The 50,402-nt window shown below is 70.3% G+C and carries 44 protein-coding genes and 1 pseudogene; 22 read left to right on the forward strand and 23 right to left on the reverse strand.

Annotated elements, in window-relative coordinates:
• Positions 1–198: 198 nt before the first annotated feature.
• Complete coding sequence (locus tag AB0H84_RS50605) at positions 199–1,218, reverse strand: hypothetical protein (RefSeq protein ID WP_357621128.1); 1,020 nt, start codon at positions 1,216–1,218, stop codon at positions 199–201.
• Between the two features lie 100 nt (positions 1,219–1,318).
• Between AB0H84_RS50605 and AB0H84_RS50610 the strand changes: the two genes are divergently transcribed.
• Positions 1,319–1,969, forward strand: coding sequence for a TetR family transcriptional regulator (locus AB0H84_RS50610; protein WP_357621130.1), 651 nt, complete (start codon positions 1,319–1,321; stop codon positions 1,967–1,969).
• Between the two features lie 160 nt (positions 1,970–2,129).
• Here the strand turns inward: AB0H84_RS50610 and AB0H84_RS50615 are convergent, their stop codons facing one another.
• Complete coding sequence (locus AB0H84_RS50615; RefSeq protein WP_357621132.1) at positions 2,130–2,876, reverse strand: aminoglycoside phosphotransferase family protein; 747 nt, start codon at positions 2,874–2,876, stop codon at positions 2,130–2,132.
• A gap of 367 nt (positions 2,877–3,243) precedes the next feature.
• On the opposite strand from AB0H84_RS50615, the gene AB0H84_RS50620 reads away from it, so the two are divergent.
• The 3 genes from AB0H84_RS50620 to AB0H84_RS50630 all read left to right on the forward strand — a co-directional run bounded on the left by AB0H84_RS50620 (position 3,244) and on the right by AB0H84_RS50630 (position 7,791).
• Positions 3,244–4,950, forward strand: a complete 1,707-nt coding sequence (locus tag AB0H84_RS50620) for a hypothetical protein (RefSeq protein WP_357621133.1) — start codon at positions 3,244–3,246, stop codon at positions 4,948–4,950.
• 160 nt (positions 4,951–5,110) lie between these two features.
• Positions 5,111–6,757: a PP2C family protein-serine/threonine phosphatase gene (locus AB0H84_RS50625; RefSeq protein ID WP_357621135.1), complete on the forward strand. Its 1,647-nt coding sequence runs from the start codon at positions 5,111–5,113 to the stop codon at positions 6,755–6,757.
• The gene (locus AB0H84_RS50630) at positions 6,754–7,791 is read left to right on the forward strand and encodes a cobalamin-dependent protein (RefSeq protein ID WP_357621137.1); all 1,038 of its coding nucleotides are present in this window, start codon (positions 6,754–6,756) and stop codon (positions 7,789–7,791) included. The genes AB0H84_RS50625 and AB0H84_RS50630 overlap by 4 nt, the downstream gene beginning before the upstream one ends.
• A 35-nt stretch (positions 7,792–7,826) precedes the next feature.
• On the opposite strand, the gene AB0H84_RS50635 is transcribed toward AB0H84_RS50630, so the two are convergent.
• Positions 7,827–8,495, reverse strand: coding sequence for a GntR family transcriptional regulator (locus AB0H84_RS50635; RefSeq protein WP_357621139.1), 669 nt, complete (start codon positions 8,493–8,495; stop codon positions 7,827–7,829).
• A gap of 105 nt (positions 8,496–8,600) precedes the next feature.
• Between AB0H84_RS50635 and AB0H84_RS50640 the strand changes: the two genes are divergently transcribed.
• The 5 genes from AB0H84_RS50640 to AB0H84_RS50660 are packed head-to-tail and all read left to right on the forward strand — an operon-like array spanning position 8,601 to position 14,354.
• The gene (locus tag AB0H84_RS50640; RefSeq protein WP_357621141.1) at positions 8,601–9,659 is read left to right on the forward strand and encodes a sugar ABC transporter substrate-binding protein; all 1,059 of its coding nucleotides are present in this window, start codon (positions 8,601–8,603) and stop codon (positions 9,657–9,659) included.
• 27 nt (positions 9,660–9,686) lie between these two features.
• Entirely contained in the window at positions 9,687–10,772 is a 1,086-nt protein-coding gene (locus AB0H84_RS50645) for a mandelate racemase/muconate lactonizing enzyme family protein (protein ID WP_357621143.1), read from the forward strand.
• The gene (locus AB0H84_RS50650; RefSeq protein WP_357621145.1) at positions 10,769–11,839 is read left to right on the forward strand and encodes an ABC transporter permease; all 1,071 of its coding nucleotides are present in this window, start codon (positions 10,769–10,771) and stop codon (positions 11,837–11,839) included. The genes AB0H84_RS50645 and AB0H84_RS50650 overlap by 4 nt, the downstream gene beginning before the upstream one ends.
• Positions 11,836–12,837 (forward strand): ABC transporter permease, encoded by a 1,002-nt coding sequence (locus AB0H84_RS50655; protein ID WP_357621147.1) that lies wholly within the window; start codon positions 11,836–11,838, stop codon positions 12,835–12,837. The genes AB0H84_RS50650 and AB0H84_RS50655 overlap by 4 nt, the downstream gene beginning before the upstream one ends.
• Positions 12,834–14,354 carry a sugar ABC transporter ATP-binding protein gene (locus tag AB0H84_RS50660; protein WP_357621149.1) on the forward strand — a complete coding sequence of 507 codons (1,521 nt, stop codon included), beginning with the start codon at positions 12,834–12,836 and terminating at the stop codon, positions 14,352–14,354. The genes AB0H84_RS50655 and AB0H84_RS50660 overlap by 4 nt, the downstream gene beginning before the upstream one ends.
• Here the strand turns inward: AB0H84_RS50660 and AB0H84_RS50665 are convergent.
• The 4 genes from AB0H84_RS50665 to AB0H84_RS50680 are packed head-to-tail and all read right to left on the reverse strand — an operon-like array spanning position 14,344 to position 19,357.
• Positions 14,344–15,246 carry a carbohydrate ABC transporter permease gene (locus tag AB0H84_RS50665; RefSeq protein WP_357621151.1) on the reverse strand — a complete coding sequence of 301 codons (903 nt, stop codon included), beginning with the start codon at positions 15,244–15,246 and terminating at the stop codon, positions 14,344–14,346. The genes AB0H84_RS50660 and AB0H84_RS50665 overlap by 11 nt on opposite strands.
• Positions 15,243–16,124, reverse strand: coding sequence for a sugar ABC transporter permease (locus AB0H84_RS50670; RefSeq protein ID WP_357621153.1), 882 nt, complete (start codon positions 16,122–16,124; stop codon positions 15,243–15,245). The genes AB0H84_RS50665 and AB0H84_RS50670 overlap by 4 nt, the downstream gene beginning before the upstream one ends.
• A complete protein-coding gene (locus AB0H84_RS50675) occupies positions 16,124–17,491 on the reverse strand; it encodes an extracellular solute-binding protein (RefSeq protein ID WP_357621155.1) in 1,368 nt (455 codons plus the stop codon). The genes AB0H84_RS50670 and AB0H84_RS50675 overlap by 1 nt, the downstream gene beginning before the upstream one ends.
• Before the next feature lie 12 nt (positions 17,492–17,503).
• A complete protein-coding gene (locus tag AB0H84_RS50680) occupies positions 17,504–19,357 on the reverse strand; it encodes a beta-L-arabinofuranosidase domain-containing protein (RefSeq protein WP_357621157.1) in 1,854 nt (617 codons plus the stop codon).
• A gap of 132 nt (positions 19,358–19,489) precedes the next feature.
• Here AB0H84_RS50680 and AB0H84_RS50685 point away from each other — a divergent pair, with 132 nt between their 5' ends.
• The 3 genes from AB0H84_RS50685 (at position 19,490) to AB0H84_RS50695 (ending at position 24,167) form a co-directional block, all read left to right on the forward strand.
• On the forward strand, positions 19,490–20,521 hold the full coding sequence (locus AB0H84_RS50685; protein WP_357621158.1) for a LacI family DNA-binding transcriptional regulator: 1,032 nt from the start codon (positions 19,490–19,492) through the stop codon (positions 20,519–20,521).
• 261 nt (positions 20,522–20,782) lie between these two features.
• On the forward strand, positions 20,783–22,648 hold the full coding sequence (locus AB0H84_RS50690) for an Ig domain-containing protein (RefSeq protein ID WP_357621160.1): 1,866 nt from the start codon (positions 20,783–20,785) through the stop codon (positions 22,646–22,648).
• Between the two features lie 19 nt (positions 22,649–22,667).
• Positions 22,668–24,167 carry an Ig domain-containing protein gene (locus AB0H84_RS50695; protein WP_357621162.1) on the forward strand — a complete coding sequence of 500 codons (1,500 nt, stop codon included), beginning with the start codon at positions 22,668–22,670 and terminating at the stop codon, positions 24,165–24,167.
• Between the two features lie 42 nt (positions 24,168–24,209).
• On the opposite strand, the gene AB0H84_RS50700 is transcribed toward AB0H84_RS50695, so the two are convergent.
• Positions 24,210–25,460: a hypothetical protein gene (locus tag AB0H84_RS50700; RefSeq protein WP_357621164.1), complete on the reverse strand. Its 1,251-nt coding sequence runs from the start codon at positions 25,458–25,460 to the stop codon at positions 24,210–24,212.
• Between the two features lie 238 nt (positions 25,461–25,698).
• A complete protein-coding gene (locus tag AB0H84_RS50705) occupies positions 25,699–26,271 on the reverse strand; it encodes a dienelactone hydrolase family protein (RefSeq protein ID WP_357621166.1) in 573 nt (190 codons plus the stop codon).
• A gap of 74 nt (positions 26,272–26,345) precedes the next feature.
• Between AB0H84_RS50705 and AB0H84_RS50710 the strand changes: the two genes are divergently transcribed.
• Positions 26,346–27,212 carry a methyltransferase domain-containing protein gene (locus AB0H84_RS50710; RefSeq protein ID WP_357621168.1) on the forward strand — a complete coding sequence of 289 codons (867 nt, stop codon included), beginning with the start codon at positions 26,346–26,348 and terminating at the stop codon, positions 27,210–27,212.
• A gap of 154 nt (positions 27,213–27,366) precedes the next feature.
• Here the strand turns inward: AB0H84_RS50710 and AB0H84_RS50715 are convergent, their stop codons facing one another.
• The 9 genes from AB0H84_RS50715 to AB0H84_RS50755 form a co-directional block, all read right to left on the reverse strand.
• Positions 27,367–27,825: a dihydrofolate reductase gene (locus tag AB0H84_RS50715; protein WP_357621170.1), complete on the reverse strand. Its 459-nt coding sequence runs from the start codon at positions 27,823–27,825 to the stop codon at positions 27,367–27,369.
• A complete protein-coding gene (locus AB0H84_RS50720) occupies positions 27,822–28,619 on the reverse strand; it encodes a thymidylate synthase (RefSeq protein WP_357621172.1) in 798 nt (265 codons plus the stop codon). Before AB0H84_RS50720 ends, AB0H84_RS50715 begins: the two co-directional genes overlap by 4 nt.
• A 99-nt stretch (positions 28,620–28,718) precedes the next feature.
• Positions 28,719–28,853 carry a hypothetical protein gene (locus tag AB0H84_RS50725; protein ID WP_357621174.1) on the reverse strand — a complete coding sequence of 45 codons (135 nt, stop codon included), beginning with the start codon at positions 28,851–28,853 and terminating at the stop codon, positions 28,719–28,721.
• A 265-nt stretch (positions 28,854–29,118) separates the two neighbouring features.
• Positions 29,119–29,892 (reverse strand): phosphotransferase, encoded by a 774-nt coding sequence (locus AB0H84_RS50730; protein WP_357621175.1) that lies wholly within the window; start codon positions 29,890–29,892, stop codon positions 29,119–29,121.
• Positions 29,893–29,958: 66 nt separating this feature from the next.
• Entirely contained in the window at positions 29,959–30,618 is a 660-nt protein-coding gene (locus AB0H84_RS50735; RefSeq protein ID WP_357621177.1) for a response regulator transcription factor, read from the reverse strand.
• A complete protein-coding gene (locus AB0H84_RS50740; RefSeq protein ID WP_357621179.1) occupies positions 30,615–31,772 on the reverse strand; it encodes a histidine kinase in 1,158 nt (385 codons plus the stop codon). Before AB0H84_RS50740 ends, AB0H84_RS50735 begins: the two co-directional genes overlap by 4 nt.
• Positions 31,769–32,590, reverse strand: coding sequence for a CPBP family intramembrane glutamic endopeptidase (locus tag AB0H84_RS50745; RefSeq protein ID WP_357621181.1), 822 nt, complete (start codon positions 32,588–32,590; stop codon positions 31,769–31,771). Before AB0H84_RS50745 ends, AB0H84_RS50740 begins: the two co-directional genes overlap by 4 nt.
• A gap of 166 nt (positions 32,591–32,756) precedes the next feature.
• On the reverse strand, positions 32,757–32,999 hold the full coding sequence (locus AB0H84_RS50750) for a hypothetical protein (RefSeq protein ID WP_357621183.1): 243 nt from the start codon (positions 32,997–32,999) through the stop codon (positions 32,757–32,759).
• A gap of 196 nt (positions 33,000–33,195) precedes the next feature.
• Entirely contained in the window at positions 33,196–34,050 is an 855-nt protein-coding gene (locus AB0H84_RS50755) for an NAD-dependent epimerase/dehydratase family protein (RefSeq protein ID WP_357621185.1), read from the reverse strand.
• Positions 34,051–34,141: 91 nt separating this feature from the next.
• Here AB0H84_RS50755 and AB0H84_RS50760 point away from each other — a divergent pair, with 91 nt between their 5' ends.
• On the forward strand, positions 34,142–34,639 hold the full coding sequence (locus AB0H84_RS50760; protein WP_357621187.1) for a MarR family transcriptional regulator: 498 nt from the start codon (positions 34,142–34,144) through the stop codon (positions 34,637–34,639).
• A gap of 204 nt (positions 34,640–34,843) precedes the next feature.
• On the opposite strand, the gene AB0H84_RS50765 is transcribed toward AB0H84_RS50760, so the two are convergent.
• Entirely contained in the window at positions 34,844–35,509 is a 666-nt protein-coding gene (locus tag AB0H84_RS50765) for a maleylpyruvate isomerase family mycothiol-dependent enzyme (protein WP_357621189.1), read from the reverse strand.
• A gap of 34 nt (positions 35,510–35,543) precedes the next feature.
• On the reverse strand, positions 35,544–35,801 hold the full coding sequence (locus tag AB0H84_RS50770; protein WP_357621191.1) for a VOC family protein: 258 nt from the start codon (positions 35,799–35,801) through the stop codon (positions 35,544–35,546).
• Positions 35,802–35,936: 135 nt separating this feature from the next.
• Between AB0H84_RS50770 and AB0H84_RS50775 the strand changes: the two genes are divergently transcribed.
• From AB0H84_RS50775 to AB0H84_RS50785, 3 genes are all read left to right on the forward strand, one after another.
• On the forward strand, positions 35,937–37,010 hold the full coding sequence (locus AB0H84_RS50775) for a sigma-70 family RNA polymerase sigma factor (RefSeq protein WP_357621193.1): 1,074 nt from the start codon (positions 35,937–35,939) through the stop codon (positions 37,008–37,010).
• Positions 37,011–37,244: 234 nt separating this feature from the next.
• Positions 37,245–38,801 carry an alpha/beta fold hydrolase gene (locus tag AB0H84_RS50780; RefSeq protein WP_357621195.1) on the forward strand — a complete coding sequence of 519 codons (1,557 nt, stop codon included), beginning with the start codon at positions 37,245–37,247 and terminating at the stop codon, positions 38,799–38,801.
• A 212-nt stretch (positions 38,802–39,013) separates the two neighbouring features.
• Entirely contained in the window at positions 39,014–41,386 is a 2,373-nt protein-coding gene (locus tag AB0H84_RS50785; protein WP_357621197.1) for an ExeM/NucH family extracellular endonuclease, read from the forward strand.
• A gap of 50 nt (positions 41,387–41,436) precedes the next feature.
• Here the strand turns inward: AB0H84_RS50785 and infA are convergent, their stop codons facing one another.
• Positions 41,437–41,661: a translation initiation factor IF-1 gene (gene infA / locus AB0H84_RS50790; RefSeq protein ID WP_344988371.1), complete on the reverse strand. Its 225-nt coding sequence runs from the start codon at positions 41,659–41,661 to the stop codon at positions 41,437–41,439.
• Between the two features lie 41 nt (positions 41,662–41,702).
• On the reverse strand, positions 41,703–42,482 hold the full coding sequence (locus AB0H84_RS50795) for a GNAT family N-acetyltransferase (protein WP_357621199.1): 780 nt from the start codon (positions 42,480–42,482) through the stop codon (positions 41,703–41,705).
• A 379-nt stretch (positions 42,483–42,861) separates the two neighbouring features.
• Here AB0H84_RS50795 and AB0H84_RS50800 point away from each other — a divergent pair, with 379 nt between their 5' ends.
• The 5 genes from AB0H84_RS50800 to AB0H84_RS50820 are packed head-to-tail and all read left to right on the forward strand — an operon-like array spanning position 42,862 to position 50,118.
• Positions 42,862–44,907: a CBM35 domain-containing protein gene (locus AB0H84_RS50800; protein WP_357621201.1), complete on the forward strand. Its 2,046-nt coding sequence runs from the start codon at positions 42,862–42,864 to the stop codon at positions 44,905–44,907.
• Between the two features lie 36 nt (positions 44,908–44,943).
• Positions 44,944–47,037, forward strand: coding sequence for a glycoside hydrolase family 36 protein (locus tag AB0H84_RS50805; RefSeq protein WP_357621203.1), 2,094 nt, complete (start codon positions 44,944–44,946; stop codon positions 47,035–47,037).
• A gap of 11 nt (positions 47,038–47,048) precedes the next feature.
• Positions 47,049–48,368 carry an extracellular solute-binding protein gene (locus AB0H84_RS50810; RefSeq protein WP_357621205.1) on the forward strand — a complete coding sequence of 440 codons (1,320 nt, stop codon included), beginning with the start codon at positions 47,049–47,051 and terminating at the stop codon, positions 48,366–48,368.
• A gap of 11 nt (positions 48,369–48,379) precedes the next feature.
• Entirely contained in the window at positions 48,380–49,294 is a 915-nt protein-coding gene (locus tag AB0H84_RS50815) for a sugar ABC transporter permease (RefSeq protein WP_357621207.1), read from the forward strand.
• A complete protein-coding gene (locus AB0H84_RS50820) occupies positions 49,291–50,118 on the forward strand; it encodes a carbohydrate ABC transporter permease (protein ID WP_357621209.1) in 828 nt (275 codons plus the stop codon). Before AB0H84_RS50815 ends, AB0H84_RS50820 begins: the two co-directional genes overlap by 4 nt.
• Positions 50,119–50,137: 19 nt before the next feature.
• On the opposite strand, the pseudogene AB0H84_RS50825 reads toward AB0H84_RS50820, so the two are convergent.
• Positions 50,138–50,402: pseudogene (locus tag AB0H84_RS50825) on the reverse strand (hypothetical protein); the annotation flags it as partial.

Consider the following 50,402-nt stretch of genomic DNA (forward strand, 5'->3'; position numbering starts at 1 on the left):
CGGATCCTGTTCGGCCTGGGCTTCTACCCGATGCTCCAGCAGGCGTACGCCGACCGGCTCAAGACCTGGGCCGACTGGCAGGACCTCTCGGCGGAGGCCCAGGGCAACGCCGCCCTGCAGGCCGCGGTCTGAGCCCTGCCCGGCCCTGAGCGGCGGTAGCAGGGCTGCGGTGGCGTCCAGAGGGGCGATCCGGTCTGGTCAGCCGCGGTAGTAGTCGGCCAGCGCGGCGAAGGCTGCCTTGGGTTCCCACGGCATGTCCGGGTACGTGTCGCCGTTGCGGTCTTCGAGAACCTTGACGATGCCGGGGCTGGCCAGGTCGAGGTCGTGGCGAGGGTCGTCGGGGCGGTGCGGGAAGCCGTCGAGGGCGAAAAGGTACACGAAGGCGCTGTCAACCCCTTCGGTCTCGAAGATCTCCAGCAACTCGCGCAGGTAGGCGGCCTGGCCGGCTTCGTCGCGGACGTAGTCCCCGTTCAGCCCGACCGGGCGACCGGTCTGGTCATACTCGACGATCTCCATGCTGCGCGGTGCGACGTCGCCAGCGCCCCGCCAGGTGGCCGTGCCGAAACCGGTGATCGCGACCGGCTTTCCCTGCGCGACAAGGGTGCGCACGCCCTCCCGGAACTGGTCGGCCACCTCGGCGGAGCGGATGAGTTCGACGGACATGATGTCGAAGAGGGTCCAGTCGACCCGCTCGAACGGTATGCAGGCGTAGGTGATCTTACCCCGGAAACGTTCGCGTACCGCCGTGACGGCCTCGCCGAGAAAGTCGTTGAGGCGGGCGCTCACCTCGGCGAGCCGCTCGGCCCGGCCGTCGGGCCGGCTCAACAGCTGACCGAGTCGCTCTTCTACGTCGTCACCGGGAAAGAACCCCCGGTTCATGATGCTGAGCTCGACACCGGCGACGAACACCACGTCGGCTCCCGCCTTACGGACCCGCTCCGCCCGCTGCGCGCAGTCGGTGAACAGCGACAGGATCTCCGTGGTCGTCATTTCCAGCGGATAGGGCGAGAACCAGACCTCCAGCCCGAGCTCGGCGGCGCAGCGGGCCGCCAGTTCCAGCCGCTCCGGATCGCCACCGACGATGTGAACGGCATTGCAGTGCAGGTCATCACGGATGATGGCCAGCTCCCGCCTGACCACGTCGAGCTCGAAGCGCTCACGAGAGATCGCCCCGTTGCGAACAAAGCCGGTGTCGTACGCGATGCCTTTGACACGCATGGTTCCGTCCTTCCTGTGGGGATCAGACGGCCTGACAGTAGAGCGAAACATGCGTGCACGCAAGTTTGCGTGTACGCACTTTAGCTGGGATGCTTGGACGGTGACGACACGACGGACGGGGCTGCGCGAGCAGAAGAAGCAGGCCACCAGGGAGGCGTTGCGCGAGGCGGCCCTGCGGCTGGCCCTGGAGCGCGGACCGGAGAGCGTGCGCGTCGACGACATCGCCGAGGCGGCCGGCGTCTCGCCGAGGACCTACAACAACTACTTCTCCAGCCGCGAGCAGGCGATCGTCGCCGCCGTCACCGCCGAACGAGAGGCACGGGTCGCGGCGGCGGTCGCTGCCCGGCCCGCCGTCGGCCTCGCCGACGCCGTGGTCGAGGCGGTCGTGGAGCAGTACACCGATCCAGGAGAGCCCCATCGCGATGCGCTGCTGCTGATCACCACCCGACCCGCGCTGCGCGAGGCATTCGTCGACACCGCCGGCGCGGTCGAACATCCCCTCACCGACGCGATCGCCGGACGCCTCGGCGACACCGACCCGCACACCGCCCGTGTGCTCGCGGCGAGCGTGGCCGCCGCGATCCGCGTCGCGCTCGAACAGTGGCTGCACACCACTGCCGCCTCCGTCACGTCCGGAGGGCTCGTCGTGCCGTCCGGCTCGCTACCGGATCTCCTGCGCACCACGCTCGCCCCCCTCACTCCCGCACTCGACGCCGCGGAGCAACAGGCACGCCGCCGCCGGCCTCAGTGAGCCGCCGTTCGCGGACACCGCCTTCCCCGATCGGCAATGGCTGCCGGACCTGGCCGAGTGGCACATCACCAAGGCGCTCACCGTCGCCTGACGGCTCAGCTCCACCGAAGAGGCGAGAACGGCAGTGCGGACGAGGACGCCGAGCACGAGGGGCAGGGCGCTAGCCGCGCTCCTCCAGCCAAGCGAGAACGGCACTGACGAAACCGTCGACGTGCGACAAGGGTCTGCCGGTGAACACCGCATGGAGGTGCTCGACCCCGACCGCGTCGTTCCAGGCCCAGGAGCGCCGGTAGGTCTCCTCGTCGGTGGCCGCGCGGAGGACGGCCCAGCCGTGCCAGGTCGCGACGAGTGCCCCGTCGATCGCCGGGTCGGACAGGATCGCCAGGTCCCAGTCGAGGACGCCGGTCAGCTTGCCGTCCTTGCCGAAGTGGACATTGCTGCCGCCGAGGTCGCCGTGGACGAGCCTGGCCGGGACCTCCTCGAGCGCCAGCAGCGTGTCCAGCCGCTGCCGAACTCCGTCACGCCACTTCGTCGGCAGGCGCGGAATGATCTCGTCGCTCAGGATGTCGGCCCATCCCAAGCCCTCGGCGTACCGGCGCGGCCTGTGGAGAACGGCCTCGAGCGACGGCGAGATCTCAACCTCGCGCAGTGCCTCCAGGAGCAGGCCGAACGCCGCCGGGTCCCCGATGCCTTCCGGCAGCCACTCGCCGTCGATCCACGAAACCGCGACGGCCGCGCGTTCCCCGAACGTGGCCACCTCAGTCAGCGGCTCCGGCACGGCGAAAGGCAGACCGGCCGCCGCAACGGCTCGGAGAATCTCGACCCGGCGCGGCAGCGCGGCGGCGGCACCGGGGCGCTTGCTGATCCGCACTGCGGCGACGCCGGGGAACAGCACGACGTGGTGCATATTCCCCTGCTCGGCAAGGCGCGCGGAGCCAAGAGGAGCGTCGGGGACAAGTGCTTCAGCGATTTCCAGCAGATCGGCGGGGACTGGTTGGGGCATCCCGTCATTCTGTCGGACGATCACATACGGCGAAGCCCTCTTTTACCTTTTGTAGTATTTTGCCGCAGGCCATCTATTCCTGACGCCGACAGCAGCAGAGCGGGGCGGAAATCATGACGGCTGATCGGCGGTGGAGAGCGCTCGTTTCCGCTGTGTCCGCCTGTACGGCGGTGCCGCGCTAAGATCGCGTCCCGTGCCTTCGGATGATTTATGGCGGATTATCAGGATTGGATTAGTAGGGCTGGTTCTTGCGGCGACAGCTGCGGGCCTGGTGCTCGGCGACGCCTGGCTCTGGGTGGCCGTCGAATGGTCGCCGCCGTCCTATGCGGGCTTCTACACGCGCGACGGAATCGACACCCCGACGACTGTGGCGCTGCTCGTGGCCGCCCCGGTGAAGGCCGCGCTCCTGTGGCTGATCCTGCGTGCCCCCAAGCCCGGACCGCTGGACCGCCGGGCGAAGGCGCTGCGCGGGCTGCTGTATCTGGCGGTGGCGTACGCCCTCGTGCTGTGGTACCCGATCTCGCTGCTCCCCGACGCGGTCGTCGCGGCATTCCAGCTCGCGCTGTGGACCACGATCGACGTCCTCTACCTGCTCGTCATCCGCTGGCGGTCCGGCATGCTGCGCGCGGCGGCCGGAGTGATGTTCGCGATCGAGCTGGCCAGGATGGCCAACGAACTGCTCGACGAGCTCGACCTCCCAGAGCTTGGATCGAGCGACATCGTCGAGATGGGCCTGATGCTGTGCGGAGTGGCGTCGACCGCCATCACGGTCATCGGGCAGCGGCGCGACGGCCGGTGGAGCCGCGGCACGCAGGCCGCCGGGTGGTTGTCGGTGGGCATCTACGCGCTGACGGTCCCGCTCAACCTGCTCCTCGGAACGATCTCCAGCGGCGGCTATCTGGTGGTGGCGCTGGTCATGGTGAACGCGGTGTGGCTCGTCAACACCGTATGGATCGCGGCGACCGCCCGTGAACTGCCCGATGGGGGCCGCCCGGCGGAGCTCCCGCCCGCGCGGCGGCGCGCGATCCGCGTCGCGGTGGCGGCCGTGGCCGTACTGCCGATCACCGCGATGATCCATCCGGAGGAGAGCGCGCACCTCACCTACACCGGCTGGTCGATGGAGTGCTATGACCGGCCGAACTTCGGCGACCTCAAACCTGCGGAACGCGAAGCCGCGTTCCTGTGCCGGGCGCGGAGCACAGAAGGTGGAGCCCCGCCCATGTTCCCGGACAGCCTGTCGGACCAGGCGATCCTCGCGTACGGGCGGGCGCTGTGCCGGACGAACGACCGCGACGAGCAGAAGGCGATTCTGACGCGGGCCGGGAGCGCGCGGCCCGCGTGGGGCGCGGACCCGTGGGACCTCGTCTACGTATGCCCGGAGATCATCGGCGCGACCAATCCCGAGCTGCTGCGGTCGACCACGGAGACGGAGGACGCCAACGCCGCTTACATCGCCGAGGAGAACGCGAAGTGCCGCGACCCGTGGCCCCGGACGAAGGGTGCCGCCCAGGCCACGGCCAAATACTTCCTGTTCGTCGACGGCGATCCCGGCTATCTGGTCCAGGACCCCGCGGACGCGGCGGCCGACAAGGCGGCGGAGCAGGCGACGGACAAGGCCTACGACGACAGCGCCCGGATCGGCGTGGCCGGCAGCGCGGCACTCATCGGGCACGTCGCAGACGTCACGAATCTCTGCCTCACGGTGAAGGCGTTCCGCACCGCGCCGCCACGGCGGACGGCCGGGTGGGATCAGGTCAACGAGGTGCCGATCGTCAGCCGCAGCGGCCGGCTCACCGTGCCGTACATGGGCGAGGGCGGAGAGGTGGGCGCGGGCGCTCCGATGCCGAACCTGGCGATCGCGGGGAAGGGCCGCTACCGGCTCCGTGTCTACGTGCGGGTCGACGACGGAGAGGAGGAGGAACACCTGGTCGTCGTGTACCCGGGTGCGTCGAGGAAGAGGCTGAAGCTGAAGCCGTGAGCGGTGGACGTGCCCGGGGGAACGCGCCGGTCAACGCGTGGCAGGGGCGGTCGGCCGGGGGTGAAGTTACTGCAAAGAACCCCATCACGTGCGGAAGGCCACGGACCGCACCACGTAGAGTGACGGATCTGGAGAGGGGTGGGGGCGAGGCACGGTCGGGATGGTGTGGGAAGACGCGCCGTACCCGATGCTGGCGATCAACGCCGCCGGCATCATCGAGCAGGCGAACGAGGCGGCCCGCCTGCTGCTCGCCGGCGCGGCCGCCGGCGTACCGCTGGCGCGGGTCACCCCGGCCTGGCTGGCGCGGGCCCACCGCGAGATCTGCGCAGGGCTCGGCACCGGCCAAAGCACCGGGCTCGGCACTGACCCAAGGTCCGGGCTCGGCGCCGGCCGAAGGGCCGGACGCGAGCAGGCCCGCGGTCCCATCGGCACGTCGGTGTTCGAGGCACATCCCGTACACGTCGACGGCGATCGTGTCACGTGGTGGCTCGTCGACGCCGACGATTATCAACGGGCCGTCGAGGCGCTGCACGCCGAGCGGGCCTGGACCGCGTTCATGGTCGAGGCCTCCGTCGAACTGCTCTCCTCCCTGAACCTCGAGCGCTGCCTGGAGGCGACCGCGCGCCTGGCCGCCCGGCGGTTCGCCGACGCCGCGCTGGTGGTGCTGCCGCTGGCCCCTCGCCAGCACGCGATCGTCTACTGCGATCCGCGGGGTGAGGTGGTCCGCGAGAGTGCGTCCATCGACTCCCGTACGGTTTCGGGGCTCACGGAGGCGCTGCAGGGTTTCCCCCCGACGCCCACCCGCTGGATCGATCCGGCCGAGGCTCCCGACTGGGTGCTCCGAGGCAGGCGCGGTGACGTGGGCTCCGTGGCGGTGACCGCGCTGCCCGGCCACGGCCTGCCCGCGGGCGCCCTGGTGCTGCTGCGCCGCACCCGTCAGGCCGGCTTCTCCGACGACGAGCAGGTCTTCGTGCCGCTGTTCACCGCGTGGGCCGGCGCGGCGATCTCCGTCGCGCGGCTCTACGCCGAGCAGGGGGCCATCGCCGAGACCCTGATGGCCGGGCTGCTGCCGCCCGCGGCGCCGCCGCTGGAGGGCGTGGAGCTGGCGGCCCGCTACCGGCCCGCCGGCGACAGCGAGCGGGTCGGCGGCGACTTCTACGACGTGCATCCCGTCGCCGGCTCAGGGCGGGAGTCGCTGGTGGTGCTCGGCGACGTGTCCGGGAAGGGCCTGGAGGCCGCCGTGTTCACGGGCAAGATCCGTAACATCCTGCGCGCCCTGGTGCCGCTGGCCGACGACCACCATCGCGTGCTGGAACTGCTGAACAGCGTGCTGCTGACCGACGCCGATCCGACCCACTACGTCACGCTCGTCCTGGCCTCGATCGGGCGCCGCGGACCGCAGGTCGCGCTGCGGCTGACCAGTGCCGGGCACCCGCTGCCGCTGATCGTGCGGAACGACGGCGGCGTGGAGCCGGTCCGCACCACCGGCACGCTGATCGGCCTGGTCGAGCCCATCACCAGCGCCACCGAGTCGGTGCTGCTGGAGCCCGGCGAGACGTGCCTGCTCTACAGCGACGGCATCGTCGAGGCCAGGGGCGGCCCGCTCGGCGATGAGTTCTTCGGTGAGGAGCGGCTGTGCGAGCAGCTCCGCAGGTGCGCCGGCATGTCTCCCGAAGCCCTGGCCGATCGCGTCCAGATGCTGGCGTGCCAGTGGGTGGGCGAGGGGGAGCACGACGACATGGCGGTCGTCGCCATCACCGCGCCCCGCGAAGGGTCGCCCGACGCGGCTGGACAAGGGGTGCCGTGAGATACGACGTCAAGGAACGTGTCGACACGTTGTGGGCGGCGGCGACGGCCGGCGACGAGCACGCCGCCGCCGACGCGGCGCTGGCCACGCTCGACGCCGGGGTCCCGATGGAGACCCTGCTGCTGGACGTCGTCGCCAAGGTGCAGTCGCGCGTCGGGCAGGAGTGGGCGACCAACCGCATCACGGTCGCCCAGGAGCACACCGCCACGGCCGTCAACGAGCGCGTGCTCGCCACACTGGCCCGTCACCCCTCCGTGCGGAGGGATCCGGAGCCCGGCAGGGGCCGCGTCACGGTGGCATGCGTGCACGGCGAGTGGCACGCGTTCCCGGCGCGGCTGCTGGCCGAGGTGCTGCGCCTGCGCGGCTGGCACGTCGACTACCTGGGCGCGCAGGTGCCCACGCCGTACCTGGTCGAACACCTGCACCGGACGAACCCGGACGCGGCGGCGCTGTCCGCTTCGCTCGCGACCCGGCTGCCCGCCGCGCACGCGGCGATCACGTCGTGCCAGGCGGCGGGTACGCCGGTGCTGGCCGGTGGCGCGGCCTTCGGCCCGGACGGCCGCTACGCCCGCCTGCTCGGAGCCGACGCCTGGGCCCCCGACGCGGGCGCCGCCGCCGACCTGCTGGCCGGCGGGCCGCTGCCGCGCCGGCCCCCGCCCGGTCGGGGCGCCGACGGGCCACACCTGGCCGGTCACGAGTACGCCACTCTCACCGGGTCCGCCGGGGACCTGGTGAGAGGCGCCGTGGCAGAGCTGACCCGGCGCGTCCCCGAGGCGGCGGCGGCTTACGCGGAGCACCAGCTCGGACATCCGGCCGAGGACGTCGCGTACATCGTCGGCTTCCTCGGGGCCTCCCTGTACGTCGACGACCCCGGGTTGTTCGTCTCCTACGTCGGCTGGACGGCGGAGATGCTCGCGGCCCGCGGTATCCCGGCGCGCGTGCTGCTCTCCGTCCTGGACGCGCTCGCCGGTCGCCTGCGCGGACTCCCCCACGCCCTCGCCACGCTGGCGGAGGCGCAAGCCGTACTGGGCTGATCCGGACCGTACGGACGGGCGCCGGCCGGAAGGCGTCAGTCGAACGCCGTCAGCTGGCGCTCGCGTGCCTCGCTCACGTGTCTCCGCATCGCCGCCTCGGCCGCGTCCGGATCTCCGGCCTCGATGGCCGCGGCGACGCGCTGATGCTCCTCGATCGTCGTGCCGGCGTGCGCGTAGGGGAAGTATCTCCGGTGCAGGTGGAGGTGGACATGCAGGCGCTCGAGACCTTCGCGGAGCAGGGGATTGCCGGACGCCTCGGCGATGAGGTCGTGGAAGCGGGCGTCATGGGTGGTGAAGGCGGCGTGCCAGCCGCCGGGGTCGTCGGGCTCCTGGGAGATGGAGGTGGCGGCCTCCGCGACGATCGCCTCGCGCTGCGCTGAGGTGGCCCGCTCGGCGGCCAGGCGTGCGGCGGCGCACTCCAGCAGCAGCCGCATCTCGAACATGTGGTCGAACTCGGCACGGGTGAGCAGCGGGCTGACCGTGTAGCCCACCAGGGGGCGCTTGCGGACCAGCCCGTCGGACTCCAGACGGGCCAGGGCCTCGCGGATCGGTGTCTGGGACACCTCGAGGTCGCGGGCCAGCGCGTCGATGTTGACGCGGTCGCCGGGCTGCATGCTGTGCTCGAGGATCCGCGCTCTGAGCACGTCGTAGACGTCGTCGCCGAGCGTCGACCGCCTCAGCCGAATCCGTTCGGTGGGTGCCATCGGGCCCATCCTCCCACGAACGTCAGGTCTTGACGTTCTGACGACCACGGACTATACCTCCATGAAACATCCTATAGGATCTATGAATCTTCGAGAGGCGCGGCCATGAATGGACGACCACTGGTCAGGCTCGGCGGGCTGGCTGCCGCTCTGCTGCTCGCCGTCACCGCCACCGCCGGTTGCACGAGGAAGAGCGACGGCACGGCGCAGGCCGGCCCAGCGGCCCGGACACCCGGCCAGGTCAAGATCGCCCTGGTCCCCGGCGGGGCACACCCCTACTTCCAGCCGTGGAAGGACGCGGCCGCCAAGGCCAAGGCCGAGCTGGGCGTCGGAGACGTCACCTTCAACGAGACCTCCGACTGGGACCAGACCAAGCAGAACGACGTGCTGAAGTCCCTCGCCGCGCAGGGCTACAACGCCTTCGGCGTCTTCGGCGTCTCCCCGGAGAACATCAACGCCACCTTCGAGGACCTCAGAAAGCAGGGCTTCCCGGTCGCCTCGCTGGCGTCCTGCCCGGCCGGCGACGTCGACAAGGCGGACTTCTGCCTGTCCACCGACGTCCAGCTGGCCGCCTACAAGGCGGCGCAGGCCGCGATCGAGGCCATGGGCGGCCAGGGCGACCTCGTGCACCTGACCGGCAACAAGGTCGACTCCAACACCCAGCGTCGCATCGCGGGGGTGCAGAAGGCGGTGGACGAGACCGGCGGGAACGTCAAGCTCCTGCAGACCGTGACCGACGTGGACAAGGACCTGCAGACGGCGCAGAAGGCCGTCGCCGACCTCCTCGCCGCCAAGGGCGACCGGATCCAGGGCATCGTCAACACCGCCTACAACCCCGCGGTCGCCTCGGCGGAGGGCGTCAAGCGGGCCAAGCTGCCGATCAAGGTCGTCGCGATCGACGACGACAAGACCATCCTGGCCGGCATCGCTGACGGCTCGGTCGCGGCGACCGTGCTGCAGAACCCGGTGGGCCAGGCGTCCGTCGGGTCGTACGCGCTGACGAAGCTCGCGGGCGGCTGCACGATGGCGCAGCCGGGAGTGATCGTCGACTCCGGCTCCTTCGTCGTGACCAAGGCCGACATCGACACCTACGACACGGACCGGCAGGCGAGGACGGACGAGCTGAAGAAGGCGTTCGACAGCCAGTACCTGTCCTGCAAGTAGTCCACGACCCCCAGGAGGAGCCTCCCCTTGCCCGCGATCATCCACGCCGAGGCGTATCTCGTCGACCTGGAGGTCGAGACCGTACGCACCGACGCCGTCCAGTCGTTCATCAAGCAGGAGACCGTCTTCGTCGAGGTCCGGACGGACGACGGCGGCACCGGCACCGGCTACACGTACACGATCGGCACCGGCGGCACCGCCGTGCTCGCCCTGCTGCGCGACTACCTGCTGCCCAGACTGGTGGGCGCGGACGCCCGCCGGGTGGAGGCCGTCTGGCACGACCTGTTCGCCGCGACCCGGGCGACCACGGTCGGCGCGATCACCTCCCTGGCCCTCGCCGCCGTCGACACGGCCCTGTGGGACTGGCGCTGCCGCGACGCGGGCCAGCCGCTCTGGGTCCTGGCGGGAGGCGCGAAGGAGCGCATCCCGCTGTACGACACCGAGGGCGGCTGGCTGCACCTCACCACCGACGAGCTCATCGCCGGCGCCAAGGCGAGCCAGGCCGCGGGCTGGCCCGGCGTGAAGCTCAAGATCGGCCGCTCCCCCGTGGAGGACGCGGAGCGGCTGGCCGCGGTGCGTGCGGCGGTCGGGCCGGACTTCGACCTGATGCTCGACGCCAACCAGTCGCTCACCCCCGCGGAGGCCGTCAGGCGGGCCCGGCTCCTCGAGCCGTCCGACCCGTACTGGTTCGAGGAGCCGCTGCCGGCCGATGACGTGGCCGGGCACCAGGCGCTGGCCGCGGCCGCCTCGATCCCCGTCGCGGTCGGCGAGTCGCTCTACTCCGTGGCGCAGTTCCGCGAGTACCTGCACCGGCAGGCGGCCGGCATCGTGCAGGTGGACGTGGCGCGCATCGGCGGCATCACGCCCTGGCTCAAGGTCGCGCACCTGGCCGAGGCGTACAACGTGCCGGTATGCCCGCATTTCCTCATGGAGCTTCACGTGAGCCTCTGCTGTGCGGTGCCGAACAGCCGCTACCTGGAGCACATCCCCCAGCTCAGGGCGATCACGCGGCGGGAGATCGAGGTCGCCGACGGGCACGCCCTGGCGCCGGCCTCCCCCGGGCTCGGCATCGAGTGGGACCGCGACGCGATCGACGACCGGAGAGTCCGGTGAGCACGAGGACCGCGACGCCGCCGGAGACGCCCGCGGCGGGTTCGCCGGGAGCGCGCGGGCGGCCGGGAATGCCGCTGTGGGCCAACCCCCGGCTCGGGCTGCTCGTCCTGCTGATCGTCCTGGTCGCGCTCTTCACCGCGCTGCGGCCGGCGTTCATGAACACCACGCTCACGCTCGTGCCGCTGCAGTCGGACATCAGCGTGTACGCGGTCGTCGGTCTCGCCCAGCTGGCCGTCCTGTCGCTGGGGCACATGAACATGGCCGTCGGCCGGATGGCGGCGATGAGCGCGTTCGCCATGGGACTCGCCTACGACCGGCTCGGCGTGCCGCTGGTGGCCGGCCTGGTGATCGGGCTGGTCGTGGGCACGTCGCTCGGCGCGCTGGCCGGGCTGATCATCTCGCGTACCGGAGTCAACTCGTTCGTGGTCACGCTGGCGATGGACTTCGCCCTGGTGGGGCTCATCACGATCCTCTACACCAGGTTCACCGACGGCGTCGCCTTCAGCGGCCGGCCCGCCGGCATGGACGCGCTGCGCAACGACACGTTCGCCGACTACTGCATGGGCGACCTGTGCGGTCCGCGCATCCCTCTCGTCGTGCCGCTCGCCCTGGTCGCGGTGCTGGTGGTGGGGGTGCTGTTCCGCTTCAGCAGGCTGGGCCGGGAGATCCTGATGACCGGCGCCAACGAGAGGGCGGCGGAGCTGTCCGGCATCCCCGTACGGAGCCGGGTGGTGCAGGCGCACGCGCTCAGCGGGCTGCTCGCCGGGCTGGCCGGCTTCCTGCTCGCCGCGAACAACGGGGCGTTCTCGGCGCGCATCGGCGACGCGTTCCTGCTGCCGTCGTTCCTCGGGCCGGTGCTCGGCGGGACCCTGCTGGCCGGCGGCGCCGTCAGCGTGCTCGGCACGGTGCTGGGCGCGGCGCTCACCCAGGTCATCTCCAAGGGCCTGAACCTGCTGCAGTTCCAGCTCGACCAGCTCAATCTCTACATCGGCCTGGTGCTGCTCGCCGCGCTCTCGCTCGACCGGGTGCGCCACGTCGTCGCGGAACGAAGGGGGGCACGGGCATGAGCAGCGGTATGAGCACCGGCACCACGACAGCCGGCCGCGCCGGGCGGCTCAAGGACCTCTCCGCCCGGCCGGAGTTCACCCTCGCCGTGCTGGCCGCCGCCGGATTCGTCGCGCTCGCCGTCGCCACGGACGGCAACCTGCTCTCGCGCGGCACGCTGGACGCGTTCTTCCGCTTCCTCGCGGTCCCGATCGTGATCGGGCTCTCCCAGATGGTGGTGCTGGCCATCGGCCAGATGAACCTGGCGGTGGGCGCGCTCACGGGACTGTGCGCCATGGTCGCGGCGTGGCTCATGCTCGAGGGCGGGCTGCCCGCCCCGCTGGCCGTGCCGGCCGCGCTCGGGGTCGGCCTCGCCGCCGGTCTCGTCAACGGGCTGCTCGTCGTGTTCACCCGGATCAACGGCTTCATCGTGACCCTCGCCACCATGACGATCATCGAGGGGCTGCGGTACGGGATCAACGGCCCGGACACCTTCCAGGGCTACTCGCCAGGGCTGCGCGAGCTCGGCGCGGCCTCGGTGCTCGGGCTGCCGGTCGTCCTCGTCCTCGCGCTGGCGGCGGCCGTCCTGGTGGCCCTGTTCTTCGGCCGGGCGGTCATGGGCCGGCAGTTGCTGGCGAGCGGCGGCAGCCCGTTCGCCGCGCGGCTGTCCGGCATCTCCAACGACCGGTCGATCGTCATCGCGCACGGGCTGAGCGGCCTGCTGGCCGGGGTGGCCGCCGTCATCACGGTCGCCGCCTCCGGCTCCGTCAACTCGAGCATCGGCGACGATCTGCTGCTGCCGAGCTTCGCCGCGCCGATCATCGGCGGGGTGGCGCTCACCGGCGGGGTGGTCAGCGTCGCCGGCACCTGCCTCGCGGCGTTCCTGGTCCGGCTGGTGGACGTCATGCAGGCGCAGTTCGGCATCAACCCGCGCTGGATCGACCTGATCGTCGGCGCGGTCGTCCTCGGTGCGGTGCTGCTCGGCACCGCACGCCAGAAGCTGTCGAAGGGGTCGTCATGATGCTGACCGCCGAGAACCTGGTGAAGACGTTCCCGGGAGTCCGTGCGCTGGACGGGGCCACGTTGCGGCTGGCCGGGGGCAGCGTGCACGCCCTGCTGGGCGAGAACGGCGCGGGCAAGAGCACGCTGATCAAGATCCTGACCGGGGTGCACCGCCCGGACGGCGGGCGGATCGCGCTCGGCGGCTCCGAGCTGCATCTGACCGGGCCGCTCGACGCCCAGCGGGCCGGCATCGGCGTGGTGCACCAGGAGCGCAACCTGATCCCCGCCTTCTCCATCGCCGAGAACATCCTGCTGCACCACCTGCCGCGGCGTCTCGGCCTCGTCGACCGGGCGCGCATGCGCGCCGAGGCCCGCCGCTGCCTCGGCCTGCTCGATCTGGACCTCGACCCGGACACCCCGGTCTCCCGGCTGTCCGTGGCGCAGGCGCAACTGGTCGAGATCGCCAAGGCGCTGAGCGTCGACAGCAAGGTGCTGCTGCTCGACGAGCCGACCGCGTCGCTCACCGGGGACGAGGCCGACCGCCTCTACGGGATCGTGCGCAGGCTGCGCGACAGCGGGCACGCCGTCGTGCTGGTCAGCCACAAGCTGGAGGAGGTGTTCGCGGTCGCGGACACGGTCACCGTGCTGCGCGACGGGCGCAGCGTCGCCGAGGCCGAACCGCTCGCCGGCTACACGCAGGACCAGACCGTCGACCTCATGGTCGGGCGGGCGTACTCCTCCGTCCGCCTCGCCGAGCGGCACGTCGACCCGGCGACGCCGCCCGCCCTGCGGCTGGAGAAGGTGTGCACCGCGCGGGGCCACCGCGACGTCTCCCTGGCCGTGCGCCCGGGAGAGATCCTCGGGCTGTACGGCCTGGTCGGGGCCGGCCGGAGCGAGCTGGCCAAGGCGCTGCTCGGGCTCGACCGCATCACCTCGGGGACGGTGGAGGTACGGGGCCGTCCGGTGCGCATCCGCGACGTCGGTGACGCGCTCCGCGGCCACCGCATCGGCTACGTGACCGAGAACCGCAAGGAAGAGGGCCTCTTCCTCGACCAGTCGATCGCCCGCAACGTCGGCGTCACCGTGTGGCGGCGCCTGGCCAGGGCCGGGCTGGTGACCGACCGGGCGGAACGCCGCCTGGTGGCCGGGTACGCCGACCGGCTGGGCATCCGGATCTCCTCGCCGTCCCAGCTCGCGGGCCAGCTCTCCGGCGGCAACCAGCAGAAGGTCAGCCTCGCGAAGTGGCTCGCCGCCGCATGCGAGATCCTCATCGTGGACGAGCCGACGGTCGGCATCGACGTACGCACCAAGGCGGCCTTCCACGAGCTGATCGCCGAGCTGGCGGAAGCCGGGCTGGCGCTGCTGCTGATCTCGTCGGACCTGCCGGAGATCGTCACCCTCGCCGACCGGATCGCGGTCATGGACGGCTTCAGCCTCCGCGGCGAGCTGGTCAACGACCACGACTACGCCCGGATGAGCCAGGCGATCATCCGGCTGATCCACACGAGACCCGCGGAGGTGGCGCCTAGCTCTTGATGCCGGTCAGCGTGACCCCTTCGATGAAGTACCGCTGCAGGAAGAAGAAGAGCGCGATGATCGGGGCGATCACCGCGGCCGACGCCGCCATGAGGTAGCCCCACTGGGTGATGTACATGCTCTGGAAGGAGGCCAGCCCCAGCGACAGCGTGTAGTTCTCCTCGTTCTGCAGGTACAGCAGCGGCCCCAGGAAGTCGTTCCAGGTGCCGATGAACGTGAAGATGGTCACCACGATGATCGCCGGCTTGGACAGCGGCATGACGATCGTCCAGAACACCCGCCACGGGGAGGCCCCGTCGATGTAGGCGGCCTCGTCCAGCTCGAACGGGATCGTCAGGAAGAACTGCCTGAGCAGGAAGATGTTGAACACGCCCCCGCCCGCCCCCGCGAACCAGCTGGGCACGGTGAGGGGCGCGATCGTGTCGATCGCGTCGAGCTGCTGCCACATGACGAACGTCGGGATGAGCGTCACCGCGTACGGGAGCATCACGCCGCTCAGCAGCAGTGCGAAGATCACGTTGCGCCCGCGCCAGCGCAGCCGGGAGAAGCTGAAGGCCGCGACCGCGCAGGTCAGCACCGTGCCGAGGACGCTGATGACGGCGATGACCAGCGTGTTGAAGAAGTAGCGGCCGAAGGGCTGGGTGGTGAGCGCCTCGGTGAAGTTCGACCACTGGAACGGCGAGGGCAGCCACTGGGGCGGCGAGACGAACATCTGCGCGTCCTGCATGAGCGCGCTGCGCACGAGCCAGACGAACGGCAGCAGGGTCGGGATCGACCCGGCCACCAGCGCCACGTACAGCAGGGCCCGGCCGTACCTGCGGGGTTTGCGCAGGCCCTCCGTGGGAGCCACCCGGGCCGCGCGGGTCTTGTCCGGGGTCGCCAGGGCGGTCATCGTGCGCCTGCCATCTCGTAGTAGACCCAGCGGCGGGCGTTTCTGAACATCAGGAACGTCACCACCATGATGATCATGAACAGGGTCCAGGCGAGCGCGCTGGCGTAGCCCATCTCGCTCTCCGTGAACGCCTTGCGGAACAGGTAGTAGACGTAGAAGAGCGTGGCGTGGTTGGGGCCGCCCTCGGTCATCACGTACGCCTGGTTGAAGACCTGGAAGGTGCCGACGACACCGACCACCAGGTTGTAGAAGATGGTCGGCGTCATCATCGGCAGCGTGACGTGCCAGAAGCGCCGCCACGCGCCGCCGCCGTCGATCGAGACGGCCTCGTACAGGTGCCTCGGCACGCCCTGCAGCCCCGCCAGGAAGATCACCATGGTGTTGCCGAAGCCCCAGGTGCTCATGATGATCATTGAGGGCACGGCCGTCGACTCGCCGTAGATCCACTGGGAGCCGGGCAGGCCGCCCTCCCGGAGCAGGGAGTTCAGCAGGCCGAAGTCCGGGTTGAAGATCCAGATCCAGAGGACGACGTTCGCGATGGCCGGGACGAGCGTCGGCAGGTAGAAGATCGTCCGCCAGATGGCCAGGCCGCGCACCTTCTGGTTGAGCAGCATGGCCACGGCGAAGCTGACGATCAGCGCCAGCGGCACCGCGCCGAGCGTGTAGTACGTGGTCGTGCTCAGCGACTTCCAGAACAGCTCGTCCTTGACCATGGTGGCGTAGTTGTCCAGGCCGATGAAGGACGGCGAGGCGCCGATCGTCCAGTCGGTCAGGCTGAAGAACGCCGAGGCCACCATGGGGCCGACGGTGAAGATGACGAACCCCAGGATGGCAGGGAGCGCCATCAGGATGCCCCAGCGCGTTTCGAGGCGGCGCATCAGAGCTCCTGGGTGTGCTGCCAGCCCTGGAGCATGCTGGTGATCTTGGGCGTGACTTCCTTGAGGATCTCCGCGGCCGGGCGCTTGCCGGTCTCGATCTCCTGCAGCGCGGGGGTGAGCACGTCACTGCTGATCGTGGACATGTTCTTGACGCGATTGCCAAACGTGGGCACGCCGTGGTCGCGGGCGTAGTCCACCACGGCGGTGCGGAACTCCGGCGGGTGCAGCTCGTTCTTCGTCCAGGAGTCGATGGCCGCCTGGTCCTCGTAGTACTTCTTCTCCTGCGGCATCCACAGGCCCTTGGCGAACAGGTCGACGTAGCGCGGGTCGTTGTGGAAGGCGAACAGCTCGACCGCCTCCTGCTCGTGCTTGCTCCCCGCGAACACCGCCGAGGCGCCCGCCACCTGGCTGGCGGTGAACGGCTCCTTGTACTTGGGCAGCACGCCGATGCCGTAGTCCACCTTGCTCTCGTTCATGTCGAGCAGGCTCCAGTGGCCGTCCACGACCATGGCCACCCGCTTGGTCTTGAGCAGGATGTTGGTGCCCGGCGCGTCGTCGCCGGTCGCGGCGAGTTGCCCGGGGCCGGGAGCGACGCGGTGCTTGTAGACGAGGTCCTGCAGATTCTGGAAGACCTGGATCGCCTCGGGCGTGTCGAGCAGGCACTTCTTGCCGCTCTCGTCGGCGAAGTCCACGCCGTTGCTGCGCAGGAACCCGTACCAGGCCGCGCCGTAGGTGATGCTGCTGGAGATGCCGAACTGCTTGATCTGCTTCGGGTCGAAGCCCGACTCGTCCGGGTGCTTGCCGTTCTGGTCGATCGTCAGCTTGTAGGCGTTCTCGACCATCTGATCCCACGTCCAGGCGGAGGCGGCGTCGGCGGGCGGCGTGACCCCGGCGGCCGCGACGGCGGACTTGCTGAACCACAGCAGCTCGATCTCGTTGGCCGTCGCGACGCCGTGCAGGTTGTCCTGGCCGCTCCACAGGTACGCGTCCGGCAGGTAGCCGGCCAGCTGCGGATATTTCTTCAGATAGGGGAACAGGTTGACCAGCTTGCCCTGCTGGCCCAGCCGGTACGACATCGCCAGCGGCACATACCCGGCGTCCGGGAGCCGGTTGCTGGCCACGAGCGTGTTGAGCTTCACGTCGTACTCGTCGGGCGTGTAGAGCGGCTTGACCTTCACCCCCGCGTGCTTCTGCTCGTACTGCTTGAGCATCCGCTCGACGGCCGCCTTCTCGAACGTCGAGCCCCAGTACATGAACTGCAGCTGCACGTTCTTCCCGCCCGAGCCGGAGCCCGAGCCGCCGCAGGCCGAGGCCGTGGCGCCGAGGGCGGCGAGCCCGCCCAGCTTCAACAGGTCGCGTCTTCTCATCCGCGTCTTTCCTTACGCGAGGGGGATCCAGACCCGCATCGCGCCGCCGTCGCGGTTGTCCCACTGGAAGTAGGGGACGGCGGTCGCTTTCACGCCGGTGCTGGTCGCCAGGGGTTTCGTGGTGTACGGCAGGCCGCCGACCGGCTGGTGCACGGCGACGGCGTCGGTTTCGATCAGTACGGTGCGGCCGACGCCCTCGAGGTCGTCGACGGGCTTGACCCGCAGCGGGGCCTGCGGGTTCAGGACGAGGTCGTCGACCTCCACGCCGTCGGGCTGGTCGGCGTTCTCGAAGCAGTAGACGAGCGGTCCGCGCTCCAGCGCCACGGAGCCCCTGACCGCGTCGATCCTGCGGTGGGGGTAGGTGATCCTGGGCGTCATGTCGAGCCGGAGCTCGACGGTGTCACCGGCCTGCCAGCCGCGGCGCAGCCGGAAATATCCGTCCTCGCCGGCCCGGGCCGGGCGGTCGTCGACGTACGTGGCCTCGCTCCAGGCCGGGATGCGCAGGGCGAGCTCCCAGTCGCCCGCCTCCTCGACCGTGATGCGGACGAGCCCGTCCCACGGGTAGTCGGTCTCGATCCGGATCTTCCCGGCGACGGTGCCCGGGACGTACTGGTGCAGTTGCAGGCCGGAGTCGCCGGTCGTGGCCACGTAGGCGCCGAGCGAGGCCACCAGGCGCATGATGTTCGGGGGACAGCAGGCGCACGCGAACCACTCCCTGCGCCGCCCGAGGTAGGCGTCCTCGACGAGGTCGTTCCTGCGCTGGAGCGGGTTGACGTAGAAGAAGCGCAGGCCGTCGGCCGAGGTGGAGGCGGCGAAGGCGTTGTAGAGCGTGCGCTCGATCAGGTCGGCGTGGCGGCCGTGGCCGGTGGCCAGGAGCAGCCGCCAGTTCCAGTGGATGCTCGCGATGGCGGCGCAGCTCTCGCTGTAGGCGCGGTCGGGCGGCAGCTCGTACCGCTCGCCGAACGCCTCGCCGTCGTGGCGCGAACCGTGGCCGCCCGTGATGTACGTCTTGGTGGCGACCATGTCCTCCCAGCGGCGCAGCGAGCACTCCAGCAGCGACTCGTCGCCGGTCTCCAGGTAGACGTCGACGATGCCGGCTTCCAGGTAGAGCTGGCGCACGGCGTGGCCCACCGCGGTGTCGGCCTCGCGTACGGGCAGGTGGTCCTGCGCGTACAGCATGCCCATGCCGCTGTCCTTGATGAGGCCCTTGCCGCGGTTGTCGATCAGCTTGGCCGCCAGGTCGAGGTAGGCCCGCTCGCCGGTCAGGCGGTAGAGCTCCACCAGCGCGGTCTCGACCTCCGCGTGGCCGTCGATGCCGTCGTTGCCGCCGGTCAGGAAGACGTCGACCAGGTGGTCGGCGAGGCGCCTGGCGACCTCGACCACCCCGTCGCCGATCCCGGCGCGGGCGGCCGCCACCGCGGCCTGGAACAGGTGGCCCGCGCAGTACATCTCGTGGCTGTACTCGAGCTCGGTGTAGATCTTGTCCGGCTTGACGACCTGGTAGTGCGAGTTGAGGTAGCCGTCGTCGCGCTGTGCCTTCTTCAGGACGGCCGCCGCCTGGTCGGCGAAGTCGCCGTACCCGGCCTCGGGGGCGCGGACGTGCTCCCAGGAGATCGCCTCGAGCTGCTTGTAGAGGTCGGAGTCCTGGAACCGGTAGCCCTGGAACGGCCCCTCGCCCTCTCCGCCCGCGCGGCGCAGGTTGGGCAGGGCGCCCGAGCGCTCCATCTGCTCCAGGCCCAGCGGGATGCTGGCCTCGTGGTTGATCCGCTGCCACCGCGCGAGCGGCCCGCCGGTGATGACCACGTCTGGGATCCCGAGCGGCCGCCACACTGTCCGGCCGGACGGAATGACAGGACTCTGCTGCATCTAGCTCCTCAACCTCTGCCCGTGTGAGAAAACGGTGGGAATAGGTTTTCTCAATCGGAGGGTAAGGTGTGATACATCACAGGTCAAGGGGATGCTTGTGCGCAGTAGGGTGTGACGCGAAAGGGGACACGGTTGGCCAGCCCTTCCGATGGGACAACGAGAACCGTCACGATCAGGGATGTCGCGGCGGCCGCCGACGTGTCGATCGGCACCGCGTCCAAGGCGCTCAACGGGCGGGGCCGCATGCGCGTCGAGACGCGCGACCGGGTGCTCGCCGCCGCCGAGCGGCTCGGCTTCCGGCCCAATCCGCTCGCCCAGGGGCTGCTGGCGGGCCGCACGTACACCGTGGGCCTGGTCACGGGCGACAGCTTCGGCCGCTTCAGCATCCCCGTGATGCTGGGCGCCGAGGACGCGCTGGGCGCGGGCCAGATCTCGGTGTTCATGTGCGACACGCGCGACGACCCGATCAGGGAGCGGCACTACGTCGAGCGCCTGCTGGCCAGGCGCGTCGAGGGCATCATCGTCACGGGGCGGCGCACGGAGCCGCGCCCGGGGATCGGCCGCGACCTGCCCGTCCCCGTCGTGTACGCGATGACGCAGTCCACGGACGACTCGGACGTCTCGATCATCCCGGACGACGAGGGCGGCGGGGCGCTGGCCGCCCGCCACCTCATGGCGACGGGACGCACCCGCATCGGCCACGTGACGGGCCCCCAGCGCTTCCAGGCGGCGCGGCGGCGCGCCCAGGGGCTCACCTCCGCCCTCTCCTCCGCCGGGCTGTCGCCCGCGGGCGAGATCCTGTACGGGCAGTGGAGCGAGGAGTGGGGCCGGCAGGGGGCCGACGTGCTGCTGCACGCCACGCCCGACGTGGACGCCATCTTCTGCGGGAGCGACCAGATCGCGCGGGGGGTCGCCGAGACCCTGCGCGAGCGGGGGCGGCGGGTGCCCGAGGACGTGGCGCTGGTGGGGTTCGACAACTGGGAGCCGATGGCGCTGGGGTGCCGGCCGCCGCTGACGACCGTGGACATGAACCTGGGCGAGATCGGGCGCCTGGCGGCCCGCCACCTGCTGGACGCCATCGCCGGCCAGCCGACGACCGGCGGCGTCACCATCGTCCCGGCCAGCCTGGTCCTGCGCGAGTCCACCCGCCGCGCCACCCCCTGACCCCGCGCCGGTGACGCGGCACGCACCACGCGCCACGTCCCGCTTCCGCGAACCGTGCGGCGCGAACCGTGCGGCGCGGGCGGTGCGGACGGGGGTTGACCGGTGCTGTGTAACACCTTACTGTGCGCGTGGGAAAACCTATTCCCAAAATCCTTACTAGGAGTCCGGATGGACCGAGGATCCCGCCACGCCCCCAAGGCCGCCAAGGGCGCCAGGCGAGTCACCGCAGCGGCCGTCTTACTAGCCTCCTTACTCAGCGGCGTGCCGCAGCAAGCGCACGCCGCGACCACCGCCACGGTGGTCGACATGTTCGGCAGGACCGTCAACGACTACGGCGTCAAGCTGGTCGACTGGCAGGGCTACCTGGCCAATCCGTACGTCGAGCTCACCGTCAAACCCCCGACCGGCGTGCAGTACCCGGTCACGATCGACCTCAAGGCCGAGGGCACCTCCAGGCTCATGATGGACCTGCCCAGCCAGCTGACCGCCACCGGCGCCACCAAGACGCTGACGTTCGCGAACGCGAACGACCAGAAGGTGTTCCGCCTCGCGATCCACTCCAAGCGCGGCCCCGGCCAGGATGAAAGTTACACGCTCAAGCTCAACATCCGGGACGGGTCCGGCACGACGACCCAGCAGCAGATGCCGATCCGGGTGCAGCAGGACGAGAAGACCGCGCTGCAGCCGAGCCTGCCGGTCACGTTCGACTACCGCTACGACAACATCACCGGCTACTTCAACGAGCCGAACTTCCGGACCGCCGCAGAGGAGGCCGTGAAGGACTGGTTCAGGTTCTTCGACATGCAGCCGTTCGACACCGTGGCGGCCGGGGCGGAGACCAACCACCTGCCGGGCAACGACTGGCAGAACGAGATCACGGTCACCAACAACGCCGCCTACAACGGCATGTACGTGTTCTTCCGCGGCATCCAGTCGCCGTACTCGACCGGCTACCCCGCCGCCAACGGCAAGTACAGCACCAGGAACGGCCAGCAGCTCGCGGGCCCGCTGCACCGCTCGACCGCGATGATCTTCGAGTACGACGAGGCGAACAAGAAGCTGTTCACCTCCCTGGCCGACGAGGACTGGTACAAGACGGAGATCGCGGGCTCGGTGCTCGACGTGCACGGCCTGGTCATGCACGAGTACGGCCACGCCGTCGCCTTCCACAGCGACTGGGCCGGCATGCGGTCATACGTACAGAACGCCGGGAACGATCCCGATGTCGTCGCGTATCAGGGTTACCCCGTTCCGCTGGACAGCAGCTACCACATCCCGGGCGACCAGAAGTACTGGGACCGGATCAGCGGGCAGAACGGCGGCTGGACGCACATGTTCCCCACCCGCCGGTGGATGATGACCAAGCTGTCGCTCCTGATCGCGGAGAACGCCGGGTGGAAGCTCAACCGCAACCTCACCCCGTTCCTGCCGCCGTCCATCGTCACCACCGCCCTGCCCTCGGCCACGCCGGGCACCGCCTACAGCCAGACGCTGCAGGCAAAGGGCGGCGTGCCGTTCTACGACTGGCAGGTCACCAGCGGCTCCCTGCCCGCGGGGCTGACCCTCGACCGGTTCACCGGGACGATCAGCGGCACCCCCGCCACGGCGGGCACGTCGAGCTTCACCGTGCAGCTGCGCGACTACGACAAGCTGAGCACGCCGGTGACCAGGACGTTCCAGCTGACCGTGGGCAGCGGCGGCGGGACCTCGGTGAACGTGGCCGGCAGCGCGACGCCGTCCGCCTCGTACACCTCGCCGTGGGAGAGCGTGGCGGCCATCAACGACGGCATCGACCCGCCCAGCTCGAACGACACCGTCAACAAGCGCTGGGGCACCTGGCCCAACACCGGCGCCCAGTGGGCCGAGCTCACCTGGCCGGGCAGCCAGACCCTGAAGGCCGCCGACGTCTACTTCTTCGACGACAACGACGGCGTCCGCCTGCCGGCCTCCTGGAAGCTCCAGTACTGGAACGGCAGCGCGTACGTCGACGTCCCCGGCACGTACCCGATCGCCATCAACGCCTACAACCACGTCACGTTCAACCCGATCAGCACCACCCGCTTGCGCGTGGCGCTGCAGAGCGGCCAGGCCTCGGTGGGGCTGCTCGAAGTGAAGGCCTTCACCTAGTCCACCTGGAAAGGATTCGATGAGGAAGCTCGCCGCCCTCAGCGCGCTGGCCGCCCTGGCCGGCGCGCTGTCGGTCCCCTCCCCCAGCCTCGCCGCCCGTCAGGCGGCCCCCGCGCTGGACGTGTTCGACATCTTCTACCGCAAGGTCAACGACTACGGCGTCCAGCTCGTGGACTGGCAGGGCTACCTCGCCAACCCGTACATCGAGCTGACAGTACGCGCGCCGAAGGTCCCCGGCATCCAGTACCCGCTGAAGGTGGACCTGCAGGCCAAGGGCACCTCCAGGCTGATGTTCAACATGCCGAGCGAGCTGACGGCCACCGGCGCCACCAAGTCCTTCACCCTCACCGGCCCCGCCGACCGCGAGGTCGTCCGGCTGGCCATCCACTCCAAGCAGCACGGCGGCCAGGACGAACTGCACCAGTGGATCATGAAGACCACGGACGCGTCCGGCGGCACGAACACGCAGACCATGCCGATCAGGGTGCAGCAGGACGAGAAGACCCCGCTCAGGCCCTCCATCCCCATCGACTTCGACTACCGCTACGACGACATCACCGGCTACTTCAAGGACCCCGGCGTGCGCAGGGCCGCCGAGGCCGCGGTGCGCAACTGGTTCGCCTTCTTCGACCTGAAGCCGTTCGACACCGTCCCGGCGGGCGACGAGGTCAACAAGCTGCCGGGCGACGACTGGCAGAACGAGGTCGAGGTCTCCAACGCCAAGCCGTACAACGGCATGTACGTGTGGTTCCGCGGTATCCAGACGCCGTACTCGACCGGCTACCCCACCGTCAACGGCAAGTTCCACACCCAGAACGGCAAGCCCACCCCCTACCACCGCTCCACCAGCATGATCCTCGAGTACGACGAGCAGCTGATGAAGCTGTTCACCTCGCTGGGCGACGAGGACTGGTGGAAGACCGACCTCGGCCAGGTGATCGACGTCGAGGGCCTGGTCATGCACGAGTACGGCCACGCGGTCGCCTTCCACAGCGACTGGCAGGGCATGGCCGACTACGTGGCCGCCAAGGGCAAGGACGACCAGGAGGTCATCGACTACCAGGGCTACCCCGTGCCGCTCGACACCAGCTACCACGTGCCCGGCGACGACCCGTACTGGGACCGGCTGAGCGGGCAGAGCGGCGGCTGGCGGCACGTCTTCCCGACCCGCAGGTGGGAGCTGACCAAGCTGTCGCTGCTGATCGCGGAGAACGCCGGGTGGAAGCTGAACAGGAAGCTGACCCCGTTCCTCAAGCCCTCGATCGAGACCTCCGCCGTCCCCGCGGCGAAGGCGGGCAGCGCGTACGAGCAGCGGCTCCAGGCCAAGGGCGGGGTCCCGTTCTACGACTGGCAGGTCGTCGACGGCTCGCTGCCCGCGGGGCTGAGCCTCGACCGGTTCACCGGGGCGATCACCGGCACCCCCACCACGGCCGGGACCGCCACGTTCACCGTCCAGCTCAGGGACAACGACAAGCTGAGCACCCCCGTCACGCGTGAGTACAAGCTCACGGTCGCGTGACCGGCCGGAGGGCGGCGGAGACCCCGCCGCCCTCCCCTTCTGTCAGTAGCCGTAGCGGCTCTTCAGGTGCCGCCACCAGTCGCGGAACATCCACGCGTCGAACTCCGTGATCTGCGTCGCGCTGCCCGCCTTCATCAGGAAGCAGCACTGGCCCGTCGGAGTCCAGTCGTAGAAGTCGTCCAGGCCGAACGAGTGTCCCATCTCGTGCAGCAGGATGTGGATGTTGTCGGCGTTGAGGTTCGACATGAAGTACTCGCTGCCGATCCGCTGCCCCCAGTCGCCGCCTGCTCCCCCGCTGAACCCGGCGGTCAGCCAGAGCGACATGTCGTAGTGGTGCGACGCGCCGCCCGGACAGTTCGGGTAGTTGCCGCTCTGGTTGAAGAACCGGCCGCAGGGCTCGGAGCACTGGGGCGCGTTCTCGCGGATGTTGTTGACGTAGATGTCGACCGAGTTGTCGCTCCACTGCAGCTGGGCGCGGTCACGTACGGCCCAGCCCACGACCTTGACCGGCACGTTCGCGTACGGCCAGCCGTTGTGGCCGGCCATGACGTCCATCCACTTCTTGAACTGGCGGGCCAGGGCGGCGTGGATCTGGTCACGCTGGGCCGCCGTCACGGTGGCGGTGGTGTCCCAGCGGACGCAGTAGTTGATCGAGCCCTTGTTGGCCATGATCTGGTCCCAGCCGTAGTTGCGGAACCCGTACGGGTCCGGGTACGTGCTCTCGACGTGCTGCCAGACCTGGTTGAGCGGGGTGACCAGGTTGGCCGGCGGGTTCCAGCCGGAGGTGCCGCCGCCGGAGTCGGGCGCCCACACCTTGACCTCGAGGAGCCCCACCGACCCCTGGCCGCTCTGCAGGACGACGCGCAGCCGCGTGGTGCTGACCTGCGTGAAGCTCACCTTGTTGTAGGCGTTGACGGCGATCGGGTACGTGGCGGAGATGTCGGTGTAGGCGCTGCCGTTCCAGTACTGGAGCTTCCAGGAGGCGGGGACGCGGACGCCGCCGCCGTCGTCGAAGAAGTAGACGTCGGCGCCCTTGAGCGTCTGGGCTGCACTCCAGGTGAGCTCGGCCCACTGGGTGCCGGTGTTGGGCCAGGTGCCCCAGCGCTTGTTGACGGTGTCGTTGGAGCTGGGCGGGTCGATGCCGTCGTTGATGGCCGCCACGCTCTCCCAGGAGGACGTGTACGAGGCGGACGGCGTCGCGCTCCTGGCCGCGTTCGTGTCGGCGAGGGCGCTCTGGGTGGGTAAGAGGAGAGTGGCGATCAGCAGGAGGGGCAGGATGGCCAGGCGTTTCATTCGGTTACCTCGGTTTTGGTAGCGCTAACATTGCCAGCGCGTTCCAGCCGGAACCGCGTCTGCTTTGATCGCACGGGCGGGCGCCCGCGTCAAACCTCGGGTGGGGACACCCGCGGCAACCTGCGACTTCGCGGTGAAACTTTCACCCGCCACCCGGGGAGACGAGACGGTCCGTCTTGGCATGGAGCCGGCTGGCTCTCATACTCACTGAGGCGAGACGGGGCGGGGCGCCCGCCGGTCAAAGGTCCGCGACGAAGTCGAGGGCGATCGCCCAGGCGCGCTCGGCGGCCTCGGCGTTGTAGTCGGGCAGGTCAGGGTCGGTGAACAGGTGGCCCACGCCGGGGTAACGGAAGACCTCGACGTCGGCCCGCGCCCGGCGCATCCTGAGGTACCAGGCGTTCAGCCAGTCGACGGGCTCGTAGGTGTCGGGGTCGGCGACGTGGAGCTGGACCGGCAGGTCGTCGGCCGAGACACCTTCGGCCATGTCGGAGGTGCCATGCATCAGCAGCAGCCCGCGCGAGCGCTCGTCAGCCAGGGCGAGGTTCTGCGCGAGTGCCGCGCCCAGCGAGAGGCCCGCGTAGACCAGCCGTTCGCCGGAGAGGGGGGCGGCCGCGGCCACGGCCCGCTTCAGCAGCGTGTCCCGCCCGATCTCCTCCTTGATCGCGATGCCCTCCTCGGGCGTGTCGACGACCCTGCCGCCGTAGAGGTCGGGGACGTGCACGTCGTGGCCGGCCGCCCGGAACCTGTCGGCGGCCTGGTGCACGGCGGGCCGCAGGCCGTACATCGAGTGCAGGAGAAGAATCTGCGCCATGCGGGCAGCTTAACCAGGGCCGGAACGGTAAGAACAACAAGGGCTCCGTCGCGGAAGGCCGTGAGGATATAGGCATGAGTTCATCGCAACCCCTCGCCGACCCCGGGTCCGAGCCGGGTCACCGTTACTTGCTCGACAACGCCCGGGCGGAGGCGGGCGAGCGGTTCACCTGGCTGGCCGAGCTGTTCGACGGTGTCACACGGGGGCACTTCGACCGGCTCGGAGTGAAGGCGGGCTGGCGCTGCTGGGAAGTCGGTGCCGGAGGCCCCAGCATTCCCGAGGCACTCGCCACGGCCGTCGGACCAACCGGTTACGTGCTGGCCACGGACCTCAATCCGGCCTGGTTGGACCCGCACAGCGGGTACGAGGTGCTCCGGCACGACATCGTCGGGGACCCGCCGCCGCAGCCAGGCACGTTCGACCTGGTACACGCCCGGCTCGTGCTCCTCCACGTGCCCGACCGTGCCCGGGCGCTGGCGACGATGGTGGCGGCGCTGCGCCCCGGTGGCTGGCTGTTGGTCGAGGACGCCGATACGGAGTTGCAGCCGCTGGCCTGCCTCGATGAGGTCGGCCCGGCACAGCAGCGCGCCAACCGGCTGCGGCGCGCCGTCCGGGAGTTGATGGCCCGCCGCGGCGCTGACCTGCGCTACGGCCGTACGCTGCCGCGGGCGTTGCGTGCGGCCGGCCTGGTCGATGTCACGGCGGCCGGCTGCTTCCCGGTCGGCGGGGTGGCCTGCAACCGGCTGGAGACCGCGACGGTGCGCATGGTCCGCGCCGAGTTGCTCACCGCCGGGTTGGCTGACGACGCCGAGATCGACGCGCACCTGGCCGCCATCGATGCCGGCGAGCTCGACCTCACCCTCGCGCCGCTGATCTCGGCATGGGGACGCCGCCCGGGACGCCCTTCGGCGTCCGGGCCGCGGTCAGCCGCAGGCCGGTGAACACGGCGCAGGCCGGTGAACACGGCGCAGGCCGGTGAACACGGCGCAGGCCGGTGAACACGGCGCAGGCCGGTGAACACGGCGCAGGCCGGCGTCACAGCCCCCGCCACTCCGCGCCGGCAGCTCCGGCCACCACCACCGCGGCTTCCTGACCTCAGTCCCAGGTCAGGAACCGGTAGTGCAGCCCGGTCGAAGACTCCTGCCACGCCCCGACCGAGTCTGGCGAGCGTCCCACGTCCGGTGCGTGCGTGTCACCTTCGAAGGGCTCCCGGATCTCGGTGACCACGATTCGTTCCGCGATGGGCAGTACCGCCCGATACACCGCTGCGCCACCGATCACCCACACGTCCCCGGACGCTGCGGCGAGCGCCTGCCGCAGGTCGGGGAACGTTTCCGCGCCCTCCTGCGGCGTGCGCGACAGCACAAGATTGCGTCTGCCCGGCAGCGGCCGGAACCGTGGCGGCAGCGACTCCCACGTGCGGCGGCCCATGAGCACGGTCGTACCCGCAGTCAGGGAGCGGAAGTGGTTCAGGTCCTCCGGCAGGTGCCATGGCAGCATGCCGTTGCGGCCGATGACGCCGTTCGCCGACTGCGCCCAGACCAGCCCGATCACACCGCCACCTGTGCCCTGATGGCGGGGTGCGGGTCGTAGCCGTCGAGGGCGATGTGCTCGTAGGTGTAGTCGAACAGGCTGTCCGCCGGCTTCAGGCTCAGCACGGGGAACGGCCGTGCCTCGCGTGCGAGCTGCGTGCGGACCTGGTCCTCGTGGTTGTCGTAGATGTGACAGTCGCCTCCGGTCCAGACGAAGTCACCGATGCCGAGGCCCACCTGCGCGGCGATCATGTGCGTCAGCAGGGCGTAGCTCGCGATATTGAACGGCACGCCGAGGAACAGATCCGCGCTTCGCTGGTAGAGCTGGCAGGACAGCTTGCCGTCGGCGACGTAGAACTGGAAGAACGCATGGCAGGGCGGCAGCGCCATCCGTGGGATGTCGGCGACGTTCCACGCGGACACGATGATCCGCCGAGAGTCGGGATCCTCGCGCAGCGTGCGCAGCACCTCGCTGATCTGGTCGACATACCCGCCGTCCGGGGTCGGCCATGACCGCCACTGCACGCCGTAGATCGGGCCGAGATCACCGTCCAGCGCCGCCCACTCGTCCCAGATCGTGACGCCATTGTCCCGGAGCCACGTGACGTTCGCATCGCCGCGTATGAACCACAGCAGTTCATAGGCGATCGAACGGAAGTGGACCTTCTTCGTCGTGATCAGCGGGAAGCCGTCAGACAGCCGGTAGCGCAGCTGGTGACCGAAGATCGACCGCGTCCCCGTGCCGGTGCGGTCCTCCTTGTGGGCGCCCGTGTCCAGCACGTGGCGGAGCAGGTCTTCGTACTGCGTGTCCGGCATGCCGCAATCCTAACCAAGGGGCCCGACATGCTCGGCCACCGCGGTCAGGAGGTGGCCGTCAGGACCTGAACGCTGATCGTCGCTGTCATGACCGGCACGCTATGGGCGCCTTGGCTGCATACGTGCACCTGTGACGCGCTCGAGCTTGGTCCAGCCGATCCAGCCGTCGCGTTCGACCTGGACGATCCGCTCGTCGACGCCGAGCGCCCGCAGCCGGTCGAGGAACTCGACCACCTCCGGGGGCAGCGCCAGGCTGTCCCCGGCGGCAAGTCGGGCGATCCGCCTGCGGTGCCGGGTAGACGGTGCCTTCGGGAACGGTCAGGTCGACTCCGGCGACCACCTCACGGTCGCCGTACGACTTGCGCACTCCGGCGGCCTCGATCGCACTGGTTCTCGTCGTCATGCCACCATGCTGGGACGTTGACGCTGCGTCAGGGTCAACACCTTCGCGCCAGGCAAACGGCCGAATGGCACTCGTGGCCATCCAGCTCGTTGCAGCTCACATCCGGGATCTCAGCACGTCGATCTCGCAGCCTGGCAAGGACGGGTCGAAGCCGTGCTCGACCAGCCAGCGGATCGCCAGCAGGCTTCGCAGCGACCACCACGCGCGGATCACGTCAAGGTCGACGTCGGCGCCGTAGCCGGCGACGACGTCGCCAAGGTGCTCCTCGTGGCCGAGCGTCAGGATGGCGAGGTCGAACAGGGCATCGCCCTGGGCCGCCTCGGACCAGTCGATCACGCCGGTGATCTCGTCACCGTCGACGAACACGTGGCTGACCTGCAGGTCGCCGTGCGTGAAGACCGGTGTCCACGGCCGGAGCGCAGCCTCGGCAACCCGGCGGTTGCGCGTCACCAGGTCGGCGGGAAGGACGCCGCTCGTGACGAGCCACTCGCACTCGCCGTCGAGGCGCGATGCGATCTCGTCGAGGCCCCGACCGGGCCAGGGCGGCAGTGGCGCGTCGTGCAGCACCCGTGCGGCGGCACCCGCCGCGGCCCACGCCGCCGACGACGCGGTCGACGGCTCGCCGAGGCGGCCGAGTGCCGTGCCGGGGAGGGCGGCGAGCGCGAGCACGGGCGGCTTGCGCCACAGCACCTCCGGCGTCGGGATCGGCGCCATGGCCATCGCCGCGACCTCGACGTCAGTGCGCGTCTGATCGCCGTCGATCTTCAGGTACACGTCGCCGACGCGCAGGGTCGCGCGCTCGCTATGGGCGACGACGACGTTGACCTCTTCCACGTCGGCCATTATCGCGAGGATGATCACCGACGTCACCGGGTTTTCACGCACGGTCCTGACGTCTGCGGCGTTCGCCCCAGCGAGGTTCCCGCGCGGGGCGCCTCAGGTCACCAGGCCCCTGCGGTAGGCGTAGACCACCGCCTGTACGCGGTCACGCAGGTCGAGCTTGGTGAGGATGCGCGACACGTACGTCTTGACGGTCTCCTGGCTGATCACCAGGGTGGCGGCGATCTCGCTGTTGGACCGGCCGTCGGCGATGAGGCGCAGCACCTCCAGTTCGCGCGGCGTCAGCGCGGTCTCGTCCGGTGTGTCCCGGGCGGGGCGGATCCGGGACGCGTACCTGCCGACGAGCTGCCGGGTCACCTCGGGCGCCAGCAGCGCGGCGCCCGAGGCGACGGTACGGATGCCGTGCAGGAGCTGCGCCGGCGGGGCGTCCTTGAGCAGGAAGCCGCTGGCCCCCGCGCGCAGCGCCTCGTAGACGTACTCGTCCAGGTTGAACGTCGTCACCACGAGCACCTTGATCGGATTCTCGACCCCGGCGCCGGCCAGCAGGCGGGTGGCCTCGATGCCGTCGAGCACCGGCATGCGCACGTCCATCACCACGATGTCGGGGCTCAGCCGCCGGGCCAGGTCCACCGCGGCGCGGCCGTCGCCGCACTCCCCCACCACCTCCAGGTCCGGCTGCGCGTCGATGATCGTTGCGAAGCCGGTGCGGATCAGCGCCTGGTCGTCGCAGACCAGGACCCGGAGCGGCGTGCTCACGACGGGCTCCCCGCGGGGATGCGGGCCCGTACCACGAAGCCGCCGCCCGCCCGCCGGTCGGCGCTGAACTCGCCGCCCAGGGCCTCGACCCGCTCGCGCAGCCCGGACAGCCCCCGCCCGCTCCCGCCGGGAGAGCCGGCTGCCCGGGAGCCGGAGCCGTCGGTGCCGACCTCCACGGTGATCTCCTTCTCGCCGTAGCGCACGTGCACCACGGTACGGCTGCCGTGGGCGTATTTGAGGGCGTTCGTCAGGGCTTCCTGCACGACCCTGTAGGTCACGAACTCGGCGCTGCCCGCCGATTCCGCCGGGCTGCCCTCCTCGGTGAACTCCACCGGCTGCCCGGCCCAGCGGGTCTGCTCCACGAGCGCGTGGAGCTCGCCGGCGGAGGGCATGCTGACGTCGGTGTCGTGATCGGCTTTGAGCAGGTCGAGCATGTGCCGCAGGTCGGTGATGGCCCGCCGCCCGGTGTCGGTGACGGCGCTCAGCGTCGCGTCGAGGCGGTCGGGCACGGCGGTCAGATAGCGTGCCGCCTCCGCCTGCACCACCATCGCCGTCACGTGGTGGGTCACGACGTCGTGGAGCTCGCGGGCGATGCGGGTGCGTTCGGCGGCGCGGGTGGCCTCGGCGAGGTGGCGGCTGCGTTCGGCCTCGGCGGCGCGGGTGGAGCGCAGCCAGACGCCGATGCCCCACGCCAGGGCCAGCGCCAGGTAGAAGACCACGTACCCTTCCACCTTCTCGGTCGCGCCGAGCCGGTTGAGCGCGACCGCCAGCGGCACGTACGCCATGGAGAGGAGGACCACGGTGACGCGCCGGCCACGCCCCAGATGGGCGCCCGCGCTGATGAGCGCGATGGGCATCGCGTTGCTCGCGAACACGTGGTAGGCGCGGATCTGGTCGAGGGCGAAGCCGAGCGACACCAGGACGAGGCAGACGGCCGGCCACCGCCGGCGCACGGCGAGCGGAGGGCACTCCAGAGCGATCACCACGAACGCCAACGCGTCGAAGGGGCGAGCCGGCAGGTCTCCGACCTGCGTCCCCTTGCCGTGGAGCGCCGGCAGGAGGGAGACGACGGCCATCAGCAGCCCGAACGGTAAGTCCCGGACCACGACGTCGCACCGCCGCCACAGGTCCGTGACCCGCCGCAGATCGATCATTGGGTGAGCGTAGCGGTCGCACCGCGCCGGAGCGGGACCACGTTGCCGCGCCGGCGGGCCAGCCACATGAACACGACCGTCAGCAGCAGGCCGAACACCACCGCGTACGGGCTCGCCTCCGGCCCGAACTCGCCGCCCGTGAGCAGGGCGGGACCCGACGTCACGCCGTGCAGCAGCCCCTGCGTCGCGCCGTTGCCCGAGACCTCGGTGCCGAAGATGCCGGCCGCCGCGAAGTTCCAGCCGAAGTGCACGCCGATCGGCACCCACAGGGTGCGGGTCGCGGCGTAGGCGGCGGCGAGCATGCCGCCGGCCTCGATCGCGATGGCGATCGCGCCCCACAGGCTGGCGTGCGCGTTGAACAGGTGCATCAGACCGAACAGCAGCGCCGTCAGCACCAGCGAGAGCCACGTGCCGATGCGTTCCTCGACGATCCTGAACAGGATGCCGCGAAACAGCAGCTCCTCCGTCACCGCGGCGGCGGCCATGAAGCCGAGCAGCCCGGCCGCGCCCGCAAGCGAGCCCAGCCCGTCGATCCGGTAACCGCCCATGAGAGCGATGTTCACGATGACGGCCGCGAACAGCGCGACACCGATCAGCGCCCCTCGTGCGATGGCGGGGGCGGCGCCTTGCGCCGCCACCTCCACCGGCTCGCGTCGCTCCGACCACCGCACCACGCGGGCGTACACGAAGACGGCGAGCACCGCCGTCGCGACGCCGATGAGCAGGGTGAGGAGCGGGCTCCCCTGCACCGCGCCCACGATCGCGCCGCCGGCGAAGGCGACCACCGCGACGGGCACGAGCTGTTTCAACAACCGCATGACGACTCCCTTACGTTGGGGGACGCCGCGACGGGGCGCCGCGGCTACGCCGAGAAACGCTAGGGAGCCGGCGGTCTGGAATCGTCCCCGCAGGGTGGACACTCTCGGGTAGCTCGCACGGGGGACAGACGGTGACTCGTGTGCCGGGCCGGGAGGGGCGGCGCCTTCAGCGGGAGTGACCGGTCGCCTTGGCGGCAGCGAGATGATCTCGTAGTTCGACATGGCGGAACTGGTAGAAGGGGCCCACGGTACGAAGGACGCCCAGCTGGTGCAGATCATGCAGGAAGCGCATCAAGCGGAACGGCAGCCGGCCCGATGGCCCAAGGTGCAGCAGGGCGATGGTAGCCATCAGCCACATGTGCTGGCCTTTGTTCACCAGGCCGAATGCCATGCCGGAGATGATGCCCATCCCGCGTCCACGGACGCGGACGGGTGAGACGGCACGACGGACGCGGCAGCGCCACCCCGGCCTCGCGGCCAGACCGCCCAGGCCCACATCGCCGGCCTGCTCGCCAAGCTCGGCGCCCGCGACCGCGTCCAACTGGCCATCGCCGCCCACGACGCCGGCCTGGTGTCGCCAGCCGCGTGACGACGCCGTGCGGGGGTCAGGCGTACGAACCCTCGACGAGGTCGGCGACGATGCCGGGGCGGGCGGGCCGCCAGCCGAGTGCCTGGCGGGTGCGGGCCGCGCTGACGCGCTGGCTGAGCGCCAGCGCGTCAGCGAACCCCGCCCCGAGCTCCTGCGCGGCCTCGTCGACCGGCCACGGCTCGGCCGTCTCCTTGACGCCCGCCGACCTGGCCGCCGCCTCGGCCACGGCGGTGACGGGCACCGCCTCCTCGCTGACGGCGTGGTAGACGGCCGGCTCCCCCTTCTCCACGGCGGCCACGACCAGCTCAGCCAGGTCGTCCACGTGCACGAAGCTCCACGTCGACACCGCGCCGCCCGCGGCGACGTACACGCCGGACCCGCGCCGGGCGGCCTGGGCGCGCAGCAGCGCCGGGATGCCCGCGCCGCGCCCGTGCACGACGCCGGGACGCACCACGGAGCCGCCGCCGTCGATCACCAGCCGCTCCACCTTGTCCCGGTACGCCACCAGCGGGATGGGGTTGGCCGGGCTGTCCTCGTCGGCCCCGTCGGTCTCGCCGAGCACCCAGACGCCGCTGACATAGATCACCTTCTTGGATGATCCGGCCAGCACGGCGATCGTGGCCAGGTCGACGTCCTGGTCGCCGGTCAACTGGCCGGCGTGCACCACCGCGTCGAGATCCGCGCTGATCGCCCTTTCCAGCGCCGCGGCGTCCGACAGATCCCCATACCGTACGTCGGTCACGCCCGGCACCCGCCTGTCTCCGTCCGCCGCCGGACGCACGAAGGCCGCCACCTCGTGCCCCTGTGCGACCAGCCGCTCCACCACGGGCCCGCCGACGTACCCGGTCGCGCCGATCACCAGCACCTTCATTGTTACCACCTCAAAAATTTCGACATCGAACGTTTGCAGACAGGACTGTAGCGTACGACATCGAACATTTCAATGTCGTACGATTGCCGCCATGGGAGATGCAGTCGACGTGATACTCGGTCAGTGGGCGCGCACCAGGCCCGACGTGGACGTGTCACCGATGGGGGTGATCGGACGGGTGTCGCGGGCCTCCCGGCTGCTCGAGCGCGGCGTCAAGGAGTGCCTGGCCGAGCACGGGCTGGAGGCGTGGGAGTTCGACATGCTGGCCACCCTGCTGAGGAGCGACGCGGCCTCCATGGCCATGAAGGATTTGTCGGCCGCGGCCATGGTCAGCCCTGGCGCGCTCACCAACCGCATGGATCACCTGGTGGCGCGGGGGCTGGTCGATCGCTGGCCGGCGCCGGACAACCGCCGCATGACGCTCGTGGCGCTGACGGACGAAGGACGGCGGGTGGCCGGCGACGTCCTGGAACGTCACGCGGCCAACCAGGACCGCCTTCTGTCCGGCCTCTCCCGCGCCGACCGCGACGCGCTGGCCGGCCTCCTCCGCAACCTCCTGATCTCCTTGGGCGACACCGGCCCGGAGTAACACACCCCCGACCAAGCGCCGCCGGCCCCCGCCCCACCGCATCCGCGCCGCGCCTCCGCCGGGCGTCCGCCCGCTGGCGGCCCTGGGCGTCCTGGCCGGCAGGTGGCAGGCGTCCAGCGCGGGTGCGCCATGTGCCTGATGGCGGACGGGGGACGGCAGAAGGCGGAAGGCGGCCAGCCGGGAGCGGCGGGTGAGCGGGCGGGGTCAGGGTGTCCCGCAGCGGTCGCGCAACGTCGCCACGCCCTCCCCCTCCAGTTCGTCGCAGTACGTGCCGCGCCCGGTCATGGCCATCGTCAGCGCCAACGTGGTCCCCGCCACGAGCAGCCCGGAGCCCGCGGTGAAGGGCCCGTCGTTCGCGACGAGACAGAGCCCACTGATCCGCCCCCTGACGAGGACGACCAGGTCAGAGCGCCGGTAGTAGTCGGCGACCACGGTGAGCGTCTCCATCGGGTACTCGCGGACGATGCCCAGAGGCCGCCGGATGTCCTCGCCGTGCACGATCGTCTCGCCCAGCATCGCCACGATCGGCAGGGGCGGTTTGGTGGTGCCGGTGATGACGCCGCGGAACCTGTCGAGCGTCTCGGCCGGGCTCGCTCCCAGCTGCTCGGCCAGCCGCATGGCCACCTGTCGGTCGAAGTCGAAGCGGCAGCGGATGACGCCTGCCAGCCATCGCAGTGGATTGAGAGCGGCCCCCGCGGTGAGGTGCGCCAGCACCTCGCGCACGGTCAGTCCGGTGCACAGCGACGGCGTGCCCCACTGCTCGTCGGTCAGATCCGCCAGGTCGGCCGCCAGCGCCGCCCGTTCGGTGTGGATCAGCGACCAGAGGCCGGCGTCGCGGTGCCGGGTCGGCCGGGATGCCGGATCGGTCATGTGTCGTCCCTCCCGTAGGTCGGATGCCGGGCTGTCAGCGGCTCAGCAGGCCGACCAGGTTCCCGTCCGGGTCGGCGAACACCGCGATCCGGCCGAGCGGTGTCCGCGTCGGCTCCAGGACGCGGCTGCCGCCGAGTCTCTGCGCTCGCGCCAGTGCGTCGCCGACGTCATCGATCGGAAAGTAGACGACGATCCCGGTGTAAGGGCTGTGCGGGCCGGCCTGCCCGATCCCGCCCGTCGGCCGCCCGCCGTCGTCGCCGACGAGCGCGTACGTCTCGTCGACGGCGTTCACGGGGCCAGCCGAACATCTCCTGATAGAAGTGTCGCGCTCACCGGGCATCGGGAGTCGAGATGTCGAACCACCCGGGCGCGTGGTGATGTGCGGTCGATGTCATAGCGGTCCTCCTGGCGGGGTTCGTCATGGTCTGTGCAGGTAGGACTGCCGCTATGCGGCACAATCGTCGCACATGGGGAAATTTCGTTCGAACCTTCCGCGACCGAGGGCGCCGATCTGGCCCGGGCGCGCGAGGGCGACGATGCCGCCTTCACCCGCCTCGTTGGACCGCTCCACCGCGAGCTGCACGCGCACTGCTACCGCATGCTGGGTTCGGCCCACGACGCCGACGACGCGCTCCAGGACGCCCTGCTACGCGCCTGGCGGGGACTTGCCCGATTCGACGGCCGCGGCTCGCTGCGTTCGTGGCTCTACACCGTGGCCACCCGCACCTGCCTGGACCTCATGGCGTCCCGCGGCAAGCGGGCCATGCCCGCCGACCTCGGCCCGGCGAGCGATCGGGCCGTGCTCGACGCCGGCCCGCTGACCGACATCGCCTGGCTGGGCCCTTACCCCGATCAGGGCCACGCCGACGGCCCCGCCACACCTGAGACCCGCTACGAGCGGCGCGAGTCCGTCGAGCTGGCCTTCGTCGCCGCACTGCAGCATCTGCCGGGCAACCAGCGGGCCGCCCTGCTGCTCTTCGACGTCCTGGGCTTCTCCGCGGCCGAGATCGCCGCCATGATGGACACCTCCACCACCTCGGTGAACTCCGCCCTGGCCCGGGCCCGCAAGCTCGTCGCGGAGCGGATCTCCTCCCCGGCCCAGCAGCAGACGCTGCGGAAGCTCGGCGACGCCCACGTGCGCAAGCTGGTCGCCGGATTCGCCGCGGCGCTGGAACGCGGCGACGCCGACGCTCTGGTGACGCTGCTGACCGAGGACGTCACCTGGTCGATGCCGCCGCTGGCACGCTGGTACCGCGGCGTGGAGGCCGTCGGCGACTTCGCCCGTCAGGTCCCGATGACCAGATGCCCCAGTTGGCGCACCCTGCCCACCAGCGCGAACGGCCAGCCCGCCGTGGCCTTCTACCTCGGCACCGACCCCACCGGACCGCATCTGGCCTGGTCGATCACCGTGTTCGCGCTGCGTGGCGAGCACATTGCCGAGATCGTCTCCTTCCTCGGCCCCGACCACTTCCCGTCCTTCGCCCTGCCCGCCTCGCTGTAGGCGCGGCGTTGCGACGCTTGGCACCATCATCACGATATTTCCCACAATTTCGTGATACGACGTACGAGCGAAAGTGTGGATCGGCTGGATGGTGCGCTCGGCCTGCCCACGGTGCGCGCTCGCCGCGCCGCCGGGCCGCGGGGCCGCGGGGCCGCGGGGCCGCGGGGCCGTCGACGGGGACGATCGAAGTCGGCCGCGTGCCATGCGGGGCCAGTCGACGACGATTGGAGCGATGTGCGACGAAAGTCCTCTGTGCTGGCCGCCGCCTTAGCAGTGGTGGCGGCCCTGTTACCCACCTCGACGGCCGCAGGCGCGGCCACCCCGGACGGAGCCTCGGCGCAGGCAGCGAAAGGCGGCATCGTCTGGGCGCCCTGCCAGGAGGAGCCCTCCGCCGAATGCGGCACGCTGACCGTGCCGATCGACTGGTCGAGGCCGCAAGGCCCGACCATCGACCTGGCCCTCGCCCGGCGCAGGGCCACTGACCCGGCGGCCCGGATCGGCTCCCTGGTGATCAACCCGGGCGGCCCCGGCGGATCAGGCGTGGAGGCCGCCTACGGCGCTCCCGGCTTCTTCACCGAAGAGCTCCAGAAGCACTTCGACATCGTCGGCTTCGACCCCAGGGGCGTCGGCCGCAGCCACCCGGTGATCTGCTCGGCGTCGCTGTACAACCAGATGCCGTACGCGGTCATGACCAGCCAGGCCGACTTCGACAGGTGGAGCGCCTACGCCAGGAGGCTGCGCCAGGACTGCCGGGCCCGTACCGGCCCTCTGTACGACCACGTCGACTCGGCGAACGTCGCGCGGGACCTGGACGCCATCCGCGCCGCCCTCGGCGAGGAGAAGCTCACCTACTACGGGATCTCCTACGGCACGCTGATCGGGCAGATGTACGCCGAGCTGTTCCCCGGCCGCATCCGGGCCCTGGCCCTCGACAGCAACATGGACCACAGCCTCGGCGTCAAGGCCTTCCTCGACACGGAGGCGGCCGCCGTCGAGGACGCGTTCGACGAGTTCGTCGCCTGGTGCGACCAGGAGTCCGCCTGCGCCCTGCACGGTCAGGACGTCCGGGCGCTGTGGGAGCGGCTGCTGGCCAAGGCCCGCGGCGGCCGGCTGTACTACCCGGGCGTCACGGATCGGCCGATGACCGAGGTGCAGGTCCTCTGGCAGGGCGTGCTGGGGACCGAGGGCCCGGCCTGGCAACTGCTGAGTGAGATGCTGCGCGCGCTGGACGGCGGTCCGCTGCCGGAGTGGGTGCCTCCGCCGCCCGGCCGGCAGCCCGTGACAGGCGAGGTCGCCGAACTGCCGACCACGATCCTCTGCGAGGACTACGACCTCCAGGTCCGCAATTACCAGGAGTACGCCGCACTGCTGCGGAGCTCCCGCCGCCTGGCTCCCGACATGCGCCTCAACCCCATGCCGATCGAGGACCTGCCGGTCTGCCTCGGCCACCCCACCACCAACCCGCAGCACCGGCTGCGCTACAGGGGCAGTGCCCCGCTGCTGCTGGGCAACTCGATCCACGACCCCTCCACGCCGTACGTCTGGTCCGCCGACGTGGGCCGCCAGCTCGGCCCCAAGGCGGTGCTGCTCACCTACGAGGGCTGGGGCCACCGCATCTACGGCAAGGACGAGTGCAGTACGGTGCCCATCGACAACTACCTGATCTCCCTGACCGTGCCCCCGCACGGCTTCCGCTGCCCCGTGGGCGGCCGGGCCGGCGCCACGGTCAAGCGGCAGCCTGAGCTGTGGCCGACCGACCGGCTCCCCTGGGGCGGTCCGGCCGACGGCTGAGCACGCCTGATGCCGCCCGTGGCCCGGCTGCGTGGCCATGGGCGGCGTCTTGTTTGGCACCGTGCTCACCGGCGCGATCCGGACGGCACTGGACGAGGTGTGGCGCGACACCCTGGCCGCCTGCTGAACAGGGTGTCAGGCGAGCATGAAATTCATAACTCGTCCATGTCTTATATGGGTTTTTCGGCCTTTGTCGGTTTACGCTCCCCCGCATGCGTGTTAAGTCCCGGGCCTTAGCGGTCCTCGTTGCGGCCGGCGTCGTCGCCGGTTCGATCGCAGCCCTCTCCTCACCCTCCGTGGCCGCGACCCCCGGAACCGTGGTCATCAGCCAGGTCTACGGCGGAGGCGGCAACTCCGGCGCCCCCTTCAGCAACGACTACGTCGAGCTGTTCAACCGCAGCGGCGCTCCCGTGTCACTGGACGGCTGGTCCGTGCAGTACACCAGCGCCGGCGGCACCGGGAACTTCGCCTCCAACAAGGCCGACCTCTCCGGCACCCTGGCCCCCGGCCAGTACCATCTCGTACAGCTCGCCGCCGGCACCACCCCCAGCGGCGCGCTCCCCCAGCCCGACAACGTCGGCACCATCAACCTGAGCGGCACCGCGGGCAAGGTGGCGCTGGTCCGCTCGAGCGACGGCCTGGCCTGCAACGGCTCCTCCGCCGTCTGCTCCGCGGAGCAGCTCGCGCTCCTGGCCGACCTGGTCGGGTACGGCACCGCGAACTTCTCCGAGACCTCTCCCGCTCCCGCGCTCACCAACACCACCGGCGCGTTCCGTAAGAGCGGCGGCTGCGCCGACACCGACGACAACGCCGCCGACTTCGAGACCGCGGCGCCCGCGCCCCGCAACGGCGCCACCGCCCCGGTCCCCTGCGGCGGCGGTGACCCGTCCCCGACGCCCAGCCCGACACCCACACCCACGGTGACGCCCACGCCGACGCCGACGCCCACCCCCACCGAGAGCTGCGACACCGCGCCGACGCACCAGATCTCGCAGGTGCAGGGCAGCGGCGAGACCAGCCCGGCCAACGGTCAGAACGTCCGCGTCGAGGGCGTCGTCACCGGCACCTTCCAGGGCTCCGGCCAGTTCGGCGGCTTCTACCTGCAGGCGGTCACGCCCGACGCCGACCCGGCGACCTCCGAGGGCCTGTTCGTGTACTCCTCCTCGCCGGTCAAGCCCGGTGACCGGGTCCTCGTCTCCGGCAAGGCGGTCGAGTACAACGGCCTCACCGAGATCTCGCCGGCCACCGCGGTGAACGTCTGCGGCACCGGCACGATCACGCCGACCCGGGTGAAGCTGCCGCTCAAGAAGGGCACCACCCTCGAGCGCTACGAAGGCATGCTCGTCACCTTCGACCGCGACCTCGCCGTCTCCGAGATCTACAACCTGGCCCGGTTCGGCGAGATCACCCTCGCCGGAGGCACCCGGCTGTGGCAGCCCACCGACCGCAAGAAAGTGAACACCGACAAGGACGCGCGGCGCGCCATCCTGCTCGACGACGGCTCGAGCGTGCAGAACCCGCCCACGCTGCCGTACCACGCGGAGGGCTCGAACACCGTCCGGATCGGCGACGAGGTGAAGGGCCTGACGGGCGTCCTCACGTACGGCTTCGACGCCTACCGCGTCCAGCCGACCCAGCCGGTGGCCATCAAGGCCGAGAACCCCCGCCGCGCCCAGCCCGCGAAGGTCGGCGGCGACGTCCGGGTGGCCAGCCTCAACACGCTCAACTGGTTCACCACGCTCAAGTCCCGGGGCGCCACCACCGCCGCGGAGCGGGACCGCCAGCTCGCCAAGCTGGTCGCCAACATCACCACGCTCGACCCGGCCGTGGCCGGGCTGATGGAGGTCGAGCGGAACAACAACGTGGCGCTCAACACCCTGGTCGACGCGCTCAACGCCAAGGCCGGCGCCGGCACGTACAAGGCGATCACGCACCCCAACCCGGGCACCGACCTCATCCAGACCGCGCTGATCTACCAGCCGGCCAAGGTCACCCCGATCGGCGCGGCGCGGTCGTCGTCCGACCCGATCTTCAACCGGCCGCCGCTGGTGCAGACCTTCGGCAAGGCCGACGGGACCGGGAAGACCTTCACGGTGCTGGTGAACCACTTCAAGTCCAAGGGCTGCACCGACGGCGACGGGACGGCCTCGGGTGAGGACGCCGACCAGGGCGACGGGCAGAGCTGCTACAACGCCAAGCGCGTCAAGCAGGCCAAGGCCGTGCTGGCCCTGATCGACAGCCTCCAGCTGAAGAACGCGCTCGTCCTCGGCGACATCAACGCCTACGGCGAGGAGGACCCGCTCCACACCTTCGAGGACGGCGGGCTGACCAGCCTGAGCAAGAAGTACGTCAAGAAGGACGACCGCTACAGCTACGTGTTCGGCGGCCTGTCGGGCGAGCTCGACCACGCGCTGGCCGACAAGGGCGCGCGCAAGCTGGTGACCGGCGCCACGATCTGGCACGTCAACGCCGACGAGGGCCGGTTCATGGACTACAACACCGAGTTCAACCCGCCCTACCTGTACGCGCCCGACGCCTTCCGCTCCTCCGACCACGACCCGCTGCTGGTGGGTCTGAAACTCTGAAAGGACGCGTGATCCGCGCCGGGGAGGCCCCCGGCGCGGATCGCCCGCCGCTACGTGCGGTAGCGGTACATGATCCGCCCCCGGTTGAGGTCGTACGGGCTGAGCTCCACGAGGACCCGGTCAAATGGCAGGATCTTGATGTAGTTCTTCCGTATCTTCCCGCTGATGTGCGCCAGCACCTTGTGCCCGTTCTCGAGCTCCACCCTGAAGGTGGCGTTCCGCAGACACTCGACCACGGTGCCTTCTACTTCGATGCCGTTCGATGTTCTTGGCATGTTTCTCGCACTCCTCCCTGAGGTCGTTGATGAAAGGGACGTCAGCGGAGCACCAACTCCAGGTTGCTGCCCGCACGTCGGGCGCCGATTCCCTCGAACAGGGCCATGGCCGGCCCGTTGGACTCGTTCACCTCGGCCGATGCCGTTTCGATCCCGTCCCGGTGCAGCGCGCCCAGCACGTGGGCGAGCAGCGCCCGAGCGATGCCGCGGCGCTGCCGGTCGCGCCGGACGGCGATCAGCCCGATCCGTGGCTGCCTGGTCACCGCCGCCAGCCGGAGCAGTCCCACGTACTCGTCGGACTGCGCCGCCGCCGCGTACTTCGACGGGTCCCGCAGGGTGGCGCCATCGAGACGGGGCAGCACCTCAGCCGGCATCTCCTGCCATCCGACGGTGGCCTCGACCTCGTCGCGGATCACGCGGTCCAGCGTGTGCAGAGGGCCCTCCTCCGCCTCGCCGACGCCGAGCAGCCTCACGCCCGACGGGGGTGACACCGAGCCGAGTCCGGTGACCTTCGGGTCGGTGGGCACGAGGTACTCCCACTCGCGGCGCCGGGCCGTGAAGCCGGCTCGCTCCCAGTTCGTCATCACGTCGAGGTCGGTCTCGTCGACCACCGTGTACAGCGGCTTCGGCAGGTCGGCCAGCATGGCGGCGGCGAGCCGGTCGAAGACCGCGTCATGCCACGCGTCGATGCTGACGAAGATCCGCCCGTCGGGCCTGCCGGAAACGTGGCCGCGGCCGACCGTCAGGTCGTCCTCCACGGCGTGCCACTGGCCCTCGGCCACCCGCGTGATCGGGCCCGAGGTGAAATGCGCAGAGTTCATAGGTGTTGCCTTTCGGAGTGCCCTTCCAGGCGCTCCCGGCGACACCTACGTCAATCGCCCGACCGTGACGACGAGGGGAGCACCCACATCGATACAGCGTTCATGGGTCTCACCTCCTTGCGTGACGTCACGGTGAGCGGAACGCTATCAGGTCGCACGGCGTCCCGTACAACCATTTTTCCGCCGGCCGATTCACGAGAGCCGCCCACCAAGCGCTCGTCCGACACTTGCTGGTAACAACCTGGTAACAGGGTCTTTTCCTCGTCCATGTGAGCGGTCACACTCAGGCTTCAAGGAAATGTGACCGGTCACATCCATGCACCTCCACGTCCCCCCAAGGGCGCCATAACGCCCGAGCACGCAAGGAGGTAGTCCCGTCATGAGGAGGAAAAATGCCTGGTCAGCGGTGCTGGCGGTGGTCCTGGTGACCGCTGTCACGCCTGCCGCCCCCGCCCAGGCCGCGTCCCAGCTCGTCGTCGACCTCGCCACCCAGACCGGTGCCCTCCGGTACGGCGCCACCGGCTTCCTGTACGGGCTCGGCGACGAGGGCATCCCGAACGAGACCATGCTGGCCGCCCTCAAGCCCCAGGTCACCGCCCAGAAGGCTCCCGACGGCCTGCAGCACCCGAACGGTGACGCGCTCAAGGTCGCCCCCATGTTCAAGCGCGCGGGCGGCCGCGACATCCAGATCTACATGCAGGACATCTACAAGCAGTGGCCGTACGAGAACCTCGGCATCAACGACTACCTGGCCAAGGTCGACACCATTGTCAGGAAGGTCGTCGCCGACCCGTACCGCACCTCGTACGTGTACGTCCCATTCAACGAGCCCGACCAGATCTGGTACGGCGGCAACCTGACCGGCTTCATGAACGACTACCGGACCGTCTACCGCCGGATCCGCTCGATCGACCCCGGCGCCCGCATCGCCGGTCCCAACTTCTCGAGCTACCGCTCGGCCGACCTGCGCACGTTCATGCAGTTCGCGCGGGACAACGGCGTGCTGCCGGACGTCACCACGTGGCACGAGCTGGGCAACGACTTCTTCACGGGCTGGAACGCGCACTACTCCGACTACCGGGCGATCGAGTCGAGCCTCGGCATATCCCCCCGAAGCATCACGATCAACGAGTACGGCCGGTCGTCCGGCGACCTGGGCGTGCCGGGCAATCTCGTGCAGTTCGTGGCCAGGTTCGAGAGCAGCAAGGTCGACGGCTGCCTGGCGTACTGGACGACGGCCGGCGGGCTGAACGACCTGGTCACCAGGAACAACCAGGCGACCGGCGGCTGGTGGCTGTACAAGTGGTACGGCGAGCTGACCGGCGCCACCGTGGCCGTCACCCCGCCGGCGGCGGGCGGCTCCCTTCAGGGACTGGCCGCGTTCGACCAGGCCAAGAAGCAGGCCAGGGTGCTCTTCGGCGGGAACAATCCGGCGAGCGGCACGTACGACACGAACCTGGTCGTCAAGGGCATCCCGGGCGAGCTGGGCACCCCGGTCCACGCCACTGTCTGGGGCGTGGACAACACCGGGCTGAACCCCTCCCCCGGCCCGTACAAGCTCACCGAGGCGGACTTCACCCCCGCGAGCGGGCAGATCACGGTCCCGCTCACGGGGCTCAAGGGCTCCTCCGCCTACCACGTGGTCGTGACCCCGGCCAAGGCCGCGACCAGCGGCTCCCGCTATGAGGCGGAGTACGCCGACCTGTCGGGCTCGATCACGTACGGCCAGGTCACCTCCGTGGACGGGAGCACCAGGTTCGTGGTCACGGCCCCCACGGACGGCTACTACAGCGTCGGCCTGCGCTACTCGGCCCCGGCCTCGCGCACGGTCAGGCTGCGGCTCAACGGCTCCGACCTGACCGACGTGACCCTGCCCGCCGCCACGGGCTGGAACACCGTCACCGCCAAGGTGTTCCTCACCGCGGGCATCAACCGCCTGGAGGTGGGCGCGGCCCAGCTCGACTACATCGACGTGGCGTCGTCCTCAGGCACGGTCACCGCGTACGAGGCCGAGTCCGGCGCCAACACGCTGGCCGGCGCCGCCAGGGTGGCGTCCAACTCGGCCGCCTCGGGCGGCGGCTACGTCGGCTACATCGGCGCCGGCGCGGCCAACACGCTGCGCTTCAACAACGTCACCGTCCCGTCGGCCGGCCGCTACCGCATGGTCGTCACGTACGCCAACGGCGAGCTGGGCGACGGCGCGAGCAACTACAACACCAACATCGTCGACCGTTACGCCGACATCTCGGTGAACGGCGGCCCGGCCGCCCGGCACTACTTCCGCAACACGTTGGGCTGGTCGAACTACCGCACCACGGTGGTGGACGTCACGCTGGCCGCCGGAGCGAACACGATCACGTTCGGCAACGCCTCCCGCTACGCACCCGACATCGACCGCATCCAGATCGCCGCACCACTCGGCTAGAGCAAGCACCGCACAAAGATCAAGCAAGGGAGATCCATGAACACCAGCGTCGTCTGGGGCCACCCGAGCCTTCGGGTCGTGCTCGACGTCTCACCCGACGGCCCGGTCGGCGTGCGGTCGCTGTCACGCGGCGACACCGCCACCGCGCATCGGCCCCGGGCGACGCAGCCGCTGGTGGAGCTGCTGCTCCCCGGCACCGGACGGGCGCACTCCTCGCACCGCTTCTCCCAGACGGCCGTCGGCCGGCGCCTCGCCTACCTGGGCTGCGACCAGAGCACGGACGGGCCGTGGCACCTCCTGCGGGTGCACCTGCACGACCGGGAGAGCGGGCTGGACGCCGAGGTGTTCCTCCGCTCGGCGGAGGGGGTCGCCGCGTTCCAGGCGTGGACGCGGGTGACCAACCGCGGCCAGGCTCCAACACTGCTGCTGGGCGTCACGTCGTTCGCCGCCGCCTTCGCCGGCTCGGTGGACTCCTCCGACGTGGTGCGGGCCGACAACGAGTGGCTGGGCGAGAGCCGCTGGGTCCGCGAGCCGCTGCGCGGGCAGGCCGTACCCGATCTGCACCTGTCCCTGCACGGCCAGGACGGCCGCGGCCGGCTCGCGGTCGTCGGGACGGGCACCTGGTCGACCGGCGCCCACCTGCCCACGGGCGGCCTGGTCGACCGCGACAGCGGGCAGGCGTGGCTGTGGCAGATCGAGCACAACGGCCCCTGGCACTGGGAGGTCGGCGAGCGGCTCGACGGCCCGTACGTCGCGCTGCTGGGGCCGACCGACATCGATCACCAGTGGCAGCACCGGCTCGCGCCCGGGGAGTCGTTCACCACCGTGCCGGTGTCGGTCGCGGTGTCCGGCGAGGGCCTGGAAGGGGCGGCCGCGGCGCTGACCGCGCACCGGCGGGCGATCGTCCGGCCGCATCCGGACCGGGAACGCCTGCCGGTGGTGTTCAACGACTACATGAACACGCTGTTGGGCGACCCGACCACGGCCAAGCTGCTGCCGCTGATCGACGCCGCCGCGGCCGCGGGAGCCGAGGTGTTCTGCGTGGACGCCGGCTGGTACGACGAGGACGGCTTCTGGTGGGACAGCGTCGGCGAGTGGCAGCCGTCGCAGACGCGCTTCCCGCGCGGCATCGAGGAGGTGCTCGGCCGGATCCGTGAGCACGGCATGGTGCCGGGCCTGTGGCTGGAGCCCGAGGTGATCGGGGTACGCAGCCCCATGGCGGACAAGCTGCCGCCGGAGGCGTTCCTGCAGCGCGGCGGCGTGCGCGTGGTCGAGAACGGCCGCTACCACCTCGACCTGCGCCATCCCCGCGCGGTCGCGCACCTGGACCAGGTCGTGGACCGGCTGGTGGAGGAGCTGGGCGTCGGCTACTTCAAGCTCGACTACAACATCGACCCGGGCGCGGGCACCGACCTGGACGCCGACAGCGCCGGCGACGGCCTGCTGGCCTGCAACCGCGCCCACCTGGCCTGGCTGGAGGGCGTGCTCGCGCGCCACCCGGGGCTCACCCTGGAGAACTGCGCGTCGGGCGCCATGCGCATGGACTACGCGATGCTGTCCAGGCTGCACCTGCAGTCCACCAGCGACCAGCAGGACTTCCGGCTCTACCCGCCGATCGCGGTGGCGGCGCCGATGTCGGTGCTGCCCGAGCAGTCGGCGAGCTGGGCGTACCCGCAGCCCGACATGTCGGACGAGGAGATCGCCTTCACGCTCTGCACCGGCATGCTGGGACGGCTCTACCTCTCCGGCCACCTGGACGGGATGAGCGCCGCGCAGCTCGACTCCGTCCGCGACGCCGTACGCGTCCACAAGGAGATCCGCGCGGACCTGGCCCGCGCGACCCCGCTGTGGCCGCTCGGGCTGCCGCGCTGGGACGACGGCGCCCTCGCGCTGGGGCTGCGTGCCGGCGACACCACATACGCCGGCGTCTGGCGGCGGGACGACGCGTGGTCCGTACGGCTCGACCTGCCCCACCTGGCGGGTCGTGCGGTCGAGATCGACGTCCTCTACCCCCGGCACCTGCCGGACTGGGATCGCGACTGGGAGCCCGGCCCTGGCGTGTTGACGCTCACGTCCCGTGGCGAGGAGCCCCTCTCCGCCCGGATCTTCCGCATCCGCACCGCCTCATGAAAGAGACCACCATGAAGACCAAATGGACGGCCGCCGCCGCCGCGGCGACGCTCGCGCTCGGGCTCGCCGCGTGCAGCGACCCCTCGGTCGAGACCTCCTCCTCCACCTCGGCCGCCCCCGCCGCCTGGGCCGACCCGAGCGCGAAGCTCGACGGCGTCAAGCTGACGATCTGGGCCGCCCAGAACAGCAACACCGTGCCCAAGGCGGTCATCGCCGGGTTCCAGCAGGCGACGGGCGCGACGGTCGAGGTCGTGACGATCCCTGACCCGTACGAGCAGGGCATCCAGACCAAGGTCGCCACCGGCGACAAGCCCGACCTGGCGTTCTGGCAGCCGACGGCGTCCATGCTGACCGCGATCAACGCCAAGGCCAACCTCCAGCCGCTGAACGACGCGCCGTGGCTGCCGCAGCTGTCGCCGGACCTGAAGGACATCACCGGCATTCTGGACGGCACCCGGTACGCGGCCCTCATCACGAGCCCCGCGGTCGAAGGCGTCTACTACAACAAGGAGGTCTTCGCCGCCAACAAGATCGCCGGCACGCCGAAGAACTTCGACGAGATGGTGAAGCTGGCGCGCACGCTCAAGGGCAAGGGCGTCACCCCGTTCTTCGAGATGGCCGGCGACAAGTGGGCGACCCAGTGGTGGGTGCAGGTCCAGCTCGCGGACGCGGCCAAGGACGGCCTGTGGGAGCGGGTCAACGCCGGCAAGGAGAAGTTCACCGACCCGACCGTCGTCGGCGCGATCAAGAAGTACAAGTCGCTGATCGACGAGGGGCTGTTCAACTCCGACATCAAGACGGCGAAGTTCGAGGACCAGGGCGCGGCGCTGCTGGCCGGCAAGGCCGCCATGGTCGTGCAGGTGAACTCGTTCTTCGGGCAGCTGCAGGCCTCGGCGGACACCGCGACGCTGAACAAGAAGATCGGCTTCTTCCCGATCTCGCCGTCGGGGAACGTCGGCACGTTCATCCCCGACCAGTCCAACGCGCTGGTGGCGTTCAAGACCGGTGACGCCAAGCGGGAGGCCGCGGCGCGGCAGCTCCTGGCGTACTGGATGGGGCCCGGCTACAAGGACTTCGTCGCCGACCGCAACACCGTCTCCCTGGAGCCGTCGGTGCCCAGCCCGGCAGGCGTGCCGCAGGCGCTGCTCGACGTGCACGCCTCGCTGCCCACCGCCGTCGGGTCCATGCAGGCCCTCGCGGTCGCCAACCCCGACCTGTACCTGAACCTGGCCGACATGATCAACGGGACCCTGACGCCCGAGAAGGTCGCCTCGGCCACGCAGGACCAGTTCGCCCAGCTGGCCAAGGCGGCCGGTGCGAGCGGTTTCTGAGGAGTCCCCACGTGCTGACCACCACCCCCGCGCGGCAGACCGCGCCCCGGCGCGCCACGACCCGCGGACGCCCGATCGTCCGCCGGCGCACGCACCCCATGTGGTTCATGGCCCCGGCGTTCGCCATCCTGCTGGTGTTCTTCTTCCTGCCGACGCTGTTCAACTTCGTCTACGCCTTCACCGACTGGTCGGGCTTCAAGAGCTCGATCCGTCCGGTGGGGCTGGAGAACTTCACCGACCTGGCCTCCAACGGCACGCTGTTCCGGTCGCTGCGGGTCACGGTGGTGTACGCGGTGCTGGTGGCGATCTTCCAGAACGTGTTCGGCTTCGGCCTGGCCGTGCTGCTCGAGCGCGACACCCTGGTCAACCGGGTGGCCAGGGTGTTCCTCCTCCTCCCCGTGCTGATGTCCGCGCTGGCCGTCGGCTACGTCTTCCAGGCGCTGCTCAAGCCCACCGGCGGCCTGAACCGGCTCCTCGGGATCGACTACGCCTGGCTCGGCGACACCACCTGGACGATCGTGGTGGTCGCGCTGATCCACGCGTGGAAGTGGATGGGGCTGTCGATGCTCATCTACCTGGCCGGGCTGAAGACCGTCCCCGAGGACATCGTGGAGGCCGCGCACATCGACGGGGCGTCGCGGTGGCGGACGTTCTGGACGGTCCGCTTCCCGCTGCTGGCGCCCGCGATCACGTTCAACGTCGCCACGGCGCTGCTGGGCTCGATGAACGGGTTCGACGTCGCCCAGGCCACGACCGGCGGCGGCCCCGCCCGTACGACGGAGATCCTCAACATCTTCATCTACCGCACCTTCGGGCAGGGGCTGTTCGCGCAGGCCACGACGATGAGCCTGGTGCTGTTCCTGCTGGTGGCCCTCATGGCCTTCCCGGTCATCTACGTCCTGCGCAAGCGGGAGGAGGTCCTGTGAGCAACCTGATCCTCTGGCGGAGACTGCAGCCGGCCGTCGCGATCGTCCTGGTGGCGGCGGCCATCGGCATCCCGCTCTGGCTGGTGGTGGTGACGGCCGGCAAGTCGCAGGGCGAGGCGCTCCAGCCGGACCTGTCGCTGCCGTCCCGATGGCACCTCCTGGAGAACCTGGGCCAGGTGTGGGCCGACGGCAAGGTGCTCCAGGCCACGCTGGGCAGCCTGCTCGTCGTGGTGCCCTCGGTGGTGGGGGTGCTGCTGTTCGGGTCGATGGCGGCCTGGATCCTGGCCCGCCGCGCCACGCGGCTCAACGCCGTGCTGTACGCGCTGGCGATCAGCGGGATCGTGCTCCCGCCCGCCGTCGTCACCGTCGTCCTGCTGCTGCGCCAGCTCGGCCTGGCCGGGACCGCGGTCGGGATGATCGGCGTCTACATGGGCATCTACCTGTCCACGGTGATCTTCTTCGTCACCGGCTTCGTGCGTACCATCCCCGACTCGCTCGAAGAGGCGGCGCAGCTCGACGGCGCGAGCCCGCTCCGGGTCTTCTGGCTGGTCGTGCTCCCGCTGCTGCGCCCGGTGCTGGCCACGGCCACCATCCTGGTCTGCCTGTACGTCTGGAACGACGTCTTCTACGCCTTCTTCGTCATCGGCGGGCGGCTGGACACCCTCCCGCTCAACCTCTTCCGCGTGGCCAGCGCCGGACTCTACCTCAACAACTGGCACCTGATCTTCGCCTACGTGATCCTGATGAGCCTGCCACTGGTCGTGGTCTTCGCCGTGGCCCAACGGAAGATCATCTCGGGCATCACCAGCGGCGCCGTCAAGTAGCGGCGAGCAGGCAACGGTCTCATCCGGCTGTCGAGCCGCGCCGGAAGAGGCCCAGCGACGGGAGCCGCTCGATCGCATGCCCGACCTGGTAGTACAGCCGGGGCGGGAGGTGCGGGAGCAGCCGCGAATGCCGCTTGCCCAGCAGCGTGAACATCTCCAGCGGCGAGAGGTCCATGTAGCGCGGCAGGCTCTCGTACCACTGGGCGCTGTAGCGGGCCGCGCGTTGGATGCGTCTGATCTCGGCTCTGCGTCGCCGGTCGTAGTGGGTCAGGGCGGTCTCGAGG

The sequence above is a fragment of the Nonomuraea sp. NPDC050786 genome (assembly GCF_040654115.1).
In the GTDB taxonomy this organism is placed as follows: Bacteria; Actinomycetota; Actinomycetes; order Streptosporangiales; family Streptosporangiaceae; genus Nonomuraea.

Excerpts from the sequence above, each read along its gene's own strand:
- AB0H84_RS50660 (WP_357621149.1), top strand. The coding sequence starts at position 12,834 with ATGATGCTGACCGCCGAGAACCTGGTGAAGACGTTCCCGGGAGTCCGT.
- AB0H84_RS50670 (WP_357621153.1), bottom strand. The coding sequence starts at position 16,124 with ATGCGCCGCCTCGAAACGCGCTGGGGCATCCTGATGGCGCTCCCTGCC.
- AB0H84_RS50805 (WP_357621203.1), top strand. The coding sequence starts at position 44,944 with ATGAACACCAGCGTCGTCTGGGGCCACCCGAGCCTTCGGGTCGTGCTC.
- AB0H84_RS50695 (WP_357621162.1), top strand. The coding sequence starts at position 22,668 with ATGAGGAAGCTCGCCGCCCTCAGCGCGCTGGCCGCCCTGGCCGGCGCG.
- AB0H84_RS50705 (WP_357621166.1), bottom strand. The coding sequence starts at position 26,271 with ATGGCGCAGATTCTTCTCCTGCACTCGATGTACGGCCTGCGGCCCGCC.
- AB0H84_RS50760 (WP_357621187.1), top strand. The coding sequence starts at position 34,142 with ATGGGAGATGCAGTCGACGTGATACTCGGTCAGTGGGCGCGCACCAGG.
- AB0H84_RS50615 (WP_357621132.1), bottom strand. The coding sequence starts at position 2,876 with ATGCACCACGTCGTGCTGTTCCCCGGCGTCGCCGCAGTGCGGATCAGC.
- AB0H84_RS50710 (WP_357621168.1), top strand. The coding sequence starts at position 26,346 with ATGAGTTCATCGCAACCCCTCGCCGACCCCGGGTCCGAGCCGGGTCAC.
- AB0H84_RS50700 (WP_357621164.1), bottom strand. The coding sequence starts at position 25,460 with ATGAAACGCCTGGCCATCCTGCCCCTCCTGCTGATCGCCACTCTCCTC.
- AB0H84_RS50795 (WP_357621199.1), bottom strand. The coding sequence starts at position 42,482 with ATGAACTCTGCGCATTTCACCTCGGGCCCGATCACGCGGGTGGCCGAG.
- AB0H84_RS50765 (WP_357621189.1), bottom strand. The coding sequence starts at position 35,509 with ATGACCGATCCGGCATCCCGGCCGACCCGGCACCGCGACGCCGGCCTC.
- AB0H84_RS50785 (WP_357621197.1), top strand. The coding sequence starts at position 39,014 with ATGCGTGTTAAGTCCCGGGCCTTAGCGGTCCTCGTTGCGGCCGGCGTC.
- AB0H84_RS50745 (WP_357621181.1), bottom strand. The coding sequence starts at position 32,590 with ATGCGGTTGTTGAAACAGCTCGTGCCCGTCGCGGTGGTCGCCTTCGCC.
- AB0H84_RS50640 (WP_357621141.1), top strand. The coding sequence starts at position 8,601 with ATGAATGGACGACCACTGGTCAGGCTCGGCGGGCTGGCTGCCGCTCTG.
- infA (WP_344988371.1), bottom strand. The coding sequence starts at position 41,661 with ATGCCAAGAACATCGAACGGCATCGAAGTAGAAGGCACCGTGGTCGAG.
- AB0H84_RS50680 (WP_357621157.1), bottom strand. The coding sequence starts at position 19,357 with ATGCAGCAGAGTCCTGTCATTCCGTCCGGCCGGACAGTGTGGCGGCCG.
- AB0H84_RS50665 (WP_357621151.1), bottom strand. The coding sequence starts at position 15,246 with ATGACCGCCCTGGCGACCCCGGACAAGACCCGCGCGGCCCGGGTGGCT.
- AB0H84_RS50675 (WP_357621155.1), bottom strand. The coding sequence starts at position 17,491 with ATGAGAAGACGCGACCTGTTGAAGCTGGGCGGGCTCGCCGCCCTCGGC.
- AB0H84_RS50625 (WP_357621135.1), top strand. The coding sequence starts at position 5,111 with ATGGTGTGGGAAGACGCGCCGTACCCGATGCTGGCGATCAACGCCGCC.
- AB0H84_RS50750 (WP_357621183.1), bottom strand. The coding sequence starts at position 32,999 with ATGGGCATCATCTCCGGCATGGCATTCGGCCTGGTGAACAAAGGCCAG.
- AB0H84_RS50800 (WP_357621201.1), top strand. The coding sequence starts at position 42,862 with ATGAGGAGGAAAAATGCCTGGTCAGCGGTGCTGGCGGTGGTCCTGGTG.
- AB0H84_RS50810 (WP_357621205.1), top strand. The coding sequence starts at position 47,049 with ATGAAGACCAAATGGACGGCCGCCGCCGCCGCGGCGACGCTCGCGCTC.
- AB0H84_RS50755 (WP_357621185.1), bottom strand. The coding sequence starts at position 34,050 with ATGAAGGTGCTGGTGATCGGCGCGACCGGGTACGTCGGCGGGCCCGTG.
- AB0H84_RS50720 (WP_357621172.1), bottom strand. The coding sequence starts at position 28,619 with ATGCCGGACACGCAGTACGAAGACCTGCTCCGCCACGTGCTGGACACG.
- AB0H84_RS50635 (WP_357621139.1), bottom strand. The coding sequence starts at position 8,495 with ATGGCACCCACCGAACGGATTCGGCTGAGGCGGTCGACGCTCGGCGAC.
- AB0H84_RS50605 (WP_357621128.1), bottom strand. The coding sequence starts at position 1,218 with ATGCGTGTCAAAGGCATCGCGTACGACACCGGCTTTGTTCGCAACGGG.
- AB0H84_RS50655 (WP_357621147.1), top strand. The coding sequence starts at position 11,836 with ATGAGCAGCGGTATGAGCACCGGCACCACGACAGCCGGCCGCGCCGGG.
- AB0H84_RS50740 (WP_357621179.1), bottom strand. The coding sequence starts at position 31,772 with ATGATCGATCTGCGGCGGGTCACGGACCTGTGGCGGCGGTGCGACGTC.